The organism is Neotabrizicola paludis, from assembly GCF_044142105.1.
Lineage (GTDB): Bacteria > Pseudomonadota > Alphaproteobacteria > Rhodobacterales > Rhodobacteraceae > Pseudogemmobacter.
On record NZ_JBGTYM010000011.1, the window covers coordinates 1 to 57,069 of the forward strand.

A 57,069-nucleotide genomic window follows, 5' to 3' on the forward strand; every position below is an offset into this window, starting at 1 on the left:
TCCTCGCAAACACCCTAACCGCCGCATGCCGCGCAAACCACCTCCCAGAACCAGAAGGCCTCACAGCATAAAGGAAGGCTAGAGCCGCATCGGGATCGCCAGCGCTTTCGGGCCGGTGAGAACGGCCAGCGCACCGGCCTGCATCAGCGCGTCCAGCACCGGCGCGTCGCAGCGCAACCCGCCAGTATAGGCGCCGAAGGCGGGCATGAGGATGCGGTCTGCATCGGCCAGGAAACAGGGGCGGCTGCGCCCGGCCAGGCTGGCCTTGGGGTGGTAATGGCCCGAGATCTCGAGCCGCGCGCCGGGCGTGGCGATGTGGCGGAACTTCAGCGCGCCGATCTGCAACTCGGCCCGGTGGCTGCCGCCAAGGGTCAGCGGGCCGGGGTCGTGATTGCCCTCGATCCAGATCCAGTCGCGTCCGGCCATCATCCCCGTCAGAAGCAGCGCCTCCGGTTTCGGCAGCTCGTCGGCGGCGGCAAGGTCGTCGAAACTGTCGCCGAGACAGATCACGGTTGCGGGGGCAAATGTCGTGATTTCGGCCGACAGGCGGTCCAGCGTCGCCTGCCCCTCATAAGGCGGCAGAAGCGCGCCGCCGCGCCGGGCGAGACGCAGCGATTTGCCCAGATGCAGGTCCGAGACCACCAGCACCTTTTGCGCGGGCCAGGAAAGCGCGCCCGAGGGCAGGGCGTGCAGCGTTTCGGGGCCAAGGGTCAGGACATGGTGCATAGGCCCGATCTGCCCCGAAGGCCGCGCCGCTGGCAAGGGCCGAAGAGGGGGCGTCCGCAGGCCTATTGCAACCAGGGTGCAGGCGGCGGAGCGCTTGCAGAGAGACGCGGGCCGGTCAGACCTTCGGTCGGAGCCACGGGCACGGCTTGGGTGACGAGTTCAGGGTCGCGCTTTTCGTAGAAGGCATTGCCGCCCGTGGTCAGGACATAATGCATGTTGTTGTAGCCCGCCCGGTAGCTGGCGGTATGGAAGAACTGGGCGTCTGCGATCAGCGGGTGCCGCTCGCCTGCCAGAACGGCGCTGGCGGCTTCGGGGATCAATGGCGCGGTCCTGAGGTTCATCTTCTTGGTCATCACGCCCGGGGCGAATTGATTCCTCTGGCCGACGACGCCGCAGACATCCCGCGCATAGCGCCCCGATTCCAGCCGGTTCATCACCACCGAGCCGACCGCGATCATCCCGTCGCGGCTTGAGCGGTTCGATTCGAAATACATCGCCCGCTCCATACATTCCTGCGGCGTGTGGCGGGGGCCGCAACCGGCAAGGATCGCCAAGACAAGGCAGGCGCCGACGGCGCGCGGGGGGAGGCGTTTCATTGGGTCTGTCCTGCTCGACATATTTTTCAGGCAGTCTAGCGCAGAAAACACGCTCTGGCTTTCACCTTGTTGTTGGCGTGCCGGGGGGGGGCGGCGCTGTCCCGCCGAGGACCCGAAGGGACTCCGGGTCTCATTGGCCCGGGGGGGCCAGCCGCGCAGGGTCTTGCGCCAGCCCGGCCGCTTCCATCAGCGCCTGGGCGGCAGTTTCGGCTAGCCTTTCGCGCCCGGCGCCATGGATCGGCACCTTGCCGGGTTCCAGGAACAGCGGCGCCGCCAGCGGCGTGACGCGGGGCAGGCGCAAAAGGTCGATGCGGCCATGGGTGCGGGCAAGCAGGCCTTCGATTCGGGAGAAGTCGATCAGGCCGCGCATCGCCTCGTCGCGGGTGATCCGCAACAGCAGGTGGTCAGGGTCATAGCGACGCAGCGTGTCGTAGAGGATGTCGGAGGAGAAGGTCGCCTGCCGCGCAGTCTTGCGGTTGCCCTGATGGTTGCGCGGGGTCAGCCCCGAAATCAGCGCGACATTGCGGAAGCTGCGCTTCATCAGGGCATTGCCCTGCAACCAGGTGTCGAGACCGTGGCGCAGGGTTTCGGGCGCGAAGAGAGGGGCGGGGTCGGTGACCGGCTCCAGCCCCCAGATCAGCGTGGCATAGTCGGTGGCGACAAAGCCAAGGGGCGCGAGGCCTGCCTCTTCCATCGTCTTGGTGACCAGAAGGCCCAGCGTTTGCTGGGCATTGCGTCCGGCAAAGCCATAGATGCACAGATGCTCGCGCCCCTCATGCGGGAAGCTTTCCAGCAGAAGCCGCCCCGGTTCCGGCAGGTGCGAGACCCGGGCCTGAAGCGCCAGCCAGTCGGCGGTGTGCTTGGGCAATTCGGGCCAGCTGCTCTGCTGGAACATCCGCAGGATGCGGTCGGAGAGCTGGGTGGAGGTGGCGAATTTCGTGCCGCCGAAGACCGCCACCTTGGGCGGGCGACCGGGGGCGCGGCTGACCTCGACGGTCATTTCGTCCAGCCCCTCGTAGCGCACGATCTCGCCCCCCATCAGGAAAGTATCGCCGGGGGTGAGAGAGGCTGCGAAGAATTCCTCGACCTCTCCCAAAGGCGCGCCGCCGCGGCCGCGCAGGCGGACCTTCAGCGTCTCGGTATCGATGATCGTGCCAAGGTTCTGGCGGATCAGGGCGGCGGCGCGCGGGTCGCGCAGGTGCCAGACCCCGTCGGACAGTTTCAGCCGCTGCCAGCGGTCATAGGCGCGCAGGGCGTAGCCGCCGGTGGCGACGAAATCGAGCGTGGCATCGAAACCGGCGCGGGTCAGGTTGCGATAGGGACCGGCGGTCACAACCTCGGCGTAAAGCGCGTCGGCCGCGAAAGGCCCGGCGCAGGCGGTGATCAGAATGTGCTGGCAGAGGACGTCGAGCGGCCCGTCCGGGCGCGGGTCGCCGTCAAGGTCATGGTCGCGCACCGCTTGCAGCGCGGCCTGACATTCCACCACCTCGAAGCGGTTGGCGGGTACCAGCAGCGCCTTGGAGGGTGCGTTGTAGCGGTGATTGGCACGGCCGATGCGTTGCACCAGCCGTTTGACGTTCTTGGGCGCGCCGACTTGGATGACCAGATCGACATCGCCCCAGTCGATGCCCAGATCGAGCGAGCCGGTGCAGACCACGGCGCGCAGCCGCCCTTCGGCCATGGCCTGCTCGACCCGTTCGCGCTGTTCGCGGGCAAGCGAGCCGTGGTGGATGCCAATGGGCAGGTCATCCTCGTTCGCCATCCACAGATCGCGGAAGAACAGTTCAGCCTGGGCGCGCGTGTTGTGGAAGATCAGCGTGGTCGTGTGGGCGCGGACCTGGGCGAGAATGGCCGGAATGGCATAGCGCCCGCCCCCCCCGGCCCAGGGCGGAGGCTCGGCGGTTTCCAGCATCGCGATGTCGGGGTCGGGTCCGGGATCGGCCAGAAGGATGCGGGTGTCGGAGGAAAGAAAGCGGGCCAATGCGGGCGGGTCTTCGACCGTGGCCGACAGGCCGACGCGGCGCAGGCCGGGGGCAAGGCTTTGCAGGCGCGACAGAAGAAGCATGAGCTGGTCGCCACGCTTGGTTTCGGCCAGGGCGTGCAGCTCGTCCAGAATCACCCGCCGGGTCGATGCGAAGAGCCGTGGTGCGTCGGGGTAGCTGAGGAGAAGTGCCAGGCTTTCGGGCGTGGTCAGCAGGATATGCGGCGGATCGACCCGCTGGCGTTTGCGCTGGGTGGCGGAAGTGTCGCCGGTGCGGTCCTCGACCCGGATCGCCAGGCCGGCGCCCTCGATCGGGGTGCGCAGGTTGCGACGGATGTCGGCGGCAAGCGCCTTGAGCGGTGAGATATAGATGGTGTGCAGCCCGGGCGGCGGGGAGGCGCCGAGTTCGGCCAAGGTCGGCAGGAAGCCCGCCAGCGTCTTGCCGCCGCCGGTGGGCGCGATGAGAAGGCTGGCGGGTTCGTCGGCCCGCGCCAGCATCTCGGTCTGATGCGGATGCAGGGCCCAGCCGCGGGCGGCGATCCAGGTGGCGAGCGGGGCGGGCAGGGTCTGCATGCGGGCCAAGGTAGGCGGGCGGATGCGCGCATCAAAGGGGGATGGGCCATTTGCGGCGGGAAAGCGTCGGCGCGGGGCTTGCGGGGGCGGGGGCGGGGGCCTAAGGCGAAGGGGATTGTGGCCGGTCCTCGGGGATTTTGCACTCCCGGACCCCCGCAGAGTATTTTGACCAAGATGAAGGGGCAGGGGGCCGCGCGGGCGGGAGCCCTGCGGATGCGATGCGGCTTTTGTTTCTGGGCGATGTGATGGGGCGGGCCGGGCGCGCGGCGGTGGCGGACCGGCTGCCCGGATTGCGCGCGGAGTGGGGGCTCGATTTCATCGTGGTCAATGGCGAGAACGCCACCGGCGGCATGGGTCTTTCGGCGGACCATGCCAAGGGGTTGCTGGCGGCGGGCGCGGATGTGGTGACGCTGGGCGACCATGCCTTCGACCAGAAGGACATCGTGCCCCTGCTGGAGCAGGAGCCGCGCATCCTGCGGCCGATCAATTATTCCAAACTCGCGCCGGGGCATGGCGCGCGGGTCTTCGATGCGCCGGGCGGGCGCAAGGTTCTGGTGGTGCAGGTGCTGGGCCGGGTATTCATGAAGCAACCCTTCGACGACCCCTTTTCGGCCATCGAGCCGGTCTTGAAGGCGCATCCTTTGGGCCGGGCGGTCACGGCGGCGATCGTCGATGTCCATGCCGAGGCGACCAGTGAGAAGATGGGCATGGGGCATTGGTGCGACGGGCAGGCGAGCCTTGTCGTCGGCACCCATACCCATGTGCCGACGGGCGATGCACAGATCCTGTCGGGCGGCACGGCCTATCTGACCGATGCCGGCATGTGCGGCGATTATGACTCGGTGATCGGGATGGAGAAGCTTGAACCGATGCGCCGCTTTGTCACCGGCATGTCGAAGGCGCGTTTCGAACCCGCCAATGGCGCGGCGACGCTGTCAGGCGTCTTCGTCGAGACCGACGACAAGACCGGTCGTGCGCTTCGGGTCGCCATGGTGCGCCAGGGCGGACGCTTGCAGGAGGCCGCCCCGTGAGCAACCGCTGGCTGATGCCCGCAATACTCGTCTGGGTCGGGATCGGTTGGGGCGCGACCCAGCCTCTGGGCAAGATCGCCACGCAATCCGGCCATGGGCCTTTCGGGCTGATCTTCTGGCAATTGGTGGTCTGCGTCATGGTTCTGGGCACGATCAGCCTGGCGCGCGGCCGTGGGCTGGTGCTGCGCCGCGCCGCACTGCGTTTTTATATCGTCGTGGCGGTGCTGGGCACGCTGGTGCCGAATGCCACCTTCTATGTCTCGGTCAGCCGTTTGCCCGCCGGGATCATGTCGATTCTGATTTCGACCGTCCCGCTGATTGCCTTTCCGCTGGCGCTGATCCTGCGCAGCGAGCGCTTTTCGGTGCGCCGACTGGCAGGGCTTGTGCTGGGTCTGACCGGCGTTGCCATGATCGCCCTGCCCGGGGCGAGCCTGCCGGATCGCGCCATGGTTGCCTTCTTGCCGCTGGCCATGGTGGGGCCGTTTTTCTACGCGCTGGAGGGCACCTATGTCGCCCGCTATGGCATGGAGGGCATGGACCCGGTGCAGGCGATGTTCGGCGCCTCGGTCGCGGGGCTGCTGCTGTGCCTGCCGGTGACCCTGGCGATGGGCCAGTTCTTCTGGCCCTTGCCAGTCGGTCGACCGGAACTTGCGCTTGCCGCCTCGTCCGCGCTCCATGCGCTTCTCTATGCCACCTATGTCTGGATGGCGGCGCGGGCGGGTGCGGTCTTTGCCGCACAGACCAGTTATGTCGTCACCGGAGCGGGCGTCTTATGGGCGATGCTGCTTTTGGGGGAAAGGTTTTCTCCGATCCTGTGGCTGGCGCTTGTTATCATGTTGTTTGGTGTGGCATTGGTTCAGCCGCGTTCTCCGGCAAAACGGTCGGCGGGGGCGCGGGACCCTAACCAAGGACTTGAATGTTCGGCTTGACCCTGCCCGCTGAAGCCATGCCCTGGATGGCCTTGTTGATCCTGGCCATCATGTTCACCTTGTTCGTGCTGGAGGCCATGCCCGTCGAGGTGACGGCGATCGGCGGTGCCGCGACGATGATGGTGCTGGGCATCCTGCCGATCAAGGAGGCGGGGTCGATCCTGTCGAACTCGGCGCCCTGGACCATTGCCCTGATGTTCCTTGTGATGGGCGGGCTGGTGCGGACCGGCGCGGTCGAGATGGTGATCGGCACCGCTGAGCGGCATGTCGGGGAAAGGCCCGTTCTGACGATTGCGGTGCTGTTCACGTTTGTCGCGGTGGCCTCGGCCTTCATGAACAACACGCCGCTGGTTGCCGTGATGATCCCGGTGGTCATGCAGATGGCGGTCAGGATCGGCACCTCGCCGTCCAAGCTGTTGATCCCGCTCAGCTATATGACCGTTCTCGGGGGCATGATGACGCTGATCGGCACCTCGACCAACATCCTTGTCGACGGGGTGGCGCATGACAAGGGGCTGGAGCATTTCGGCCTGTTCGAGATCTTCCCGCTGGGCCTTGCCGTCTCGGTGGTCGGCGGGCTTTACCTTGCGATCTTCTCGCGCCGCCTGCTGCCCGACCGGCAGTCGATGGGAACGCTGCTGAGCGATCGGCGCCGGATGAAGTATTTCACCGAGGTCGCCATTCCCGAAGACAGCCCGCTGATCGGCCAGGCCCCGCAGGAGATCGACCTGTTCCGCCGCGATGGTGTGCGGTTGATCGACGTGCTGCGCGGAGATGCAAGTCTTCGGCGCGATCTGGCGCCGGTGCGGCTGCAACCCGGCGACCGGGTGGTGCTGCGCACCGAGATGACCGAGCTGCTGGGCCTGCAGCAGCGCAAGGATGTGCACACGGTGGACAAGCTGTCTTCGGTCAAGACCGAGACGGTCGAGGTTCTGATCGGGCCGGGCTGCCGGATGGAAGGCCAGCGGCTGGGCGATTTGCGCCTGCGGCGGCGCTATGGCGTCTATGTGCTGGCGGCGCATCGCCGCAATCAGAATATCGGCCGACAACTCGACGATCTGGTGGTGCGGGTCGGCGACACGCTGCTGCTGGAAGGTGCGGTCGAGGATATCCAGCGTCTGGCCGCCGACATGGATCTGGTCGATGTCTCGCGCCCGTCGATTCGTCCCTTCCGCCGCGCCAAGGCGCCCATCGCCATAGCCGCGCTTTCGCTGGTGGTCATGTTGTCGGCGCTGGACGTGGCGCCGATCATGCTGCTGGCCTTCCTGGCCGTTGCCGTGATCCTGGTCACCCATTGCGTAGACAGCGACGAGGCCTTCTCCTTCATCGATGGGCGGCTTCTCGCGATGATTTTCGCGATGATCGCGGTGGGAGAGGGGCTGGAGCAATCGGGCGCGGTCCAGATGATCGTCGACGCGACCTCGCCCTATATGGCGCATTTGCCGCCCTTCCTGCTGATCCTGACCGTCTACCTGATCGGTCTGATCCTGACCGAATTCCTGTCGAACAACGCCGTTGCGGTGCTTTACACGCCGGTTGCGATCAAGCTGGCGGAAAATCTTGCGCTGGACCCGCGCCCCTTCGCCGTGGCGGTGATGTTCTCGGCCACGCTGGCCTTTGCGACGCCGGTGGGCTATCAGACCAATATGATGGTCTATGGCCCCGGCGGCTATCGCTTCACGGATTATGTGCGGATCGGTCTGCCGCTGAACATCCTGATCATGCTGGTCGTGTCGCTGTTGATCCCGTTGATGTGGCCGCTGACCCCCGTTCTTCCCCAGGTGAACTGATGCGCGTTTCCCCCATACTCTTCCTTGGTCTGCTTCCCTTGGCCGCCTGCGCCGCCCTGCAAGGGCCGGTCCAGCCCGAGAGCGTGCGGCTGGACACGACCTCTTTGTCGCTGCGACTGACGGATGGAACAGTGTGCAAGGTCAACTGGGCGCAGGCGCCGGTCGGTCGGATGGGCGATTGCGGGCCGGGCTATGGCTATGCGGTGCATGTCGAGGAGAAGCCCAACATCCTGCGGCAACTGGTCGAGGGACTGTTCCTGACCTTGGGCGCCGAGGGGGTGCTGGCGCCGCAGGCAGAGGTGGTGATCACCGATCCGGCGGGCAGCGACTTCGTCTTCACCTCGCCCGCACCGGTTGAGGGATAGGGCCGCCTGACCGGCCTCGGGGCCGAAAGCGGAGTGGGGGCAAGGGGGGCCAAGTCTTGCGCAGATCGACACGGCTTTTCATGGCAGGGGTGATCCCCGTCGCGGCGGCGGCGGGCTTGTTCTACTGGGGCGCCACTACCGGCCTGACCCCGGCAGAGGGCCTGACCCGGGCCGATGTGATGAAGACCATCGGGCAAATTGCGGGCGGGGTGGCCGGGCTGGGCGTGGTGCTGTGGATTTTCGCCATCGTCCTGCGGCTGCGCGGGCGATAGCCCCAGGCCGCGCGGTGGCCGGGCTTGCCAGTTCCCCCATGGCCGGTGTAAGGCAGCCCATCATCGAAAAATGACCGGAGTACGAGGCCATGGCGGGCCATTCGAAATGGGCGAACATCCAGCACCGCAAGGGCAAGCAGGACAAGGCGCGCTCGGCGGCGTTTTCCAAATTGTCGAAGGAAATCACTGTCGCGGCCAAGATGGGGATGCCCGATCCCGACATGAACCCGCGGCTGCGGCTGGCGGTCAAGGCCGCCAAGGCCCAGTCCATGCCGAAGGACGTGATCGACCGCGCAATCAAGAAATCGCAGATGGGCGATGCGGCGGACTATAACGAGATCCGCTATGAGGGCTATGGCGCCGGCGGCATCGCCATTATCGTCGAAGCCCTGACCGACAATATGAACCGCACTGCCAGTAACGTGCGCAGCTATTTCTCGAAGGCGGGTGGCAATATGGGCCAGACCGGCTCGGTTAGCCATGGCTTCGACCGCGTGGGCGAGATCACCTATCCGGCTGGCGCCGGATCGGCCGATGACGTGATGATGGCGGCGATTGAGGCCGGGGCCGATGACGTTGAAAGCGACGAGGACGGCCACTGGATCTATTGCAAGGTCGAGGACCTCTCGACCGTCTCGGATGCGCTGGAAAAGGCGCTGGGGGAATCGACCGAGTCGAAGCTCGTCTGGCGTCCGCAGACCCGCACCGAGGTTGATCTTGAGACGGCGCAGAAGCTGATGAAGCTGATCGACCTTCTGGAAGAAGACGATGACGTGCAGACCGTGACGCATAATTTCGATGTGCCCGAGGCGGTGGCCGCCCAACTTTGAGCGGATCAGGGAGGCGGGTATGGCGCCCAAGTTCGGAACATCGGGTCTGCGCGGTCTGGTGACCGAGCTGACCGCCGATCTGGTGGCGGACCATGTCCGCGCCTTCCTGCGCGCCTGCCCGACCGGAGGCGCGGTCTTCGTGGGCCGCGACCTGCGCGCTTCGTCGCCCGATCTGGCGGCAGTGGTCGTGGGCACGGCGCGGGGCGAGGGGCTGGATGTCACCGATTGCGGCGCGCTGCCCACACCCGCGCTGGCCATGGCCGCGATGGCGGCGGGCGCGGCAGCGGTGATGGTGACCGGAAGCCATATTCCCGCCGACCGCAACGGCCTGAAATTCTACACGCCGACGGGCGAGATCACCAAGGCCGAGGAAGCGGCGATCCTGTCCGGGCTGGGGGCTGCGGCAGGCGGCAAGAGCGGCGGTTGGTCCGATGGGGCGGCGGCGGCCCCCGCCTTTGCCGCGCGCTATGCGCAGGCCTTTGCCGGTACTTTGGCTGGGCTGCGCATCGGCGTCTGGCAGCATTCCTCGGTCGCGCGCGATCTGTTGATGCAGGTTCTGGCCGAGTGCGGCGCCGTGCCGGTGGCGCTGGGCCGGTCTGCGCAGTTCGTGCCAGTAGATACCGAGGCGGTCGAGGATCATTGGCGCGAGGCCTTCCGGGGCTGGGTCGCGGGGCATGGGTTGGATGCGATGGTCTCGACCGATGGCGATGCCGACCGGCCACTGTTGGCGGATGAGACGGGCCGTCTGGTCCCGGGCGATGTGCTGGGCGCGCTGACGGCGCAGGCCCTGCGGGCCGATGTGGTGGCCACCACGGTTTCGGCCAATACCTGCGTCGACCTGATGGGTGGCTTTTCGGTGCGGCGCACGCGGATCGGCTCGCCCTATGTCATCGCGGCGATGGAGGCGGCGGCGGGCGCCCGAACCGTGGGCTATGAGCCGAATGGCGGATTTCTTCTGGGCTTTGCGGCGGAAGGGCCGACTGGCCCGCTTGCGCCCCTGATGACACGCGACTGCCTCTTGCCACTGCTCGCCCCGCTTGCCGCCGCGCGGGCCCGCGGCCTGTCGGTGTCGGGGCTGGTCGCAACATTGCCCGCCCGATTCACCGCCACGCTGCGCTTGCAGGGGGTCGAGTCTTCGGTCTCGGTGGCATTCCTGTCGCGTGTCGAGGCCGATCCCGCGCCACTCATGGCGGCTGCGGGTCTCGCTCCGGTTGCCTCGGTCGACCGCACCGACGGCTGGCGCGCGCATCTGCAAAGTGGCGAGGTGCTGCACCTGCGCCCCTCGGGCAATGCGCCGGAGTTCCGTGTCTATGCCGAGGCTGACAGCGCGGATCGCGCTGAAGCGATCGGTCAGAAGGCGCTGGCAGCGGTGGCGGCGGCCCTGCGGGCCTGAGGCCGCGCCCTGTTGCAGGGGCGTCATTCTCCTGTGATCCGCGGCGGGCATATCTCGCCCCAGCCGCGCCGGACGGGCGCGGCATGAGTCGCGCGGGGTGTGACATGACCGGGATGATGCGGGCGGAAGAGTTCGACACGGATAAGGCGCTGGCCGTGCTGCCGGCACCGCCTGCGCCGCTGCGCGATGTGGTCTTCACCTATGCCCATGACGGGCAGTCGCGTTTCCGCCGCCGCCTGATCCGCCTGATCGAAGCCGCCTCGGGCCGCAACAAGCTTGAGCGGCTGTACCGCAGCTGGCGGCAGCGCCCGCAGGTGGTGCAGGAGCAGATCTTTACCGCCGCTGTGCGCGAGCTGGATCTCTGGCCTGAATTCACCGAGGGCTCCTATGCCCGCGTGCCGCGCGAAGGCGGGCTTCTGGTCGTGGCGAACCACCCGTTCGGCATCGTCGACGGGCTGATGATCGGGCATCTGATCGCGACGGTCCGACCGGATGTGAAGCTGATGGTTCATTCCCTGCTGTGCCAGCCAACCGAAGCCAAGGACGTGCTCTTGCCGGTCGATTTCGGGGCCGGTGCCGAGGCGCGGCGCATCAGCGCCGAGACCCGGCGGCTGGCGGTCGAGTGGCTGGATCAGGGCCATGTCGTCGTGATCTTTCCGGCGGGCGGCGTAGCCACCGCAAAGAAGCCCTTCTCGCGCAAGGCGGCCGATGCGGCCTGGCATCCTTTCGTGTCGCGTCTGGCGCTGCGGCCCGGGGTGCAGGTGCTGCCTGTCTTTGTCCACGGACAGAATTCGCGCCTGTTCCAGATGGTCAGCCACTGGTCCTATCCGCTGCGCGTGGCGCTGATCTTCCGCGAGACGACGCGGCGCATGGGCCGCGCGGTCCGGCTGGCGGTGGGCGAGGCGATGTCGATGCAGGGCGAGGAGAAGGGCGGGGTCGTCGCGCGCTTGCGGGCGGCGACCTTCGCGCTGAGCGGTGGACAGGGTCCAGCGGCGAATGACGAGTTCGTCTTTCCCAGGCGCATCCGGTGGTGATGAAGCGCAAGAGCGCGACCTTGCAATGAAGATCGGATCGGACCGGGTCGCAGACCGGCCCCGAACGGCTTAGCGGGGCGGGACCAGAACCTGCGCCGCCTGGGCGCGGATCGCCGCCGTGAGATCGCGCAGCGCCGGGGCGGCAAGCCGGGTGAACTGCCAGAACAGCGGCACATCCAGCGCGCTATCTGGCGCAATCTCGACCAGACGACCCTCGGCAACCGCCTGTTTTACCAGAGGCTCGGGGTTCAGACCCCAGCCAAGGCCAAGAAGGCAGGCCTCGACAAAGCCCTGGGTCGAAGCGAGACGATGGCTGGGCAAGGTGACGGGTTGGCGCGCACCAATGGTCTGCCGTGCCACCCAGCGTTCCTGCAAACGGTCCTTTTCTGAGTAGTTCAAGGCGGGGGCCAGCGCCAGCGTTTCGGCCGTAACGCCCTGGGCGAACCAGCGGGCCGTGAAATCCGGGCTGGCGGTGGCGCGATAGCGCAGGGCACCCAGTTCCAGCGTGTCGCAGCCCTGGACCGGGCCCATATGTCCGGTGATCGCCGCCGAGACCACACCCCTGCGCAGCCAATCCTGACTGACATCCTGATCGTCGATCACCAGATCGAAAAGGAAACCGGGCGTTGCGGCCAGCGCCGGCAGCACCCAGGTGGCAAGACTGTCGGCATTGACTGCGAGGCGAAGCCGCGCCGGGGCGGCGACCAGCCCGGGCAGGTCCTGCGCCAGTTCGCGTTCGAGCAGCGCGATCTCGTCATGATGGCGGATCAGGCGCAGACCCGCTTCTGTGGCGCAGGCGGGTGGACCCCGATGCAGGACCGGCGTGCCAAGCGCTTCCTCCAGAGCGCGGATGCGCTGCGAGATGGCGGAGGGTGTGACATGCAAGGCGGCGGCGGCCCGGTCGAATGCACCGTGGCGATGGATGGCCGACAGCGCGGCGAGCTGGGCGGAATCGGGCATTTGTGGCGAACCGGCGCGAATGGAATCAACGATGAATTAAGCACAGCTTAACCGGATGAAAGACGATTAACTCGATTATTTCCGCGCTGCCAGCTACGAAATCGGAAGTTGATTTGGTCAGATATTGAATGGGGTGAGTGGTGCTTGAAGCGGCAATTGCAGGCTATTTTACCTCACTCAGCCTTATCCTGGCCATTGGTGCCCAGAATGCTTTCGTCCTCAGGCAAGGCTTGCGCCGCGAGCATGTCGGTTGGGTCGTTGCGATCTGCGCGGGATCGGATGCATTGCTCATCGGTGTCGGCGTGGCAGGTTTTGGCGCGGCCGCGCATTTTGTGCCCTGGCTGGGCGAGGCGATGCGCTGGGGCGGGATCGTCTTTCTGATCGTTTATGGCGCCATGCGCTTTGCCGCAGCCCGCAAAGGCGGCGAGGCGCTGAAGCCCTCCAATGGGGCGGCGGCGGTGCCGCTGGGGCGGGTAATTGCGACCTGTCTGGTGCTGACCTGGGCCAATCCCCATGTCTGGCTGGACACGGTGGCGCTTCTGGGATCGATCTCGGCGCAGTACAAACCGCATGGCCTTGCCTTCTATATCGCGGCGGCGCTGGGATCGTTCAGCTTCTTTTCGGCCCTTGGCTTTGGCGCGCGGCTTCTGGCCCCGATCTTCGCCAAGCCGCAATCCTGGGTCTGGCTCGAGATCGCGGTGGGCACGACCATGTGGCTTCTGGCGGCAGGGCTTGCCTTTTCCTGAGCGGCGGATCATGTCCGTCTCATGCAGGTGACGGGCGGGACAGATCTGGGAAGACCGGCGCAGGGCGTCGCCTGGATGGTGCTGTCCACGCTGGCCTTCGTGGGCGTCAACGGCATCGTCAAGCATCTGGGCACCGATCTACCAGCCGCGCAATCAGCCTTTCTGCGCTTTGCCCTGGGGGTTTTCGTTTTCTTGCCGATGCTGCCCGGGATCCTGCGCACGGCCTATCCGGCGACGATCTGGCGGCTGTTTCTTCTGCGCGGCGTGCTGCATGTGGCGGCGGTGCTGTTCTGGTTCTACGCCATGGCGCGGGTGCCGGTGGCGGAAATGTCTGCGATCGGCTTTTTAAATCCGGTGCTGGTGCTGATCATTGCCGGGCTTCTGCTGGGTGAGGGGCTGTCGGCGCGGCGGGTGGCGGTGGCGGGGGTGGCGCTCGTGGGGGCCGTGATGGTGCTGCGGCCTGGGTTCAGGGAAATCAGCGAGGGCCATATGGCCCAGCTTGCCGCGACCCTGTGCTTTGCCGCCGCCTATATCTGCGCCAAACGGTTGAGCCTTGCCGTTCCTGCGGGGGTCGTGGTGGCCATGATGTCCTTTTCCGTCACGCTGGGGCTGTTGCCGATGGCGCTTTGGGTCTGGGTGCCCGTCAGCCTGACGCAGATCCTGTGGCTGGCGCTGGTGGCGCTGCTGGCGACGCTGGCGCATTACGCCATGACGCGCGCCTTTCAGGCCGCGCCGCTGGCAGTAACGCAGCCGGTGATCTTCCTGCAGATCATCTGGGCAAGCCTTCTGGGCGTTCTGGTCTTTGACGAGGGCATCGATCCCTGGGTCATCGCGGGGGGCGGGGTGATCGTGGCGGCGGTCAGCATCAACACGCTGATCGAGGCGCGGCGCGGCCGCCGGCGGGCCGCCGAGGCCATGGCTTCCGTTGCGCCCTGAGCCCAGGCCGCGCGCGGCCCTCTGAGATTCCCTTAGTCCTGCCCGCCTAGGGTCGCCGGTCAAGGCGATCCCGCGGAGGTTTTCCATGCCCGATGACACGACGATCCTGGGCCTGCCCCTGATCCTGGCCGCCCAGGCCCAGAAGCATGTCACTCATAACGAGGCGCTGGCCATGCTGGACGTGGCGGTCCAGCTGGCGGTGATCAACCGCGACCAGACCACGCCCCCCGCGCTGGCCGTGCCGGGGGACCGTCACATCGTCGCACCCGGCGGCTTGGTCGAGTGGGCGGGGCAAGACGGCAAGATCGCGGTGATGACAGAAACCGGCTGGCAATTCACCGCGCCCCTGCCGGGCTGGAGGGCCCATATCCTGGCCGAAGGCGCCACCGCAGCCTTCAACGGGTTGGCCTGGGTGACGCCGTCGCAGGGGCCGGGGCTCTTCGCGCAACTGGGCGTGTCGGCCACGCCCGACGCGACCAACCGACTGTCGGTCACCTCGCCCGCCGTTCTCTTGAACCATGCTGGGGCAGGACATCAGCTCAAGATCAACAAGGCGGCGGCAGGCGACACGGCAAGCCTTCTGTTCCAGACGGGCTTCTCGGGCCGGGCCGAGATGGGAACGGCGGGCAGCAACGATTTTTCGATCAAGGTCTCGGCCGATGGCGCGACCTGGAACACGGCCTTCACCGCAGCCGCGGCGACGGGCGAGATCACCCTGCCGCAGCCGCTGCATCTGGGCGGCCAGGTCAGCGATCCGGCCAGCCCCGCCAATGGCACGGTTTGGCTGAACACGACGACAGGCGAAGTCCGGCTTCGGGCGGTGGGGGCCACGGTGACGCTGGGGGCGGGGGGCACCTTGGGGCCCGCGGATTTCTGGTTGGTCGCTCGCTTCGGCTCGGCCTCGGCGACGGTGGGCCCGTTCGCGGGCACGGCGATTTCCTCGGGCACCAATTCCACCGCTATCCCAACGGCCGCATTGAATGGTCTCAACCCCTTCGGCGTTTTCCTGCGATCCTCCGCCGCGGCGAACAGCGGTTACCGCTACTGCACCAGCGCGGCGAGCGATTATTTCGGTGTGGCCAGCCGCAAGTTCCGGGGCAAATGCCTGTGGCGGGCGACCGCGTCGAACACGGTGCGGCTGGGCTTCCACAACGCCACCACCAATACCGACAGCGACAACGGCGCCTATTTCGAGATCGTCGCCGACCAGGTCAGCGCCAAGACGGCGGCCAATTCGGTGCGTACGACCCATGGCACCACCTACACCCTGACGGCGAACGCCCATTATACCTTCGACATCGAGGTCGATGCCGCCGCCGCTGCCGCGCGGTTCCGCCTTTACGAGAATGCCAATGCAACGCCGGTTCTGGATGTTTCCATCACCACCAACCTGCCGACAACCGGAGCCGATGCCTTTGGCGCAGGCGTCGTTGCGACCAATGCGGCCACCACGGCAAGCGACCTGATCGTGCTTTACGAAATGGGCATCGGCACTGTCGCGGCCTGGCGCCGGGCGGCGGGATAGTGCCTGCGGCACCGGCAGGTTTGACATTCTGCGCCTGCACGGTCTAGCTAGGCCCGCAAACACGGCGGGAGCAGCTCATGCGGATTGCAATGGTCGGAACAGGCTATGTCGGGCTGGTCTCGGGCGTCTGTTTCTCGGATTTCGGGCATGATGTCGTCTGCATCGACAAGGACCCGCGAAAGATCGAGCGTCTGAACAAGGGCGAGGTGCCGATCTACGAACCCGGCCTCGACGCGCTGATGGCCAAGAATGTTGCGGCCGGGCGGCTTTCCTTTACCACCGACCTTGCGGCTGCTGTGGATGGGGCCGAGGCCGTCTTCATCGCTGTCGGCACGCCGACACGCCGGGGCGACGGCCATGCCGACCTGACCTTCGTCATGGCTGCGGCGGAAGAGATCGGTCGGGCGTTGACGGGCTATGCGGTGATCGTCACGAAATCGACCGTGCCGGTCGGCACCAACCGCGAAGTTGAAAAGGTGGTCCGCGCCGCCCGGCCCGATGCCGAATTCGACGTGGCCTCGAACCCAGAATTCCTGCGCGAAGGTGCCGCGATCGACGATTTCATGCGCCCCGACCGCGTCGTGGTCGGCGTGGAATCCGAACGTGCCAAGCGGGTGATGGCAGAGCTTTATCGCCCCTTGTTCCTGCGCGAGTTTCCGGTCGTCTATACCGGCCTCGAATCCGCCGAGATGATCAAATACGCCGCCAATGCCTTCCTCGCCACCAAGATCACCTTCATCAACGAGATCGCAGCCCTGTGCGAGAAGGTCGGCGCCGATGTGAAGGCCGTTTCCAAGGGCATGGGGATGGATGGCCGCATCGGCAACAAGTTCCTGCATGCCGGGCCGGGCTATGGCGGGTCGTGTTTTCCAAAGGATACCAAGGCTTTGGCGCGGATCGGCCAAGATCATGCAGTGCCGATGCAGATCGTCGAGACCGTCATCAAGGTGAATGATGAGGTCAAGCGCCGCATGATCGAGAAGATCGAGGATCAATGCGACGGCAGTCTGCGCGACAAGGAAGTCGCGGTCCTGGGCGTGACCTTCAAGCCCAATACCGATGACATGCGCGACGCGCCTTCGCTGACCATCGTGCCCGCGATGGTGGGCGCTGGCGCCAAGGTGCGGGTCTGCGATCCGCAGGGCCGACACGAGGGCGAGGCGCTTCTGCCGGGCGTGACTTGGGCGGGCGATGCCTATCAGGCGGCGAAGGGGGCCGATCTGGTGGTGATCCTGACGGAATGGAACGAATTCCGCGCGCTTGACCTTGGCAAGCTTGCCCGTGGCATGGCCAAGCCCCGCATGGTCGACCTGCGCAATATCTATGACCCGGAAGAGGTCCGCGCCGCAGGCTTCATCGCGTATGACAGCGTCGGGCGCTGATCAGAGCCGCCCGAGGCAAGCCGCCGCCAGCATGAGCGCGGTTCCGGCCCGGCTCGACCGGCGCAGACCCAGCCGGTAAAGCCGCAATGCGCGCGCCGGGCCGCCCGCTGGCGCATCGATAAACGCCTCTAGCAGCTCGCGCGCGGCGGGCGTCAGCAGCCGGGACACCGCCTGCAAGGCCGCTGCTTGCGCGCGCATCTGCGCGCCCCAGGTGCCATCCAGCCCCTGGGCCATTCGCCGCCAGGCGCCACGTCCGCCGCCTGACCCGCCCAGGGCATTCGCACCGTGCTGGCGGTAGCGCGCCACCGGGGCAGGGTCGAGCACGAGCCGCCCGCCCGCCCCGGCGACAAGCTGGTAAAGCCACCAGTCGTGATAGGCGAGGCGCTGCGGCAGCCCCGCCGCCCGCACCAGCGCCAGCGCCTCGGCATTCAGCATCGTGGTGTGACCTCCAAAGAGGTTCTGGCACAGCGCTGCGGCGAATCCCGGTTCTGCCGCATTCGCGCTGGACCGCCGCAAGGGCTGCAACGCCGCATCGACCAAAAGGCTCTCGGCCGCATAGATCAGCGGGCCGTTGCCCGGCGCTGCTGCCATACGCCGCACCCCGCGTGCCAGCTTGCCGCGCAGCCAGACATCGTCCTGGTCGGCCAGCGACACCGGGCCAGGCGGCAGGTCTGGATGACACAGGGCGGAAAGGAAATTGGCCGCCGCGCCGGATTGGGGGCCAGCGACGATCTGAACCGGATGGTCGCGCGAGAATTCCTCAAGAATCGCAATCGTTTGATCGTTCGACCCATCATCCGAGACGAACAGCCGCCAGGCAGCGTGGCTTTGCGCGGCGATGCTTGCCAATTGTTCGGGCAGATGGGCCGCGCCGTTGCGCGTTGCCATCACGATGGTCACGACCTCTGTCATGTCCCGCGCCCGAACCTTTCGCTGCCTGGGACCGTGATGGCGCAAACCGAAGCCGCGCGCAATTGTTCAACCTTCACGAAAATCCGCCGCAGATGCCCCCGGCCCGCCGGGTCCTGTTCATAGGCCTGCATGTTCCATGCCGCTAAGATTGAGCGGCCAGGACGCAAGGCTTTCAGGACGGGCAGATGCCGCGATTCACCCATATCGAGACATTCACCAATCTGCCGGCGAACATGATCTCGGGCATCGGCGACATGCTGATCTGCATGCAGGGCGGCAACCGGATGCTCTACACCGCCACGCGATCGGGCGGCGGCGTGGTGGCCTATGATATCGACGGCGCGATGACCGTGTCGGACCAGTTGTCCTTCAACGTCACCAGCCAGCTGCCCGTGGCGCCGAGGCTTGACCTGATCCAGGTGAACAACCTGCCCTATCTGGTGGTCAGCGGCGCCAACCAGACCACGCTGGTCAGCTATCGGATCGAAGGGGCGGGCACGATCGGCGGCGCCTTGCGACCGGCGGGCGGGCCGGTCGGCGTGACCTCGGCGCAGGAAGTGGTGGGGCTTGGCGGCAGCACGTTTGTTTATACCGCCCGGACCAATGATGGCTCGATCTGCAGCTATCGCATGGCGAGCAATGGCACGCTGACCCTTGTGCAGGATCTGGCGTTGGGCGACGACCTACAGGGCGTCAATATCGCCGACATGGCCCGGATCGAGCTTGGCGGCAGCCAATTTCTGGCGGTCGCTTCGCCCGCGACGGACAGCATTTCTCTGCTACGCATCGCCGCCGACGGCACCTTGACCCTGACCGACAGGATCGGCGCGGCCAATGGCCTGGGCATTGCTGATCCGGGCACTGTCATGGCGATGACCGCCTATGGCACCAGCTATCTGCTTGTCGGATCGGGATCGTCTTCCTCGCTGACGGTGTTTGCTGTTTCGGAAAGTGGCGGGTTGGCTGTGCGGGACCATCTGATCGACACGCTCGACACCCGGTTTCAGGGCGTTGGTGCCGTCGGGACGTTCAGCTCCAATGGCCGCCATTTCGTGCTCGCAGGCGGGGGGGATGGCGGGATCAGCCTGTTCGAGCTTCTTCCCGATGGGCAGCTTGTCCTGGGCGCGTTGATGCTGGACACGCTCGGGATGGCGCTCGACGCGATCACCGCGCTTGCCATCCAGCCGAAGGCGACGGGGGTCGAAATTTTCGTGGGCGGCGAGACCAGCGGCATAACCCGGCTTGGGCTGGACCTGACCGCGATCCGCGCACCCCTGCTGGGCACGGGGACAGCCGATGACCTGAACGGCAGCGCCTTTGACGACCTGATCTGGGCAGGGGCAGGCGATGATCTGGTCCGTGGCGGGGCGGGCGATGACACCCTGGTAGACGGGAGCGGCAGCGACCAGCTTTACGGAGGGGCAGGGGCCGATCTTTTCGTTCTCACCACCGATGGTGCATCGGATGTCATCCGCGATTTCCAGCCCGGGATTGACCGGTTGGACCTGTCTGGCTGGGGTCGCCTCTATGCCGCCGCCGATCTTGGGTTCGTTGCCACAAGCTATGGCGCGCGGGTGACATATGGCGCGGAAGTGCTGGAGATCTACAGCTCGAATGGCCTGTCCTTGAGCCTGGTTCAGTTGCAGGCGGCATCGCCCTTTGCGCTTTGGCATGGCAGAGCCGCGCTCGTCACGGGCAGTGGCGCCTTTCTGGGCACAGCCTACAGCGATTATGTCTTGGGAAGCGCGAATGCCGATACGTTTTTCGCGACATATGGCAATGACACGATCTTTGGCGACACAGGCCAAGATCTGATCGATTTCTCGGCGATTGGAGAAGCGGTCGATGTCGATCTTCTTATCGGCACAGGTGCCTTCGCAAGCGGATCGCAGCAGGTCTACTCGGGTATCGAAGCCATCATCGGCTCGGCTTTCGGAGACATGCTTCGGGGCAGCGATGCTGCCGACGGCCTCGTGGGCGGAGCGGGTGGCGATCTGCTGGCCGGGCGCGGCGGAAATGACACGCTTTCTGGGGGGGAAGGCGACGATTCACTCGTGGGCGGTGCCGGGGCGGACCGTCTGGATGGCGGTTCTGGCAACGACCTTGTGTCTTACTGGAGCGCGACGGGCGCGGTGCGCGCGGACCTCTACTCAGCCGCCAATACTTGGGGCGACGCAGGAGGGGATGTCTTTTCTGGAATCGAGACCCTCGCTGGGTCGAATTTTGGCGATCAGCTTCTGGGTGATGCCGAAGCCAATACGATCCTTGGCATGGCGGGAAATGACTATCTTGTCGGTCGTGCAGGGAATGACACGCTCGATGGCGGCGATGGCAATGACAGTCTTGCCGGGGGGCCGGGCGCCGATCTGATGATCGGGCAGCAGGGTACTGACCTGGCCTATTACTGGGATGCCGTCGCGGGCGTCCGTGCCGATCTCTACGCGCCCGCCTGGACTTGGGGCGATGCAGCCGGGGATCAGTTTCAAGGAATCGAAAATCTGGCCGGCACGAATTACAATGACCAGTTGCTCGGCGATACGTCAGCGAACTGGATCAGCGGTTTTTGGGGGGACGATTACCTGGTCGGTCGGGCCGGAGACGACCAGTTGCTCGGCGGCGGCGGCAGCGACACGCTCGATGGCGGCGCTGGCAATGACAGCCTATCAGGCGGTTTGGGCGCGGATCGGTTCTACGGTGGTGAAGGTATTGACCTGGCCTATTTCTGGGACGCGACCGGCCCGGTCCGCGCCGATCTTTTCTCGCCCTCGTGGACCTGGGGCGAGGCCGCGGGTGACACGTTTCAGGCTGTCGAACAGCTTGCCGGGTCCAAATTCGGAGATCAACTTCTCGGGGATCATGGCGCGAATTGGATCAGCGGAGTTGATGGCAACGACCACCTCGTCGGGCGCGGCGGCGCCGACACGCTTGTGGGCGGGGCGGGGGCGGATACTCTGGATGGCGGAGCCGGGGCGGATTGCTTTGTTTTCGATGGTGGCAATGACCGCATCCTGGCCTTTGCCTTGGGTGAGGATCGCCTTCGCCTCGATCCACGGTTTTCCGATAGCAGCCCAGCCGCAATCGCGGCTTTGCTTCAGGCTGCGGTCGCGAATGTGAACGAGAACAGCGTCACCCTGGTGTTCGGTACGGGAAACAGTCTTTGCATCCAGGGTCTGTCCGACGCTCAGGCGCTCGTCGGCAGTTTCGATCTGGCGTGATGGGTGGGGCGATCCGGTCGGCCCCTACCGCACCACCATATTCTTGTTGTGATAGCGGATCGCTTCCTCGATATCCTCGAACCAGATCAGCTGGCCGCGTTCCAGGACGATCGCCTTTGTGCAGAGTTCGCGGATCGAGGGCATGCTATGGTTGACCACGATCGCCCCGGCATTCCTCATCCGCTCGCGGAACAGATCATGCGATTTCTGGCGGAAGGCGGCGTCGCCGACGGCGGTCACTTCATCGACAAGATAGGTGTCAAAGGCGATGCCCATCGAGATGGCAAAGGCAAGGCGCGATACCATCCCGGAAGAATAGGTCCGCAACGGCAAATTGAAATGTGAGCCAAGTTCTGCGAAATCCTTGGCGAAGGCGACCAGCTCATCGCTGTCGACGCCATAGATGCGGGCGACATAGCGGGCATTCTGCCCCCCCGTGAGATCCGGGTGAAAGCTGCCTGCAAAGCCGACGGGCCAGGAAACCGACCCTTCAACGACGATCTTGCCCGAGGTGGGAACCTGCGTGCCGGCGATCATCCGCAGCAGTGTCGATTTTCCGGCACCGTTGCGCCCCAGAAGACCAATAGAGGTCTTGGCGGGCAGGGTCAGGGTGACGTTTTCGATCACCGTTTTGCGCACGCCTTCAAGCTCGTAGGTCTTGGTCAGATTGACCAGCCGGATCATGGAATGCGTCCTCGCTGGCGGCCTAGCGCCGGTCGCGCAAAGAATAGTAGATCAAGACGCCGATCGACCAGAGCATGACCAGAAAGACCGAAACGATGGCAAACAGTGTTCCGCGTTCCGGGAAGCGTGAGGTTTCTGCCAGCGTCGGCGCGGTGTGGGCGGCAAGATAGCGGCTCTGCCGGCTCGCTTCGGCGCGCGCAACCTCATAGGCCGTTCGCGCAGCCTGAAAGGCGGTTTCGGCAAAAACCCGGTCGGCCGTAAGCGCCTCGAACTCGGCGACGACGGCGACATAAGCTTCCTTGCTTTTGCCCTGTGACCCATCGCCCATCTTGCCGCGTTCCACCTGAATACGGTCTTCGATCACCTTGATCCGGCGCTCGGCCGGGGCGATGCGCGGGTCATTGGGCGTCGAGCTTTCCTTCAGGACGTCAAGCTCGATCAGCGAGGCAGCCAGCTCCTGTTGCAGCGATCCCAGGATCGTGTTCTGCGCAACAAGCTCGGCAGCGGGATCGACAAACTGGTTCTTGTTGCGGAACTCGGTCATCTTGTTGCGGATGGCGACCAGATCGGCCCGCGTCTTGTCCATCTCTTCTTGCGCATAGCGGACCGTGTCCTGCGCCGCGATGTCGTTAAGCTGGTTGATCATCACCGTCGACTTGTCGAAGATCGCCTGGGCGATGCGCTGGGCGTCTTCGGCGGTGAAGGCCAGCACACGAATTTCAATCAGATGCGTGGTGCTGTCATAGGAAACGCTGACCATGCGCTCCCAGTATTCGACCAGATCCTCGATCGAACCCGTGGTGTCGAAGGCGAAATAGGGGTCGCCTTCCGCCTTGGACCAGATGCTCCGCAGATCCAGTTCCTTGTCGATTTCGGCGACAAGCTGCTGGCTTGAGAGATAGGTGTAGATGATGTCCGTATCTGCCGAGCTTGATCCAGACAGGCTGGACAGACCACTGAGCAGCGAAAGGCCGGGGCCAGCCCCCTCGCGATGGACCGAAAAGCCAAGCGTCGAGGCATATTGATCGGCAGCCCGCGCCCAGAGATACCAGGCCGCCACAAGCGCCGGCAGCAGCACGAGCGCCACGAAACTGATCAGCAGCCCGAAGTGACGCCTCCGCATCCGGCTGGCCGTGGCCGGCGGAAGGTGACGGATGGCACCCGGCTCGTCGATAGCCGGCACGGTGATTGCGGGCGCGCGCAGCACCGGCGCGACCTGATGGGCGGCGGCGGGAACGTGACGCAACGGCGGCGGCCCGGGCGGTCGCACCGCGCCTTGCCGCGAGACGACGATCGACAGCGACGGGGTCTCGCTGCGCGGCATGGACATCGTGGGACCCGCGGACTTGCCGACAGGTCCTGCTGGAACGGGCTTGTCGGAACCCTCTCCCGTTTGGGCAACACTTTCAGCCAATTCAGCTCTCTGCCAGATAGTGCAAACTTCTGCCTGTCCCGAAGGCGGTTCGTCGCTACAGACTAGCACCCCCGGTCGCAAATGCTAGTGCCTGGCCACGCGCCCAGATTGTGTTGCGCGCTTGCCCGCTGCCGGTGCAGGGTGGTAGATGGCGGCAGTTCAGCCTCAGGAAGGCCGATGGGCAGCAGTTTCACCTACGCACAGGCCGCAAGACCCCGCATTGCGCGGCGCCGGCGTTTCGCAAGCCTGCGATCGATCTTCGCGCTGATGCTGCGCGAGATGGCGTCGACTTACGGCAAATCCCCAGGAGGCTATTTCTGGGCCGTGTTCGAGCCGGTGGCCGGTGTGGCCATCCTGACCTTCGCCTTCTCGTTCCTCTTTGCCAAGCCGCCGATCGGCACCAGCTTCGAGCTGTTTTACGCCACCGGAATGCTGCCCTTCGCGATGTTCACCACGATTTCGAACCGGGTCGGTACGGCGCTGGTCTTCTCCAAACCACTGCTCACCTTCCCCGCCGTGACTTTCGTCGATGCGATCGTTGCGCGATTCCTTGTGAATGCACTGACAGAGTTGATGGTCTTCGTTCTGGTGATCTGCGGCATCATCGCCCTGTATCAGACGCGCGCGGTGGTCGACATCGGACAGGTCGTCGAAAGCCTTGCGCTTGTCAGCCTGTTCGGTCTGGGCCTCGGGACGCTGAACGCGTATCTCTTCATGCGCTTTCACATCTGGCATGTCGCATGGTCGCTGATCTCGCGCCCGCTCTTCATCATCTCGGGTGTGTTTTTCATGTATGACAAGCTGCCGGGCGACCTGAAGGAGTGGCTCTGGTACAATCCTTTGGTGCATTGTATCGGCCGCATGAGAGCGGGCTTCTATCCCAGCTATGACGACCACTACGTCTCGACAGCCTATGTCTGTGGCGTATCGCTCGTTCTGCTTCTCAGTGGCCTGTTCATGCTGCGACGGAACGCGAAAAGCTTGCTGCACGAAGGCTAGCGCCGTTTTCGCACCCCATCGACCTGCCGGATGTTTCAGGCAATGATCGTGTTGCCGCCGCCGCTTTGGCCGGGCAGAAGAACAAGGCTTTCATAGCCGAACTGGCTGACCTTCTTGATTTGCACACCGGAATAGCGCTGACCAATGAAATCGCTCAGATAGTTCAGGTAGCGGCGATGATACCCGATATGGCAAAGCGCCAGCTTGTTTGCCGAATAGGCAAGCGGCACGTAGAGCGGTGCGTCAGTGTGGAACAGTTTGCAAACGCCTTCATGCACGCCTGGCCAGCTTGGGTTGAAATAATCGTCCACGAAGATCACGCCGGCATCGGCGGTCAGATCCATCGCGATGCGGATGTCATTTATCGTGTGTTCGGCGAGATGACAGCCATCGACGCTGAAGATCGAGAAACCACCCACGCGATCGCGGATCACGTCAAGGTCGCGGCGACGAAAGGTAGTGCTGTCGCGTTCGATGAACACCATCTTTTCCGGGTCTTCTCCGGATAGGATGATGTTGTCCTTGAACGCCTTGAGATTCCCGGCCCCGGCATAGTCGAGGTTGAATTCTTGAAGATCGAAGACATCGATCGCATGATGCCCTTCGCGCAGCGGAGAGGTCTTGACCAGCGCATTGAAGAACTTGCCCTTGAACACGCCGATCTCGCAGATCGGAGCGGCAAGGCCGATGCTGCGCTGGAACTCGGCGATGGGCTGGAGAAGCTGGAAGATATAGGGGTTGCACCATCCCTCGATCTGGGGGAAGGGCCCGTTGAGAAAGTCCTTCAGGCGGCGCGAAAGGTCTTGGTCCACAACAATTCTCCTTTTGCGTCGCTGCGCTTCACCCGTCGCCCTGCTGGATGTCAGAAGTCTCACGCAGCGCGTGTATAGTCGCGCGGGCATAGTGCCGCAAGTCGTCGGGGCCGAGCGTATCCATTGAGATAATCTCGTTGAAAGACCTGAAGTGAACATCCTTGATCAATCCGCTGAAGACCGGTCGTCCTGAAAAATATCTCCGCTCCACATAGGCCATGTCTGCGGCGGCGCGGGTCGCGATTATATCCGCGTGCCTGCGGGAAAGCTCCATCTTGCGGTCTTGCAGTGGGAGCTCCAGCAGATGGCGCATTGCCGCATCGCGCGCGTTGGACTGAATGTAGAGGCCGTTCCCGTCATATTGCGGCCAAAGCGCGTTGAATTCGGCGATGATGGTCGCCCGGATATGACCGATGGCCTTGTTTTCGGCAGCACCGCTTTGGCGCGCGACGTGGCGCGCGTCGATTCCTGCGACGGTGCAGAAGTCGGCCAATATGTCAGTGCGCTGTGGTCCCCCCAGATATGGCCGCACTTGCAGCGCGTCCCCCAGAACCTCCTCGAACTTCTGGATCAACTCGACTTGGCCGCTTGCATAGCCCGGCCGAACCGGCGCAAGCGCAAGCCCGTCACAGATATATTGCTGCACGAGGCTGAGCGTATAGCTCCAGGGGTCGCGCATGTAGAGCACGGCGCTGACCTCATCGGCATATTGTCGCAGCAGGAGCAGCAGCTCAGAGAACTCGTCTGCTGGCATCGAGGCGAAATACTCGCTGGAGATCACGATCGTGTTGGGCCGCGTCTGGGCAAGCTCTTCCTCGAAAGCCTCTAGAAACCTTTGGCCAAGCCGCCGCGCCGCGCCCGGCTCGGAAACCCCGTCGCGCCTGATCTGGATCAGCGTCTCGGGTCGGCGGCTTGTGACCGTCTGGAAATGATAGTGGTTGGCCGCCATCGACGGGTAAAGCATGCCGTATTGCGACAAAAGAGCGGCACGGCTCGCATGCAGGCTTTCCTGCAGTAGGGTCGTGCCGGTCTTGGCAAGACCGAGATGCAGGATCAGGCGCCTTGCCCGGAAGCGCTGGGTGCGAGGTGTCATGGTGCCTGATCCGATGGCGACGTCCGGTCTGTCACGTCTTTCGTTCTGCCTATGCCTTGCGCGCCAGAATGGCGACCCCAGACTCGCCAAGATAGGCAAAGTCCCGCGACCAGATCTCGATAAGCTCCGCCGTGGCGAAGCCTGCGGCCCGTGCGGCAGCAAGCAGACCCCATTGGGGCGCATCCTGTGGCGCAGGTGGTCGCAGCGCTGTCGCTCGCAGGGTGGCGGGGATCGGCGGCACAAGAAGAACCGTCCCACCCGGACGCAGATCGCGGAATGCTCGCTCCAGCAGTCTTGTCGCTTCGGCCCCAGCCTGCAACTCATCCAGGCATAGGATGGCGTCTAGACCGGCCTTGTCCGACTGCGAAGATGCATCGTTGGGCCCGCCGCCTTGCAGCCCCGAGAACCGCTCGGCCAGCCAGTCATGCAAAGCCACCGGCGCGCCGACCAGGCGCAGCGATCCCTTGGGCGCCGGGGCGCAGCGGGCGAGGAAGATATGCAGTGCCAAGCGATGGCGCATCGCCAAGCCGCAGGACGAGCACACCAATCCTGCGGACCAGGTCGGCATATCCGGCAGGCCCCGCCCTGCCGCGCCCGCTTGGCGGTGCGGGGTGGCGAAGTCCCGAGCCTGGCCGCAAACCGCGCAGAAGGCGGAAGACGTGATCACCTCCTCGCGCTGCGGCACGAGTGCCGTCTCGACAGCGCGCTGATCGTTTAGTTTGTCGCCCTGCCGCGCCCAGAACTTGTCGAATTCGGATTTCGATGTGAAAGGCAGCATCACAAGGTCGCTGGGGTCGGGATCGACCGATGCCATCAGCCGCGCCATGCGCAGCGCATTTGCCGCGACCGAGAACTCGGACACCGCAAATTCCTGCGCCGCCGCGCTGAGCCGGTCCCAGCAGGCCGGATCTTCGCAGAGGCGTCCGATCGCATCACACCAGTCGGCAACCGTCTCGGCGACCAGAACCGTCTGGCCTTCGCCAAGGTTCATGCCTTCGGCGGCCACCGGGGTACAGACACAGGGCACGCCATAGGCAAGGCTTGTCGCGACCTTGCCCTTGATCCCCGCGCCAAAGCGCAGCGGTGCAATCGTGGCGATCACCGACCGGAACAGGGGGGTCAGATCGGCCACGAAGCCATGCACGACGATGCCAGGCCGTGTCGCGAGGGCCAGCACCTGCGGCGTTGGCTCGCTGCCGACAACATGAAGGCGGATGCCGGGCAGGCGCGCGCGCAGTGCAGGGAAGATCTCGTCGGCGAAATACAGGATCGCGTCGACATTCGGCTTGTGGGGAAAGCTGCCGATGAAAAGGATATCGGCACGACCGGCATGCCCGGGGGGATTGGGGTCGATCTCGTTGAAAACCAGAGGCAGGACTTCGACCTTGGCCTCGGGCACCTCGGCCTGAAGGATGTTGTGTTCCGCCGATGAGAGCACGATTGTCGTATCGCTGTTGCGCACGATGTCCAGTTCCTCGGCCTTCAACCGAAGCGCCGCCTCGGTGGATTGGCCATTCAGTTCGGCATCGCGCAATTCGCGCAGATAGTGCAGATCGACCGTGTTGAAGACGAGCCGGGCCTTGCTGCAGTAGCGGCGGATATCGGCCATATGCGGGCCGACCACAGAGACCCGGTTCAGCATCACAAAGTCGAACTCTCCGCCGCGGCTCTGGAAGAAGCCGCGGGCCGTCGGACTTGTGCCAGCGTCGATACAGGTGATGCCGATACGCTCAAGAGCCTCGGTGTAACGGCCCGCATGTTTCAGGTCTATGGGCAGGAAAGTGACGTCATAGCCCAAAAGCGTAAGGATCTCGGCGGTATAGAACACCGTGCGCGAACCTGAATCGGCGTCGGGGCGTGGCGTGGTCCATTCGATCACCAGAATGCGCTTTCGCCATGACAACACGTCGCTTGTATCGGCGCGCTTCTGGGGCGCGAGCCGGTTCTGGGCGGCGGCGCGGCCTTGCGCGCGGTCACGCACCAGAGCGATACGGTTGCGGATGACCCCAACATCGCCACGCGAAATGGCGCGCGCAGCCTTACCGATCAGCTTGCCCGGTCCGCCCGCAATATCGATCGCTGTCCGCAACATATCGACCTGGGCCGCCCCCGATCGCGTGGTCGGGACAGCGGCGAGCGCCTGTTCGGGCGCTGCCCCGCTGCTGGGGCGGGGGGTATGTTCGTTGACACCGGAAGCCCCGTTCCAACTGAAGGCATAGGGGATGCGGCGGAACTCGCGATGGCCATTGGCAAAGACCGCATCGCGGTATTCGTCGAGCAGGGCCTTCAGCTCGCCGATCGTATCGGCGCGGTGCTCGCCGCTATGGCGCGACAAGAGCTTGGGGTCGTCCAGATCGTTGCCGCTGAAGTGAACGAAGCGCAGCGGCTTGTCATTCGCCCACCAACCTTGCCCGCGCCACGTCACCTTGCGGTTCGACAGGTTCCAATAGGCCAGATTGTAGCCGGGATGATGAAGGATTGCCGGCGCGTCGAAGAAGGCGGGGAAATGATCGGCCCATTTCTGGTCGACGAACAGACCCTCATCGCGCTTGATGATGCATTCATGTTCCAGCCGTCTCGCCCACCAGGCCATAATCTCAAGCGCCTTCGGCGTACGTGAAACACCCAGGAAGCCCAGATTGTAGATGCCGTATTGCAGAAGACGCCGCTCGTTCATCTCGGCGCGCTCATTCGGTTCCAGCATATGAGGCGTCAGGATCACATCGGCGCCCCGGCCGAAGGCGGCTTCGATCTCGGTCAGATGATCGACCACATAGATATCGGGATCGAAATAGACAACGTGATCGGCCGTGGTCGTCTGGAACAGATGCTGGAAGACGAAGGGTTTGATCGCGGTGTTGAATTCCGTGACGTTGTAGCGCTGGCTCATCTCGCGCCAGTCGGGAATGCCCAGCTCGTCGAGATAGATGAAGTCGAAGTTTTCCTGCGCGGCCACGAAGGGGGGGCTGTCGGCGCGGTCGTCGCACAGGGCGACGTGAAAGCGGATGCCGGGATAGAAGCGCTGCAGCGACTGGTGCAAGGTGCGGGCGAAGGCCATGAAATTGCGGGAGCAGATCGTGAAGAACACGATCTCGCCCGCCGTGCCGCCGGTTCCCGGGTCTGCGCGGCGCATGGGGCTGGCGGCCTGCGGGGCGGTCGGCCCGTCAAGCCAGTCGTCGTGGCGGAGGGGGCCGGGAACGGCCGGCGCGTCGATGGCAAGGCCGCGCAGCCGCGACGAGAACCAGCGCAGCGGCGCTGTGGCGCGCCAGGAGGTCGAGCCGCGATAGCTCTGGTGCAGCGCACGCTCCTTCGCGCGCGCCTGGTTCACCATGTCGATCAGCTCGCGTGTATTCATCCTTAGAAGGTCGCGCGCGGCGGCCAACTGGCCGATCTCGTGGTCGGTCGCGCTGCGTTCGGCCTCGATATCGTCAAGCAGGGCCTGCATCTCGCTGCGCTCGGCCTCCAGGGCGGCCTCGCTGCGGGCGGCCAGCGCCCGTTGTTCGTCAAGCTCTGCGGAATTCTGGAGCAGGCGATCCTTCGCCTGCCGCTGTTCGTCACGCAACGACTCGATCAGATCGGCAAGCCGAAGCTGTTCGGCATCCAATGCGCTGATCTTGCCGTCCTTTTCCACCCCCGCGCGCCGAAGGTGGTCCATTTCGGCAAGCCGTATCTCGGCTTCCGCCTGCGCCAACTGCAATCTCTGCTGCGCGTCGGCCTGTTCCGCTTCGATCTGCGTCAGGCGCGCCTCTTGCTGCCGCAGGGTCTGCTCCGCACCGGCAAGCGCGGCCAGGTTGTGCTGAGATTGCGTTCTGGCGGAGTTGCGTTCGCCTGTGACCGTCTCAAGAACCGGCAAAAGCCCCAGGAATTCGTGGCGGATCGCATCCAGTCGGGAGAGGTCGGTCGAAAGGGTCCGACCGGTCTCTTGGCGGCGCAGGATATCATAGACCTCGGCTGTCCAGCCGCGCAGAACCGGATCCAGACGAACCGAATTGGGATCGGCGGCGTGATGACGCATCTCGGGATCAAGAAACCCGTCAATCTCTTCTGCGGCATCGTCCGGCGCGATCGGGAAACGGAACCCACCCTGCTCTTCAAGGCGCGGCACCAGGCTTTGCCATTGATCGAAAAGCCGCTCGTAGCTGACAAAGGCTCGCGGCAGGTCGCGCGTGGCGGCTTCGGCCTCAAGCATATGCGACAGCCAGAGCATTGCCGCATCGGCGCGTCCCTTCTCGGGCGGCCAGTAAATTTCGCGGGTGACAAGCGATCCGGTGATCTCCACCGGGTTGCGCAGCGACAGGATCGGAAGCGTCCGATAGCCTGCCTGCTTCAGCACATCCATGAACAGGGCGGGAAAGCGGCAGATGCGGGGGTCCTTGAGGACGATAAGCTTCTGGCCGAAATAGTCTTCCTTCACGATGCGCAGCATATCGGCCTGCATGGCCAAGCGGTTGGCGACGGGCACGCGGGCCAGGTCAAGCGGGCGCCAGTCGTGCCAGGACGAGCCACATTCCGCCAGGAACTGGTCGTGGTAATGGACCAACCGCTCCGGCTCCCAGTGACCGACGGCATTGCCTTCGCCAGCCCCCATGAGGCGGCTTGGCAGCGCCGCACCAAGCAGCGAAAGCGTGCGCGTCAGCGCGCTGGTTCCCGACCGGTGCATTCCAAGGATCAGCAGGCAGACCGGCTGCTGGTCGGCGTCGCGAGACGGCGCGCGCGCCTTGCGGGCCTGCTCGATGTGGTGGCCAGACTTGCTGTCACTATTCTTGCGCCGCTTTTCTTCTGTGGTTTTGGCTGGTCTTGCCATTGGTCGACAACTTTCTTCTTAGGCGCGGCGTGACCTTGGCATACCCGCTAATGCTGCGGAAGCTCAATCGCCCGCAAGGCGAATTCCCACGACGGCATTCGGCGGATCCAAGCTCAGATACGCCCTGCAAGACAGCCAAGGACAAGGCCGATCTGGCCCATCCGGCTTTGACGGTAAAGGCCGGCTTTGCGAAGGAGGCCAGGTCTTTGCATCAGGGGTGCCGCGCGAATTTCGACCAGCGTGCCGGCAACAGCGCGCGCTTCGGCGGTCAGCAGGGGCGCGCAATCCGACAAGAGATCGAGATGCTGGCTGTTCCAGGCGCGCTGCCACCCGGCCAGCAAGCCGCCGATGCGTTTCAGGCGGGCGCCCCAGCCGTCATTCGCGCCGATCAGGTTTCCGGCGTGCTGGCGATAATCGACTAGCGGCTCCGGCTCGTAATGGACAAGGCCGCCCGCGCCGCTGACGATGATGTAGCACCACCAGTCATGCACCACCGGGGTTCCCGAATGCAGGCTTTGGCGCAAAAGATCGAAGGCGGCGTGATTCATCACCATCGTGTTGCCACCCGCGATCGATTGGACAAGCGCGTTGCGAAAGCCCGGCGGGCGGGCGAAGAGTGGCGAGAGCCCGCGGATATTGCCCTTCTGGTCAAGTATGCGGGTTCTTCCGCAGAACAGCGCTGGCCGTCCCCCCGCTGTATCGAGCCAGGCGACGGCTCGCGCAAGCTTGTCGGGATGCCAGATGTCATCCTGATCGCAGAAGGCATAGAAGTCGCTCGTTTCACCGGCCTGCGCCAGAACGAGGCTGCGGAAGTTTTCGACCGCGCCTTGGCCGGGGCCGCGCCGCACCAGGATCGACAGCCGGTCCCATCTGGCTCTGTTGCCCTCGATCAGCGCCAGGGTGCCGTCGGTGGACCCGTCATCCGAGAGGTCCACCCGAAGCGGCCCAAGGTGCTGCGCATTTAGGCTGTCCAGTTGACTGACAAGGAACGGGGCGCCCTGAAAGCTGGCAAGAAGGATCGTGATCTTCGGCACTGACATGCATCGATCCTGAGCGCGACTCCCGCGGAACTCAAGCCGTCGCGACATGCGCCATTGTGCCGTGGATGATCGTTCTGTCCTAAGCGAAGACCCAATTCGACGTGTCGATCCCGGCGATGCCTTGAACGAACAGGCTCTGCCCCGCGAAGGTTATCATCGTGCCCTCCGCCTCAACCGCGATGCCAAGGCCTTCGACACCGTGCAGCCCCTGTCCGGCCAGATTGCGGAAGTCGAGGCGGTCGATCCCGTTCTCGTAGTCCAGGATCACGTCGTCGCCCCAGCTCACCCCAAAGTAAAGCGTGTCCGCCCCGCCGCCACCATGAAGCGTGTCATTGCCGCGTCGGCCGTCGATCAGATCGTCGCCGCCATCGCCCCAGATGAAGTTGGCGGCATTGTCCCCTGCCAGCGTATCGCGGTGGAACGAGCCATAAAGGTCTTCGATGAAGGCAAAAGTATCGCCCGCCGCAATCCCGGTATTCACGGTCGCGTTCATCAGATCGACCCGAAGACCCGTCGCGGATTCCGTATATTGCACGCGGTCATGGACTCCGGCTCCGCCATCCAGAAGGTCCGCGCCCGCGCCCCCCAGCAGAATGTCGTCGCCGGACCCGCCATAGATCGAGTCATTGCCGGCGCGGCCGTAAAGCAGGTCATTGCCTGCATCGCCCCAGATGACGTTGTCGCCGCCGTCGCCCAGCAATGTATCGGCGTTGAAACTGCCGTAGAGATCCTCGATTCCGCTGAACGTATCTCCGGCGGCGATGCCCGTATTGGTTCCCGGCGTATAAAGGTCGACGCGCAGTCCGGCGGCGGAATCGGTATATTGCACCCGGTCGCGAGTCCCCGCGCCGCCATCGAGATAATCTAGGCCCTGGCCACCCAGAAGCACGTCGTTTCCGGCGCCGCCATAGATCGAGTCACTGCCGCCCCGCCCCTGAAGCACGTCGTTCCCGGCATCGCCCCACAGGATGTTCACCCCGTCATTGCCCAGAAGGGAATCGGCATGAAACGATCCGTAGAGATCCTCGATGCCGGTGAAAATGTCGCCTGCGGCAAAGCCCGTATTGCTGGCCGGGCTTAGCAGGTCGACCCGAAGCGCCGCCGTCGCATCGGAATATTGCACCCGGTCGCGCGTTCCTTCACCGCCGTCCATCAGATCGGCACCAGCACCGCCAAGAATAACGTCGTTGCCGCTGCCGCCGAAAAGCGAGTCATTCCCGTCCCGGCCTTGCAGCAGATCCGCGCCCGCATCGCCCCACAGAACATTGCTGTCGCCATCCCCCCGCAGAGTGTCATTGTGGAAACTGCCGTTGATGTCTTCGATCCCGACATAGATGTCTCCCGCAGCAAAACCCAGATTCGCGCCGGGGCTTTGCAGATCCGCCAGGATGGCCGCCCCCGCGTCGCTATACTGGGCGCGGTCGCGCGCTCCCGCCCCGCCATACAGGGCGTCGGCCCCTGCGCCGCCCAGAAGAATGTCGTTGCCATCCCCCCCGTACAGGATGTCGGCGCCGGAATTTCCCCAGATGACATTGGCGCTTGCATTGCCATAGATTGTGTCGCTGCCTGATCCGCCCTTTGCATTCTCGATCGTGACATCCCGCGCGATGGCCAGATTGTGTCGCCCGCCCAGCACCGATGACATCGATTCCGCGATGAGCGAGATCACCTGGGCCTGGTTGGTGATCGAAAAATCCAGTGTATCGCTGCCGCCATTGTCATAGACGGTCATCGCCATCAGTGCGCCCGCGTTCACTGCGCTGTCCAGCGCAGCGACGCCGGTGTTCGAATTGAATCCCCAGACCGTATTGCCGGTAAAGGCGCCGCTGTACTTGCCGTAGAGGTTCTGGATCGCGATGATATCGGCGATCTGCGGCGTTACCAGATAGCGGAAGGCGGCATCGGTGTAGGTGTTCCAGTCGCCGCCACCGGCGAACTCGTCGGTCTCGGCCTGCATGTAGGACATGATCGACCAGGCCAGGCTGTCATTCAGATAGTAGTTGCCGACGCCATAGGTCGCATCGCCATTGTAATTGCCGCCATGCGCCAGTCCCAGCGCATGGCCGATTTCGTGGACATAGGTCTCGAAGCTGTAGCTGGCGAGAGAGGTACCAAAGGCGCCCAGCCAGCCGGTCGAAACCATCACCGAGGCCGAGGTGATCACGCCCCCGCTGATATTCGTGTAGGCATAGGCGGTCTCTTCCCAATCGGAATCGTCGAAGGTGATCGCCGCCGCGCCCGAGCTTTCCTCAAAGAGGATGCCGGTGACATTGGTCCAGGCCAGCAGCGCCTGCCGGGCGAGATACTGGCCCGACGCGGTCAGCGCCGTGATGTTCACGCTCAGCGTGTCGCCGGGCGCCACATTGAAATGCGCCGCCTCTTCGGCGGCGAAATAGGCCGCGCCGTTGTTGGTCAATTGCCAGGCGATCTCGTCGGCGGTGAAGACCATGCCGTTCGGATCGTATTCCGTCACGCTCAGCAGATAGCGCCCGGTCTCGGTGCTGAATGCATCTGCCGCCACAAAATAGGTGCCGGTGTAGCCTGCGGTGAAAGTCATCCGCGAATCCGCTTCATGCGTGTCGCTGAAAGAGGTGAAGCCGTTATCAGCCTCGCCGACCAATCCGCTTGATGAATCGTAAATTCGGAGGATCGGGTCGGTCAGGAAGTTCTGGTCCTGGCCCAGCAGCCGGATGTCATAGGTCTGACCCTGAACCAATTGTACCGCGATCCAATCCCTGTCCGTCGACGTGCTGATCGCGCCATAGAAGGACTGGCCGACCTGCATCGTATAGGTCGTCGCGGTCGAGGCCGTGGCATCGCTTGTCTCGGACCCCGCCGCGATGCCTTGCCAGAACCGGTCGCCAAGCGCGGCGGGCGCGGCGGCGGCCATCTGTGGGACAGAAGCGCCGGGGGGGACCGCTGCACTGTCCGGGCCAGAGAGGAGACGGGAAAAAGCCAATTCGAAAGCCTCGCGATAAGAGAAGGTCAGAAGGGAATGGGATTCTGCTCAAGAAGCGCCTTGAAGAACTGGCGGCGCAGGGTCTCGCCAGACTCGCGGTCGTAGAAGGTCGTCGACAGCGGAAGACCCGGCCTGGCGCTGCCATCGGTGCCGATCCACGACAGCTCGAACCCGATGCCTCTGGCATTGGCGCGCACCACCGTCACATCCAGGCGCGGCACCGTATCCGTGCCAGCGTCGAAGGTTTGGCTTGGCAGCGTCTCGCGCAGATAGTCGATGAACTCGCGACAGACCTGTCGGGCTGCCGTGGCATCGACCGCGGCAGCCCTCTGGCACTTCACCGCGATTGCTGCGGCCATGGCGGGGGCTCCTGTCGCGATAAGGGGCAGACCGGCAAGCAGCACTGCCCCTGTTATGGCCAGGCCCCGCCTGCCGGCACTTCGGGCCGCAGCGGCGCGAGCGCCGGAGAAACAGGCCATTCTGCGGATTGGATCGTCTCCTGCAAGGCTGGCAAAGGTCTTTGCGCTCAACAGGCTGGCACATTCCCCGCAAGCGTTCAACTCAGGGTTTCTGACCGTCTTGGGCCGTCCGGCGGCGCTGAAACGGCCATTCGACATTGCGGCGGCGCTGCGCTAACCCGGTGGCGACAACAGCGGGTGGCGGGGCGGATGGGCGACAAGGTTCTGGTCACGGGAGGGGCGGGCTATATCGGCAGCCATGCCTGCAAGGCGCTGGCACGGGCCGGCTTCACGCCCGTCGCTTTCGACAATCTGTCGACGGGCTGGGCGGAGGCGGTCAAATTCGGTCCGCTTGCCCAGGGCGACCTGATGGACCGCGCCAGCATCGACGCGGCGCTGGCCGAGCACCGGCCCGTCGCGGTGATGCATTTCGCCGCCCTGTCGCTGGTGGGCGAGTCGATGAAGGATCCGGGCCTGTACTGGCGGGTGAATGTCGGCGGGGCGCTGAATCTGATCGAGGCCTGCTGCACGGCGGGGGTGAAGAACTTCGTCTTCTCCTCGACCTGCGCCACCTATGGCGATCAGGACGGGGTCGTGCTGGACGAAGACACGCCGCAGCGCCCGATCAACGCCTATGGCGGCTCGAAACGCGCCATCGAGGACATGCTGCGCGACTATCGTGCCAGCCATGGGCTGAACCATGTCATCTTCCGGTACTTCAACGTGGCGGGCGCCGACCCCGAGGGCGAACTGGGCGAGCAGCACCACCCGGAAACCCATCTTATTCCGCTGATGCTGGAGGCGGTGGCGGGCAAGCGCCCGGCGCTGACCGTCTTCGGCAGCGACTATGCCACCCGCGACGGCACCTGCGTGCGCGATTATGTTCATGTGACCGACCTGACCGAAGCGCATGTGCTGGGTCTGCGCTGGCTTCTCGACGCCAAGGAGAGCCGGGCGTTCTGTCTTGGCTCGGGCACCGGCTTTACCGTGCGCGAAGTGATCGACGCCAGCCGCGCCGTGACCAACCGCGATGTGCCGATCATCGAAGGCGCGCGGCGCGCGGGAGATGCAACCGCGCTGATCTCGGGATCGAAGCGGGCGATGGAAGAATTGGGCTGGGAGCCACGGCGCTCCACGCTGCGTCAGATGATCGGCGATGCCTGGAACTGGGCGCAAAAACCGGAATACCGGCGCTGAGGCGGCGGCCGGCGCGTCTGGCGCCCCGGCCGGGGGGCTGCACCCCTCTGGACCGCCCAGCAGGATATTTCGGCGGAGAGCAAGGGGTTAAGAAACAGCTAAATTCAGAAAATATCCTTTTATTTTCAATGTTATTATGCCTGTCCCATCGTGGGACAGTGCCCGCGATCAGATATCCCAGCCGGAAGGCGCCGCGCGGGGCGCGCTGGCGGCGGTGGAGGAGGCAAGGCCCAGCCAGCCGCCCCGGATCGGCAGCTGCCGCTCGGCCCCCCAGTCGCCGGTCACGGTCAGCCGGTCGCCCTCAAGCATCACCCCCGCTACGGCCTGTCCCGAGGGCCAGCTGATCGCCCCGAGGATATGGCGGATCTCGGTGGTCCCCAGCGGATCAAGCGTCACCAGCGGCGGCTGACCGGCCGCGCTCAGGGGATCGGGCGTTTCCTTGGCCGACAGGCCCAGCACCGGCAACGCGGCACCTTCCTCGACGCCCAGGCACCCCAGATGCCGCCCGTTCCACGGCGCATAGTCGCGGCCGCCGTTGGAATGCCACAGCATCGTCATCGGCAGGGCGGCGGGGTTTTTCAGCGACAGGATCAGATCGCGCTGGTCGGGGCGCACGACGGCGGTCCAGCCCAGCCGCGAGGCCGGGTCTTCGACAGCGGTGACGAAATCCTCATGGCGCGACCCCCAAGGGTAGCGCAAGAGGTTGACCGTGCCGCCATCGGCACCGGGAAATTCGGTGGGGTCTTCAGATCGGCGCGGATAGGCCAAAGCCGAGCGGCCCCGGGCGGGATCGGGCTCCAGCGCCTCGGGCAGTGTCTCGAACCAGCGCTTGCGCGAGAAGGACAGTTTCGCCCCGCCCGGCAGCGCGATCATGGCGTGATTGGCCAGGGGCAGCGCGCCGACGCCGCCGATGAAGAGGTGGCGCTGATAGACGAAGGGGTGGCCATCCTCGACCGACAGCTCTTTCACCACACTGGCGCCCAGAACGGGTTGGTCCAGTACGGCGCGCAAGGTGCCGGGGCCAGAGGGCAGCAGCGCCCAGTCGCCATTCGCCGCCGGACCGTGCAGGCCATCCGGGCCCGGCCCCATGGGGGCGGCCAGGAAATCGCCCTGCAACCAACGCTGATGCGGCGGGGCATCGGCGGGAACCTCGGCTTCGGCCCAGGGCGCGCGGTGGAGGGGCGAGATGCTGGCGCCTTCGTCCTGCACGATCAACTCGCACAGCACGCCGCCGCGCGGGCGGAAAGACAAAGAAACCCCCGCAGCGGTCAGGGCTGCGGGGGCGGGTTCGGTCTTGGTCATGGCATCCTCCCGCCTCTGGCGGCAGGCTAGTCAGGCGGGCAGGGCGCCGCAAGCCGCAGTTCTGCCGGTTCGGATCGACGTCCCGGCCCGCTGCGGATCAGTGCGGGCTGATTTCGCCCTGCGAGGCCGTGCCGCGCGTCTTCCACAAGGACCAGGCCAGGCCCGCGCCCAGGATCGCGAAGGTGACGGCCAGCGAGATATCCGCCGGGAATTTCGCCCAGCCGAACAGATCGGCCACGAAGACCTTGGAGCCGATGAAGATCAGCAGCACCGCCAGCGCGTATTTCAGGTAGTGGAAGCGGTGGATCATCGCCGAAAGCGCGAAATACAGAGCACGCAAGCCAAGGATGGCGAAAATGTTCGAGGTGTAGACGATGAACGGGTCCGAGGTGATGGCGAAGACCGCGGGCACCGAGTCGACCGCGAAGATCAGATCGGCGATCTCGACCAGCACCAGAGCCAGGAAGAGCGGCGTGACAAAGGTGATGGCCTTGTCGGTTCCGGGCTTGATCTCGCGCACGAAGAACGCGTTGCCACGCAAGCCATCCGTGACATTGAACACCCGGCGCATCAGCCGCAGGATCGGGTTCTTCGAGATGTCGACCTCTTTTTCCTCGGTCACCAGCATCTTGATGCCGGTCAGCACGAGGAAGGCCGCGAAGATGTAGAGGATCCAGTGGTATTGCGCCACCAGCGTCGCGCCCACACCGATCATGATGCCGCGCAACACGATCACGCCCAGGATACCCCAGAACAGCACCCGATGCTGATATGCGCGCGGAATGGCAAAGTAGGAAAAGATCAGCGCGATGACGAAGACGTTGTCCATCGCCAGCGTTTTTTCTACCACGAAGGCAGTCAGGTACAGCTTGGCCTCGTCGGCGCCGATCTGGGTGTAGACGAAGCCCGAGAAGGCAACGCCCAGAGTGATGTAGAAGACCGAGAGCTTCAGGCTGCGCGTGATGCCGATATCGCCGCCCTTGCGGTTGAGAAGGCCCAGATCCAGCACCAAAAGCGCGGCAACGAGGGCTAGAAATGTGGCCCACATCCACAAGGGTGTGCCGAGAAAGAGTGTCGAGAGAAGGTCCATTCCCCTGATGCCTTTTGTTGACGCACCGAGGATCAGCCGCATTGCGGAAAGGCTAGGTGCCGGGCTGACCATCGGAACGCATGGTTTCCGATTGCGGTCCGACATCACGGCGCGTTGAAACATCGCGTCGTCAGAGGGGCCCGGCCCGCAAGGCGTGATCTGGGGCTGCGGCGCAGCATTTCAACCCCGGCCATGAAAAAACCTGCGCCGTCGCGACACTGCCGAACTGGCATGTCAGTTTGCCCGGCGCTAGGCTGGTGGTGAACAGATCAGGAGGCGGGATATGGGAAGGCTGGACGGCAAGGTCTGCGTGGTGACGGCGGCGGGGCAGGGCATCGGTCGCGCGTCAGTCGAGTTGATGCAGACCGAAGGCGCGCGGGTGATCGCCACCGACATCAATGACAAGGCGTTGGCCGAACTGGCGGCGCTGGGGATGGAGACGCGCCATCTGAACGTGCGCGATACGGCGGCGGTCGCGGCTCTTGCGGCAGAGTTTCCTGAAACCGACGTGCTGTTTAACTGCGCGGGCTTCGTGGCCAATGGCACGATCCTCGACTGCACCGAGGAAGAATGGGATTTCTCGCTGGATCTGAACGTCAAGGCGGCCTTCCGCATGTGCAAGTCCTTCCTGCCGGGCATGATCGCCAAAGGCGGCGGGTCGATCGTCAACATGGCCTCGGCGGTGGGTTCCATCATCGCGGCGCCGAACCGCTTCGTCTATGGCGTGACCAAGGCGGGGGTGATCGGGCTGACCAAGGCCATCGCGGCGGATTTCGTGACGCAGGGCATCCGTTGCAACTGCGTCTGTCCCGGCACGGTGGAAAGCCCGAGCCTGTTCGAAAGGCTGCGCGCGACCGGCGATTTCGACGCCGCGATGAAGGCCTTTACCGCGCGCCAGCCAATGGGCCGGATGGCGAAGGCTGAAGAGATCGCACAGCTTGTGGTCTATCTCGCATCGGATGACAGCTCCTTCACTACCGGTCATGCCCATGTGATCGATGGCGGCTGGTCCAACGTCTGAAGCCGGGTCGCGCCGAACAGGCCAGGGCCTTTGGCGCGGAGACCTGTCGACAGAACGTGCCGCGACGGCGGGGCTTGTCTTGGCCCGGGCGCGGGCGTTTGATGCGGCCCGCAACGGGCAGGAAGGGCAAACCATGCAGAACACTTTGCCGGTCTGGGCTTTGGTCGAACGCCATCGCGCCGATCTGGAAGGGCTGGCCGACCGGGTCTGGGAGACGCCCGAGACGCTTTACGCCGAATATCGGTCTGCCGAGGCGCATGTTCAGATGCTGCGCGACAAGGGCTTTCGTGTGACTGAGGCGCCTGCGGGCATTCCGACCGCGGTGATCGGCGAGGCGGGCGAGGGTGGGCCGCTGATTGCGATCCTTGGCGAGTATGATGCCCTGCCGGGGCTGTCTCAGGTGGCCGGCATTGCCGAGCCGAGGCCGGTCGTGCCGGGGGGAAACGGCCATGGCTGTGGTCACAACCTTCTTGGAGCGGCGGCCTTGCTGGCGGCTTGCGCGGTCAAGGACTGGTTGGCCGAGACCGGAACACCCGGGCGGGTGCGCTATTACGGCTGCCCGGCGGAAGAGGGCGGGGCGGCCAAGACCTTCATGGTCCGCGACGGGGCCTTTGCCGGGGTGGATGCGGCAGTGACCTGGCATCCCGACGGGATGACGCGGGTGGATGACCCGGAGTCACTCGCCAATACGCGGATGGATTTCCATTTCCAGGGCCGCGCCAGCCATGCCGCCGCCAGCCCGCACCTGGGCCGTTCGGCGCTGGATGCGGTGGAGCTGATGTCGGTGGGCGTGAACTACCTGCGCGAACATATGGTTCAGGATGCCCGCATCCATTACGCCTATCTCGACGCGGGCGGCCAGGCGCCGAACGTTGTGCAGGCGCAAGCAAGGGTGCGCTACTCGATCCGGGCCCTGCAACTGGCCGACATGCTGGCGCTGGTCGAGCGGGTCAAGGATGTGGCGCGCGGGGCGGCGCTGATGACCGGTACCACGGTCGAGATGCAGGTCTTTTCCGCCGTTTCGAACAATCTGGTCAATGAGACGATGGACCGGGCGATGCATTCGGTGCTTGAGGCGCTGGGCGGGGTGCCTTTTGACGAAGGCGACCGCGCCTATGCAAAAGCGATCCAGGCCACGCTGTCGGCCGAGGATATCGCCGCGCCCTATCGTGGCGTGGCCATGGTGCCGCGCCGGGACGAACCGCTGTGCGACTATATCGTGCCGCTGCGCCCGGGTGGCGAGAAGATGATCGGCTCGACCGATGTGGCGGATGTGACCTGGGCGGTGCCGACGACAGAGGTGCTGGTTGCCACCCATGCCATCGGCACGCCCGCGCATAGCTGGCAGATCACCGCCCAGGGCAAAAGCCCGGCGGCGCATAAGGGCATGACCCACGCCGCCCGCGCCATGGCCGGTCTGGCCGAGCGGCTGATCGAGGATGCCGACCTGCTGGCGCGCGCCAAGGCCGAACATGCCCAACGGCTGGAGGCGACACCCTATCGCTGCCCGCTGCCCGCCGATCTTCGCCCGCCCTTGCAGCCGCGCCCCGCCTGATCGCGTCAGGCGACGGTCTTCTCGCCAGCGGCGATGGCCAGCCCGTCGACCACGGCGGTAAAGGCCTCGGCGCTGCGCAGGCTGGCTTTCGGGAACAGGGCCTGCATCTCGGCGCGGACCATGCCCATGAGGCTGGAACCGCCCACCAGGATGATCTCGGTCACCTGCGCGGGGTCTGCGCCCGCCAGCGCAACCGTCTCGGTTGCGGCGAGACGCAGTTCGTCGCGATGGCCCGAAAGCGCGGCTTCAAGACCTGGGGCGCTGATCTCGGCCGCGAGACCGATCTCGTCCAGCACCAGTCGTCCGCGCGCGGCGCTGCCATTCGCCTCGATCTTGGCGCGTTCCACCGCGAAAGCCAGCGCATGGCCCAATTCGCGCTCGATCACCGCGCGCAACCGGCCCATAGCTTGGGGATCTTCGGCCAGGCGCTGCATCCCTGCCGCCATGCGCCGGGTCTCAGGCGTGTACAGGAACGGGATCTTGGCCCAGGTCGCCAGATCGACGTAAGGCGCGCGCGGCACGGGCAAGAGGCCCGGCCCCATCTCGCGCCGCAACTGCCCTCCAAGCCCGAGATGGGGCATCGCATGGGTCAGAGAGACCGAGCTGTCGAAATCGGTGCCGCCCAGCCTTATGCCATGGCTGGCCAGGATCTCGGGCTGTCCGCCGCTGCTGCGGAAAAGCGAGAAGTCCGAGGTGCCGCCGCCGATATCGACGATCAGGCCCAGGCCGGGTCCGGCACGATGACTGGCGAGCGCGGCGGCTTCGGGCTCGGCGAGGAACCGCACCTCGTCGAAGCCGGCTGCCAGGTAGCAGGTGCGCAGGTCGGACTCGGCCAGCGCGTCCTTGCCTGGGTCGGCAGTATGAAAATGCACCGGACGGCCCGAAAGCGCCCGGCGCAGCGTCAGCCCGGTTGCCGCTTCGGCCCGGCTGCGCAGCTCGGCCAGATAGGCGGTGATCACGTCGGCCAGGGTCCGCCGCCGCCCGGCGATCAGACGAGATTCATGGAGAAGGGGCAGGCCGAGCACGGATTTCAGTGCCCGCATATAGCGCCCGTCCTCGCCGGTGATCAGCGCTTCGGCGGCCGAACGGCCGATGCGCATCGCGCCGCGATCGGTTGGGAAAAAGACCGCTGTCGGCAGCGTGTCGGCGCCTGGCTCAAGCGGAATGCGGTAGACACCGCCCGGGTAAGGCAGGGCGGCGGCGGAATTCGAGGTGCCGAAGTCGATTGCCAGCCATTGCATTGCCCACCCCGCCTCTGCTTTCACGAAAGCCGCCCGACTAGCGCGGGCCGCAGCCGGGCACAAGGCTTGCCGGGCAGGACTTGCCGGGAGAGGGGCTTGCAAATGGCGCGACGGCGCTCTTGATGGGGATGGGACAGTTGTTCCACCGGGAAGACAGGGCAGGAGCCGTTCGGACATGTCGCAAAATGCCGTGCCAACCGGGCTTGGGGCCCTCGTACCCTTGGGCGCGGCCTTTCATCCGGTCGAACACCCGGGGCCGACCCGGACCTATGCCTTCATCCTTGTGCCGGGCTTCACGCTGCTTGCCTTCGCCTCGGCGGTCGAGCCACTGCGCATTGCCAACCAATTGTCGCAGCAGCCGCTTTATGCTTGGGAGATCCTGTCCGAGGATGGCGCGCCGGTCGCGGGTTCTTCGGCCATTCCCGTCGGCGTGGCCGGCAAGATCGGACCGCGCCCCAAGGAGACGCGGCTGTTCGTCTGCGCGGGAAATCCGGCCATGGCCGCTGCGGCGCCCGGGATCGTCGCCGCCGTCCAGCGCCATCACCGCTTTGGTGGCACGGTCGGCGGGATCTGCACCGGCACTGTGGCGCTGGCGCAGGCGGGGTTGCTCGCGGGGCGCCGCTTCACCCTGCACTGGGAGAACCAGGTCGCCTTTGCCGAGACCTTTCCCGATCTGAAGCCGACGGATGCGCGGTTCGAGACTGATGGCCGCATTGTCACCTGCGGCGGCGGCGCGGCGGCAACCGACCTGATGCTGGCGATTGTCGCAGCCGATCATGGCCCGGCTTTTGCCGCCATCGTTTCGGATATGTGCCTGCGTCCGGTCATGCCCGGGGTCGAGGCGCATCAGCGCAGTTCCACCGCCGCGTTGATGGCCTCGCGCAATCCCGTGCTGATCGCCAGCGTGAACCTGATGAACCGCCATATCGACAGCCCTTTGTCGATCGACGATCTGGCCGAAGCCGCCGGGTATTCCCGCCGGCATCTGGAGCGGCTGTTTCGCGATGCAACTGGCAAGACGCCGGGGGAATTCTACCGCGGGCTGCGGCTGGACCGGGGGCGGAACCTGCTGGCGACCACCGACCTTACGCTGCTCGAGATTGCCACCGCCTGCGGCTTCGAGACGACGTCGCATTTCTCGAAGAGTTTTCGCAGCCGCTTTGGCGTTGCCCCGACCCTGATGAAGAAGGGAAGAAAGGGCGCCGCCAGCGGGGCATGAGAGGGGCTTGCCCTGTTCAAGGCAACCGCGCGTGGCATCTCTTGATCGGGGTCGCACGCTATGCGTGTTTGGAAACGATCAGTTTCTGGCAAATTGTGGCAGGTCAATCCGGTAAGAACGCCGGAGTTGTTTCAATAACTATAAGATTTATATATAAAAAAATCTATGATGATCCGGATGCATTATGGCCGCCTGCCTTAATTTGGTCACAAGAATTCCTTCAATTAGTAATCTCTAATATTGCATTAAGATGGTTAATGCGATTGGGCCGGAGGTTTGCCGATCATGGGGTTGTTTCAGAATGACGTTCTTGCGCAAGTGTTTCGACGGGTCGAGCCCGGGCGCCTGCCAGACTTCGCGACACCCGCCACTGTCAAGCATGACTGGACCTTGCCCGGCTTCGCCGGCAAGACCCGCATCCGCACAACCTTTGGCGATCTGCCGATCGAGGCGCTGCGGGTGAACGATCCGGTGGTGACCCCCGAAGGCCGGGTTCTGAAAGTGCGCCGCATCGACCGTATCGGGCTGGATCGCGGCTTCCTGCTTGGCATGCCCTCTGCCCAGCCGATCCTGATCCCGGAGAACGCGCTGGGCCGTGGCCTGCCGATGCAGGACATGCTGGTTTCGCCGGCGCAAGAGATGGAACTGCGTAGCGCAACGCCCCAGGCGCATAAAAGCCGCGCCGACCGCCTGACGCGCAATCCGCTGATCACGACGGACTTTCACGGGGTCATGACCTATTACACGCTCGATCTTGGCGAAGACGCGATCGTTCTGGCCGAAGGCGTGCCGGTGCACGTGCCGGCGCGCAATATGGCCGCCCGTGACGAGCCGGGGGAAGACGATTGACGGCCGCTCTGCCTGGCACGCGGTCTTGGAAACACGTTTCAGAATGAAATTGCCCGGGGCCCGACCTGCAAGGCCCGGGGAATGGACGTGAAGGCAAGTGACGATCGGACCTAGCGGCGCAAGGCCGGGTCATAGGCAAGGGAGGCGCCCTGTGGCAGAATCCGCGCCACGATCTCGGCATCGGCGATGGATTCCAGTGTAAGCGCACCCTGAAGGGCAAGCTCCGTCAACAGCGACCGGGTGCTGCTGGACAGGACCTGTCCGGTCACGGCCGCGCGTTGCGCAAGATAGCGGTCAAGCGCCGCGCCATAGGCCTCACCGCCAAACTCTTCGATCAACACCCGCAGCAGGCGGACGTCGTCGCTTAGCAATTCGGATCGTTCCGCTGCCTGGCGGAACCAGGTTTTCAGGTGTCGGTGCGATGCGGGGCGCGCAGGTGGCTGATCGAAGGTGAAGGAATGCGGGCCTGCGCCGGGCTGGAAAATATGCGAGATCACGGTCAATCGCCCCTGAATCCTGAACAGTCCCCTTCCGTATGCAGGGACTTCTGGTCGCAATCTGCGCGCGCAATATGGCGCAAATGTGCCATCCAAAGGGAAAGGCTGAGGTGGCGCTGACGATGGAAGCCTGCGAGGGCGCGACCTAGTCGGGACGGAAAATGTCCGGGCGCAGATGGGTTCGGGCCTCTTCAAGCACAAGATTGCCAAGCCGCCGCAGGATCTCGCTTGACTGCATCCCGGCCTGCCAATGCAGCGAGACCCGAACTTCCTTGCCTGGGCTCAACTCGACCAGTTCTCCCCGGTCGATATAGGGCTGACCCGCAATGACCGGCACCAGGCCCCAGCCAGCGCCCTTGAGGCAGCAGTTGAGATAACCTTCGTAAGAGGGCACGAAATGGGTGGACAGCGGCACTGTGCCGCCGAAGCACATCTCCATCCACTGATCCTGAATCGTGTCCTTGCGATTGAAGGCAAGGCAGATCGAATTGTGCAGGGTGTCGAGATTGACGCCGGAGGCGAAGGAGCGCCGGTAAAGTTCGGGCGAGGCGACGGCCACATAGTCCATTGCCCCCAGCGAGATGCGCTGGCAGCCCTGCACGGGCGCTTCAAGCGTGGTGATCACGGCCAGGGCGTCGCCAGATTTCAGGCTGTCTTCTGTATGTTCCTGGTCATCGGGCAAGATGTCGAAGCGGATGTCCAGCTCCTGCGTCGCCCGTTTGATCAGATTGGGAAACCAGGTGGCCAGACTGTCATTGTTGACGGCAATGCGCACCGTGGCGGCCTGCGTATCCTCGCCGCCAACCAGAGCGCGCATCCGCTCGGCCAGTTCCTGCTGCAACAGCGTGACCTGCTCGACATGACGGCAGAATTGCAGTCCCGCATCTGTCGGCAGACAGGGACGCCCCCGCGCGACCAGCACGACCCCCACCTTGTCCTCGAGCTGCTTGATTCGCTGACTGACCGCAGATTGGGTCACGTTCATCGATTTTGCGGCCGCTTCGAAGCTGCCCTCGCGCACAACCGCAGCAAGAATCGTCAGAGAGTCATAGTCGATGCGGGACATCTTCACCTCGCGGCATAAGCAACCCTTATGCACCCCCATCATTAATACTACAATCTTAACGGCTATCAAGGGCTTTGCTGAATGTGCATTAGCTTAGCTGATGCATTGTTGAAAAATGATAAATGTGATGCCTAAACTGTTTAATTTCTTCAGGCATTTGGGTAAAATTGTGGCAAAGATGGGGGCATCATGTCAGGTCAGGTCTTAAGAAGGACATACATTCGCCGTTTTCTTGGGATGTCGCGCTACACGCGCGCCGTTGCCTGGATGGTGGTCGCCAGCTATGTGGCGCTCATCCTGGGGGCGATCGCCCTGGGAACGCATCTGCTCTCCCTCCAGTTGTCTTTCTGGTCGGTCGCCGCCATGGTCACGCTCGCCTTCTTCATCGGCACGCGGTGGCGCGGGATCAACAATATCGTGCATGAATGCAGCCACTCGACCTTTGCCGAGCAGCGTCAGGATAATGTGCGGATCGGGCGCTTCTGCACCGCCCTGCTGATGAAGAGCTTCCGCAAGTATCGTGACGACCACCTGTCGCACCATGCCAACAATGGCGACTATGAGCATGATGCCGAGTTCGGACTGATCGAGAAGTTCGGCCTGCACGAGCCGCTGACCCCGCGCACGATCCTGCGCCATTTTTTGACGCCGCTGACGTTGCGCCATCTTCCGATGTATACGGGGATCAACCTGTCGGCCGAGGACGGGCGCGGTTTCGTGGCGATGCGGCTGGCGCTGCTTGCGGCGATCGGCGTGTTCCTGATCGTGAACCCGCTGGCGGCCCTGATCTTCGCCGTGTTGCCGCTGTTCTACATCTACCCGACGATCAACTTCTGGACCGATTGCCTGGATCATGCCGGGCTGGTCGGGGCGGATGACGAGCTGCAGGCCTCGCGCAATGTTCTGGCGCCGACACTGGTGCGCCTGTTGTTCTTTCCGCGCAACGATTCCTACCATCTCGTGCATCATCTTTTCCCCCAGATCCCGGCGCGGCATCTTCACACGGTTCATGAAGAGCTGTGCAAGGATCCGAGCTACCGCAGCACTCCGGCGGCGGTTCGGCCCCGCGAGCCGCAATTGGCGACGGCGCAATTCGACCGCGCACACTAAGACGATGCGTGCGTGATTGGCGGGCGGCATTGCGGGATCTGGCCCGGAATGCGGCCGAGACCCCGGGCAAGCGCCCGCCAGCCCTTCCTTTGACTGTGACTTTTTCATGGTAGCGCTGCCCGCCCGAGCGGGGCGGGCATTTTCTCATTCGCACCGCCCGGCGCGTGTCTCGCAATAGTCTGTTTCCCGCATAGAGAAATATTAGACTTGCTAATGTGCCATTAGAAAGTTATGTATGAATGCAAGATGTGTAACTTTTGTGACTGTGACCCCGTAACGAGTAACGGCCGCGCCGAACCCCTCGCGCGGCCAGCTTACGTTTCCGTACCAGTGCAGTGTTTTGCCAAGTTCTGTTCGGCCACTTATCTGTTGTGACCTGTCTTTCTTCGTACTGGCCAAGTGACGAGTTGAGGTGGGCGCGCGTTCTGCCGCGGCGCATCACATAGTATCGAAAGGCCCGCCATCGCGGTGCCGAGGGGAATTCCGGCCCGATCCTGTCCGATCGGCCCAGGCAGGCGCCCCCGCCCGAGCTATCGGCGGGGGCGTTGATTTCTCCGAGGATACCAACCGAAGCCATCCAAACCCCCCGACGGCGTTGGCTGGCTTACCCAGCCCCACCGCAGGATGGGTGCCGCGCCATATGAGCGCCTGATCCAAGAATAGTAGGGTCTCAGAAGGCGGACAGGAAGCGGTCGACATCCGCCTCGCGGGTGCTCCAGCTTGTCACAAGCCGGGCGCCTTCGCGGCCTTCGGCCAGCGGCCAGGCGTAATATTGCGCGCCAGCGGCCTGAAGCCGGGCATTCGTGCCCCCGGGCCATTCCGGGAACATCATATTGGCCTGCACCGGATGGGCCTGCGTGACCGAGTTGATCCGGGCCAGGCCCTGCGCCAGCCTTGCGCCCATGGCATTGGCCTGCGTTGCCAGCCTCAGCCAAAGCCCGTCTTCCAGATAGGCCGCCATCTGCGCCGACAGAAAGCGATGTTTCGAGAACAGATGCCCGGCCCGCTTGCGGCGCAGCTCGAACTCCCAGGCGCGGGCGGGATCGAAGATCACCACCGCCTCCACGCCCATGCAGCCATTCTTGGTGCCGCCCAACGAAAGAAGGTCGATCCCCGCCTTCCAGGTCATCTCGGCAGGGGTGGCGCCGGTCGCAACGATGGCATTGGCGAAGCGTGCACCGTCAAGGTGGCAGGGCAGACCCTTGGCCCGTGCCAGCGATGTCAGGGCGGCGATTTCGGCGGGCGTGTAGACCGTGCCGGCCTCGGTGACATTTGTCACCGTCAGCATCCCCTTCTGCAAGGAATGCACGCCGCCCGCCCCGATGCGCGCCAACGCGGGGGCAAGGGTCGCAGGCGTCATCTTGCCATGATCGCCGGACACCAGAACAAGCTTCGCGCCACCCGCGAAGAATTCAGGCGCGTTGCATTCATCTTCGGCCACATGGGCCTTGTCATGGCAGAAGACCGCGCCCCAGGGCGGGCAGGTCAGGGCCACAGACAGCGCATTGGCGGCCGTGCCGGTCGCGACGAGAAAGACCGCCGCCTCGGGCGCCTCGAAGACCTGACGGATCTGTGCCGTCACCCGCTCCATCAGTGCATCCGCCCCATAGCTGCGCGCATAGCCGTCATTCGCGGCGGCCAGCGCGGCCATGATCTCGGGCGCGACGCCCGAGCTGTTGTCAGAAGCGAAATGCATCAGGGCGTTTCCTCGATCAGATATTCTTCCCAGTCTTCCTCGGGCACGGTCAGTTCCGAGACCGTGCGATTGCGCATGGAATGGCCGGAACGATGGGTGCTGTCAGGATCGCCAGTGACAAGCGGGTGCCAGTCGGGCAGGGGCAGGCCCTGCCAAAGCAGCTTGTAGGCACAGGTCGACGGCATCCAGTAGGCGCTTTTCTTCAGCGTCTTCGGCGTCAGCACGACACATTCGGGCACGTGCGTCTTGCGGTTGGCATAGTCCGAACATCCGCTGGTCGCATCGTCGAACAGGCGGCACGCGACGCAGGTGTAGACCACCTCGCCCGTGTCGTCATATTCCAGCTTGTTCAGGCAGCACTTGCCGCAGCCGTCGCACAAGGCCTCCCATTCGGCGGAGGTCATCTTGGCGAGGGGAACGGTTTCCCAGAATTTCGGCCGCATCTTTTCCATCGCCGCAACCTGCGCCGGGGCGGCGAAAAAGGGAAGGGGTGGGCCTATAGCGCCGAAAGGATTTCGCGCGTCCGCGCGCAGTCGGCCTCCATCTGCGCGATCAGACCGGGCAGGCCGTCGAACTTCATTTCGGGCCGCAGATAGTCGACCAGCGCGACCGAGAGGTGCTGGCCGTAGAGGTCGCCTTTGAAGTCGAGCAGATGGGTCTCAAGGTTCGGCACTTCACCCGCGAACATTGGCCGCACGCCCAGGCTGGCCGCGCCCTGATAGCGCCCGGCCTGCGGACCGGTCAGCACATCCACTTCCACCGCATAGACGCCGAACCTCGGCAGGTGCAGCCCGTTCAGCGCCATATTGGCGGTCGGGAAGCCCAGCTCTCGCCCGCGCTTCTCGCCATGCAGCACCGCGCCGTCGATGCGATGCCAATGGCCCAGCATGGCGGCGGCATCGCGCGGGCGGCCTTCTGTCAGGGCCGTACGAATGGCGGTCGAGGAAATTTCGACATTCGAAAGAGACAAGATGGGCGCGATCGTGGTGCGGAACCCGAACCTTTCGCCCAAAGCGGCAAGGTCCGTCGCCTTGCCCTCGCGGCCCTTGCCAAAGCAGAAATCGGCGCCCACCACGACATGGCTGATGCCCAGACCCTTGGTCAGAACCTCGGCGGCGAAGGCTTCGGGCGATAGGCCGGCCAGTGCCTTGTTGAAGGGAAGTTGGAACAGATGCTCGACGCCCAGCTTCGCCAGCCGGTTCGCGCGCGATTCCGCATTCATCAGCCGGAACGGGGCGGCGTCGGGTTGGAAGAACTGCCGCGGATGGGGTTCGAAGGTCACGACGCCCAGAGGAGCCCGTCCGCGCGCAAGTTCGATCACGCTTTGATGGCCAAGATGCACGCCGTCGAAATTGCCCAGCGCGCAGGACGCGCCCCGGGCGTCTGGGGCAAGCCATTGCCAGTCCTGGTGAATGCGCATGCGCTCTCCCGCGGGGCAGAGCGCGGGCCGCGCCCTAGTCGAACTTGCGGCTGGGCGCCAGAACCAGCGCCTCGCCCTTCAGGACCAGCGTATGGCCCACGGAAGCGAGGGTTTCAAGGGTCACCCGGCGCTTGGCATGGTCAATCGCCAGCACCTTAACTTCGGCGGTCACCACATCGCCGGGCCGCACCGGGGCCAGGAATTTCAGGCTCTGGCCCAGATAGACCGTGCCATGGCCGGGAAGCTGCTCGCCGATCACGGCCGAGATCAGGCCTGCGGTCAGCATGCCATGGGCAATACGGCCTTCGAAGATCGTGTCCTGAGCATAGCTGTCATCCAGATGCACTGGATTGCGGTCGGTCGAGACCTCGGCAAAAAGTTCGATGTCGCGATCGGTGATCTGTTTGGTCAGAGAGCGCGCCATCCCGATCTCGAGATCCTCGATGCAGATCGTGCCGCGGGGTTGGTTGTGGGTCGTGTCGAACATCTCGGCCATCCTGGGGCATACCCTTTGGAACTGCCGGGGACCCTAGCAGATGCTGCGGCGCGGCGCAATTCCGCAGCGAAATATTTTAACTCCAGAAGGTCTAATGCCGTAACTATGTTGCTCCGCCGATCTTTGCAGTCTAGCGAAGATGACCCATGGCAAAGGTGGCAGACAGTTGCCGGGCCACCAGCCAGGGTTCCAGCAGGGTCGGATCGGGGTGGTTCGAATCGGGGCCGAAAGCGGCCGCGTCGATGCCGCCGGTGATGAACAGCGTGTCCAGGCCCTCTGCCATGCCGCCCTGCACATCGGTCGCGATCCCATCGCCGATGCAGAGAATCTGGGGTTCTCCCTTGCGCAGCGCGCCCAGGCGGCGGCGGGCCAGGTCGTAGATCGGCGGATGGGGCTTGCCGAAATACAGCGCCCGCCCCCCCATCGCTTCGTAATCGCGCGCCAGGGCGCCAGCGCACCAGAGGCGTTTGTCGCCAAAATCCACGACAATGTCGGGGTTGGCGCAGAGCATCGGCAGGCCCAGCGTCTTGCCCAGCAGTAGCTCGACCCGGTAATCCTCTGGCGTCTCGACCATATCGTCGCGTAGGCCGGTGCAGACGATGCCTTCGGCGTCACGCAGCGGCACGCGGGTGATCGGCGGTTGGGCCTTGGCGTAATCCATCAGATCGGTGGCGAAATCGGTGAAGAAGGCTTCGTCCTTCTCAGCGCCGATATGGAAAACGCGGCGGCCCACCGCGCCCGAGAGCATGGCGAATTGCGCCGCATCGCCCGAGGTCACCACCTCGTCCCAGGCGTCACGCGGCACGCCCATCCCGTCCAGTTGCGCCACGACCGAGGCTTTGGGTCGAGGCGAGTTTGTCAGCAGCACCACCGTGCCCCCCGCGCGGCGATAGCCCTGCAGGGCCGCGACGGCCGCGGGAAAGGGCGTGTGGCCATTGTGCAGGCAGCCCCAGAGATCGCAGAAGACCGCGTCATAGCGCGCTCCGATACCGGCCAGTGACGCGATGATCTCGGCCATGTGGGCCTCCTGCTTTCTTCTGTTTTCAAATATCCTGGAGGACCGGGGGCAAAGCCCCCGGTTGTATCCGCCAGCGCCTCAGATCTTCAGCGCGGGAAGGATCTGCTTCTTGCGGCTCATGATCCCCGGCAGGACGACGGTATCGCCCGAGACCTTGGCGCCGAAGGACGCCTCGGCGATGCCCTTGACCAGATCGTTCGGCACCAGAAGGGTCGCTTCTTCCTTGAGGATATCGACGATGAAGAGCAGCACCTGGTCGGCGCCGTCCGCCGTGGCCACGCCGGGCATCGCCGCCATAAGGCTGGCCTTGCGGTCCAGGAGAAGCTTGGGCGCGGTGGTTTCCAGCACCGAGACCCGCAGCTCCTTGCCGCCGATATTGTATTCCTTGGAATCCATGCGCAGCAGCGCCTCGTCCGAGAAGGCCGAGACATCGGACTTGGCCTCGAACATCTGGGCCGCATAGGCCGGGATCGACACGCCCAGATCGGCGGCCAGCTTCTCGGCCACGGCCTTGTCATGCGGCGTCGTGGTGGGCGAGCGGAATTCCAGCGTGTCGGAGAGGATGCAGGACAGCATCGCGCCCTTGATCGCCTTCGGGGCCTTGCCCAGATCGGCGCCCATCAGGTCATGCATGACGGTGGCGGTGCAGGCGAGCGGGCGGATGGTGATGTCGATGGGCGTCTTGGTCTTGATGCCGCCGACCAGCATGTGGTGGTCGATGATCGCCTCGATCTTGGTGTCGTTGATGCCCTCGGGCAGTTCGGCCGGGTTGTTGGTGTCGACGATCACGACCGAAGTGCCGGCCGCGACGCCGGTGACGATCTCGGGCTTGGGCAGGTCCCAATGCTTGAGGACGAAGGCGGCTTCGGTGTTGGGTTCGCCCAGAAGCACCGGCTTGGCGGGGGTGCCCTTCACTTCGGTCAGATACCAGGCCCAGACGATCGGGCTGCCGGTGGAATCTGTGTCGGGGCTTTTATGGCCGAAAACGAGGGTGGTCATGGGGGCTCTCATCGGTTGGATTTGGCGCGGCTTGTAGCCGAGGGCAGGGAAATTGTCACCCCGGCGCGGGGTCGCGCCCCAAGTGGAAGGGCGCGGCTGCCTGTCCCACGGTGAGACAATCAGGATATGTAATGAAATCAATATTTTGATTTCTGACGTTTACCAAATCTTAACTTCTGCGCCTCAAGGCCGGGCGGCGGGTGGCGCGCCCGGTCCGAAAGACGGCTCAGGAGGTCGCGCGCGCCGCCTCGGCCTGCTCGAAATGGGCAAGCTGTTCTTCCTGGGCCTGGCGGAAGGCCGGGCGATCGGTGATCCGCGTGATATAGGCCTCGGTCGCGGGGCGGGTGCCAAAGGCGCGGACCTTGGGGACGCGCAGCACATCGGCCATCAGAAGATCGGCCACCGTGAAGCGCCCCGCAGCCAGCCAGTCGCGTTCGGACAATTCGCGCTCGATATGCGCGAGCCGCCGGGTCAACCATTCGGTCAGCGGATTGTCGGTGCTGCCCGAGAGGGTGAGGAACCACCAGGGCACGGTTACCATCTCGACCGAATTCAGCGCGGCGATGGTCCATTGCAGGGTCTCGGCTGCGCCCCGGGCGCTGATCGGCATCAGAACTTCGCTGTCGCGTGCCAGATGAAGAAGCGCCGCGCCGCTTTCAAACAGCTTGATGTCGCCATCGTCAAGATAGGGGATCTGCCCGAAGGGCTGACGGTCGAGATGGTTGGTCTCGCGCCCGTCGAATTCGACGGTGCGCACCGCATAGGGCAGGCCCGCCTCGCGGCAGGCCCAGCGCAGACGCAGGTCGCGAACAAAGCCGCGCGGGCCAGGGGGAACCCAGTCATAGGTCCAGATGGTCAGGTCGGTCATGTTGCTCCTCCGTCTTTCTTTAGGGGCGCAGGGTCATGCTGCGCCCGCCCTATTGCAGGGGCGAGATGGTCCAGCCGTCCTGGGCAAGAAGGTTCAGGACGCCATTCCGGCCCGGCAGGTGCAGCGCGCCGAAAGCCACGACAAGCGGACCCTCGGCGGCTGCGGCGTCGATGACCGGAATCCATGCCCGATTCCGGTCATCCATCAGAAGCTTTTCCATCAGGGCGAAATCCGAATCGACCTGTTCGCGCGTCATCCCCGGCTGGCCATAGGAGAGGTCGCGCATCATTTCCCACATCAGGCGGCTTTCGCCCCGGAAATAGGCCTCGACCAAAGTGGCCGCGAAATCCTCGGCCTGATCCTCGGTCGCCAGCGTCTGCTCGATCATTGCGATCTGGTCTGCCTCGGTCAGCCCGCCGAAGAGTTTCAGCACCGTGTCATAGGGTTCCAGCGCCTTGACCGGCACGCCCTCCGTCTGCGCGGCGTCGATCAAAAGCCCGTCGAGACCCTTGGGATCGATCATGTCCGCCACAGCGCAGGGCGGAATGGCAAGAACGACCGTGGCGTACCAGGGCTGAAATTTCGAGGCCATGAAGCCCGGCACACCGCGTTCTGCCATGGCGCGCGACAGGCGGTTCCAGGTCTCGGCGGGCAGGCTTTCAAGAAGGGTCGGCCCATCGGTGATGAACATGGCCGACGGGTCCTTGGCGACATGGTCCATCAGCGCCTTTTCCTCATCCGGTCCGGCCTCGACCAGAAGGGCGCTGGCCTTTTCCAGATAGGGGGACAGCACCGTGAGCGTCGCCTGATGGCGCGGATCGTCAAGGTGATAGGTGCCGACCAGCACAAGGCTTTCCGCGCCACGCCGGGCCGACCAGAGATTCCCGTTGGCATAGGGTTGTTCATCGGCCAGCGCGGTGATCCGCGCCCGTTCTTCGGGGGCCATTGTGGCGATCAGGTCGCGGCCCTTGCATTCGGCGCTGGCCGCGACAGGGGCAAGCGGCAAGGCAAGGCCGACAAGGAAAGCAAGAGGTGCAAGGGCTTGGGCAAGACGCATGGCGGGTTCCACTGAGGCAAGAGGTCAAAGTGGCATCCGAACGGCGCCGGGGAAAGGGGCAGCAGCAAATTTGCCGCGGGAGCAGGGCTGCCCGTTGACAGGTCGCAGGGCTTTGCCTATCTCAACGTGTGTGTTGGCACTCGCCACTTGTGAGTGCTAACGGCATTCAACCTGGAACCTAGGGAGTGTTACCAGATGGCTTTCAAACCGCTGCATGACCGCGTGCTCGTGCGCCGCGTCCAATCCGAAGAAAAGACCAAGGGCGGGCTGATCATCCCGGATACCGCCAAGGAAAAGCCCGCCGAGGGCGAAGTCGTCTCGGTCGGCGAAGGCGCGCGCAAGGATTCGGGCGAGCTGATCGCCCCCTCGGTCAAGGCTGGCGACCGCGTCCTGTTCGGCAAGTGGTCGGGCACCGAGGTTACGCTGAACGGCGAAGAGCTTCTGATCATGAAGGAATCGGACATCCTCGGCATCATCGGCTGAGTTTGGCAGGGCGCAGGCCCGGTCTTCCGACTTCCCAACATCAACCTGAAATTCGAGGAGTAGCACAATGGGTGCGAAAGACGTTCGTTTCGATACCGATGCCCGCGACCGCATGCTGCGTGGCGTCAATGTCCTGGCCGATGCGGTCAAGGTGACCCTGGGCCCGAAGGGCCGCAACGTGGTGATCGACAAATCCTTCGGCGCGCCGCGCATCACCAAGGACGGCGTGACCGTCGCCAAGGAAATCGAACTGGCCGACAAGTTCGAGAACATGGGCGCGCAGATGGTGAAGGAAGTTGCTTCCCGCACCAATGACGAGGCCGGCGACGGCACCACCACGGCCACCGTTCTGGCGCAGGCCATCATCCGCGAAGGCATGAAGTCGGTCGCAGCCGGCCTGAACCCGATGGATCTGAAGCGCGGCATCGACCTGGCGACCTCGAAGGTCGTCGAAGCGATCAAGGCCGCGGCCCGCCCGGTCAATGACAGCGCCGAAGTCGCGCAGGTCGGCACGATCTCGGCCAATGGCGAATCGGAAATCGGCCGCCAGATCGCTGACGCGATGCAGAAGGTCGGCAACGAGGGTGTGATCACCGTCGAAGAGAACAAGGGCCTGGAAACCTCGACCGATGTCGTGGAAGGCATGCAGTTCGACCGCGGCTACCTGTCGCCCTATTTCGTCACCAATGCCGACAAGATGATTGCCGACCTGGAAGACGCCTATATCCTGCTGCACGAGAAGAAGCTTTCGTCGCTGCAGCCGATGGTCCCGCTGTTGGAAGCGGTGATCCAGTCGCAGCGCCCGCTGGTCATCGTGGCCGAGGACGTTGAAGGCGAGGCCCTGGCCACGCTGGTCGTCAACAAGCTGCGCGGTGGCCTGAAGATCGCCGCCGTCAAGGCTCCGGGCTTCGGCGACCGTCGCAAGGCCATGCTGCAGGACATCGCGATCCTGACCGGCGGCCAGGTGATCTCGGACGATCTGGGCATGAAGCTTGAGAATGTCACGCTGGACATGCTGGGCCGCGCCAAGAAGATCATCATCAAGAAGGACGACACCACCGTCATCGACGGCGCTGGCGACAAGGCCGAGATCGAAGCCCGCGTTGGCCAGATTCGGGCGCAAATCGAGGAAACCACCTCGGACTACGACCGCGAGAAGCTGCAAGAGCGCGTGGCCAAGCTGGCGGGCGGTGTTGCCGTCATCCGCGTCGGCGGCATGACCGAAGTCGAAGTGAAAGAGCGCAAGGACCGCGTCGATGACGCCCTGAACGCGACCCGTGCGGCCGTGCAGGAAGGCATCGTCGTCGGTGGCGGCGTGGCGCTGATCCAGGCCGGCAAGGTTCTGGAAGGCCTGAAGGGCGCCAACAGCGACCAGGACGCCGGCATCGCCATCGTCCGCCGCGCGCTGGAAGCCCCGCTGCGCCAG

At 64.6% G+C, this 57,069-nt stretch carries 48 protein-coding genes (1 of these 48 only partly in view); 22 read left to right on the plus strand and 26 right to left on the minus strand.

Annotation, left to right across the window (positions count from 1 at the left end; translation table 11 throughout):
- Window positions 1-78 precede the first annotated feature (78 nt).
- From pdeM to ACED67_RS18980, 3 genes are all read right to left on the minus strand, one after another.
- Window positions 79-726 carry a ligase-associated DNA damage response endonuclease PdeM gene (gene pdeM / locus ACED67_RS18970; RefSeq protein WP_395543297.1) on the minus strand — a complete coding sequence of 216 codons (648 nt, stop codon included), beginning with the start codon at window positions 724-726 and terminating at the stop codon, window positions 79-81.
- A gap of 62 nt (window positions 727-788) precedes the next feature.
- A complete protein-coding gene (locus tag ACED67_RS18975; protein ID WP_395543298.1) occupies window positions 789-1,322 on the minus strand; it encodes a cell wall hydrolase in 534 nt (177 codons plus the stop codon).
- A gap of 130 nt (window positions 1,323-1,452) precedes the next feature.
- Window positions 1,453-3,876, minus strand: coding sequence for a ligase-associated DNA damage response DEXH box helicase (locus tag ACED67_RS18980; protein ID WP_395543299.1), 2,424 nt, complete (start codon window positions 3,874-3,876; stop codon window positions 1,453-1,455).
- Window positions 3,877-4,094: 218 nt separating this feature from the next.
- Between ACED67_RS18980 and ACED67_RS18985 the strand changes: the two genes are divergently transcribed.
- From ACED67_RS18985 to ACED67_RS19020, 8 genes are all read left to right on the plus strand, one after another.
- The gene (locus ACED67_RS18985; protein ID WP_395543300.1) at window positions 4,095-4,907 is read left to right on the plus strand and encodes a TIGR00282 family metallophosphoesterase; all 813 of its coding nucleotides are present in this window, start codon (window positions 4,095-4,097) and stop codon (window positions 4,905-4,907) included.
- Window positions 4,904-5,836, plus strand: coding sequence for a DMT family transporter (locus ACED67_RS18990; protein ID WP_395543301.1), 933 nt, complete (start codon window positions 4,904-4,906; stop codon window positions 5,834-5,836). The genes ACED67_RS18985 and ACED67_RS18990 overlap by 4 nt, the downstream gene beginning before the upstream one ends.
- Window positions 5,824-7,626, plus strand: a complete 1,803-nt coding sequence (locus ACED67_RS18995) for an SLC13 family permease (RefSeq protein ID WP_395543302.1) — start codon at window positions 5,824-5,826, stop codon at window positions 7,624-7,626. Before ACED67_RS18990 ends, ACED67_RS18995 begins: the two co-directional genes overlap by 13 nt.
- Window positions 7,626-7,991: a hypothetical protein gene (locus ACED67_RS19000; RefSeq protein ID WP_395543303.1), complete on the plus strand. Its 366-nt coding sequence runs from the start codon at window positions 7,626-7,628 to the stop codon at window positions 7,989-7,991. The genes ACED67_RS18995 and ACED67_RS19000 overlap by 1 nt, the downstream gene beginning before the upstream one ends.
- 56 nt (window positions 7,992-8,047) lie before the next feature.
- The gene (locus tag ACED67_RS19005) at window positions 8,048-8,263 is read left to right on the plus strand and encodes a hypothetical protein (protein ID WP_395543304.1); all 216 of its coding nucleotides are present in this window, start codon (window positions 8,048-8,050) and stop codon (window positions 8,261-8,263) included.
- Between the two features lie 89 nt (window positions 8,264-8,352).
- Complete coding sequence (locus ACED67_RS19010; protein ID WP_395543305.1) at window positions 8,353-9,093, plus strand: YebC/PmpR family DNA-binding transcriptional regulator; 741 nt, start codon at window positions 8,353-8,355, stop codon at window positions 9,091-9,093.
- Window positions 9,094-9,112: 19 nt separating this feature from the next.
- The gene (locus ACED67_RS19015) at window positions 9,113-10,486 is read left to right on the plus strand and encodes a phosphohexomutase domain-containing protein (RefSeq protein ID WP_395543306.1); all 1,374 of its coding nucleotides are present in this window, start codon (window positions 9,113-9,115) and stop codon (window positions 10,484-10,486) included.
- Window positions 10,487-10,590: 104 nt separating this feature from the next.
- Window positions 10,591-11,520: a lysophospholipid acyltransferase family protein gene (locus ACED67_RS19020; RefSeq protein ID WP_395543307.1), complete on the plus strand. Its 930-nt coding sequence runs from the start codon at window positions 10,591-10,593 to the stop codon at window positions 11,518-11,520.
- A gap of 69 nt (window positions 11,521-11,589) precedes the next feature.
- On the opposite strand, the gene ACED67_RS19025 is transcribed toward ACED67_RS19020, so the two are convergent.
- The gene (locus ACED67_RS19025; protein WP_395543308.1) at window positions 11,590-12,480 is read right to left on the minus strand and encodes a LysR family transcriptional regulator ArgP; all 891 of its coding nucleotides are present in this window, start codon (window positions 12,478-12,480) and stop codon (window positions 11,590-11,592) included.
- A gap of 140 nt (window positions 12,481-12,620) precedes the next feature.
- Between ACED67_RS19025 and ACED67_RS19030 the strand changes: the two genes are divergently transcribed.
- From ACED67_RS19030 to ACED67_RS19045, 4 genes are all read left to right on the plus strand, one after another.
- Complete coding sequence (locus ACED67_RS19030; RefSeq protein ID WP_395543309.1) at window positions 12,621-13,226, plus strand: LysE/ArgO family amino acid transporter; 606 nt, start codon at window positions 12,621-12,623, stop codon at window positions 13,224-13,226.
- 21 nt (window positions 13,227-13,247) lie between these two features.
- Entirely contained in the window at window positions 13,248-14,162 is a 915-nt protein-coding gene (locus ACED67_RS19035; protein ID WP_395543310.1) for a DMT family transporter, read from the plus strand.
- A gap of 85 nt (window positions 14,163-14,247) precedes the next feature.
- A complete protein-coding gene (locus tag ACED67_RS19040; RefSeq protein WP_395543311.1) occupies window positions 14,248-15,687 on the plus strand; it encodes a DUF2793 domain-containing protein in 1,440 nt (479 codons plus the stop codon).
- Window positions 15,688-15,764: 77 nt separating this feature from the next.
- On the plus strand, window positions 15,765-17,069 hold the full coding sequence (locus ACED67_RS19045; RefSeq protein WP_395543312.1) for a UDP-glucose dehydrogenase family protein: 1,305 nt from the start codon (window positions 15,765-15,767) through the stop codon (window positions 17,067-17,069).
- Here ACED67_RS19045 and ACED67_RS19050 read toward each other — a convergent pair whose 3' ends face one another.
- Window positions 17,070-17,981: a glycosyltransferase gene (locus tag ACED67_RS19050; RefSeq protein WP_395543313.1), complete on the minus strand. Its 912-nt coding sequence runs from the start codon at window positions 17,979-17,981 to the stop codon at window positions 17,070-17,072.
- Window positions 17,982-18,166: 185 nt separating this feature from the next.
- On the opposite strand from ACED67_RS19050, the gene ACED67_RS19055 reads away from it, so the two are divergent.
- Window positions 18,167-21,196, plus strand: coding sequence for a calcium-binding protein (locus ACED67_RS19055; RefSeq protein WP_395543314.1), 3,030 nt, complete (start codon window positions 18,167-18,169; stop codon window positions 21,194-21,196).
- 24 nt (window positions 21,197-21,220) lie between these two features.
- Here ACED67_RS19055 and ACED67_RS19060 read toward each other — a convergent pair whose 3' ends face one another.
- The gene (locus tag ACED67_RS19060; RefSeq protein WP_395543315.1) at window positions 21,221-21,880 is read right to left on the minus strand and encodes an ABC transporter ATP-binding protein; all 660 of its coding nucleotides are present in this window, start codon (window positions 21,878-21,880) and stop codon (window positions 21,221-21,223) included.
- Window positions 21,881-21,902: 22 nt separating this feature from the next.
- On the minus strand, window positions 21,903-23,210 hold the full coding sequence (locus tag ACED67_RS19065) for a KpsE/RkpR family capsule polysaccharide export protein (RefSeq protein ID WP_395543316.1): 1,308 nt from the start codon (window positions 23,208-23,210) through the stop codon (window positions 21,903-21,905).
- 261 nt (window positions 23,211-23,471) lie between these two features.
- On the opposite strand from ACED67_RS19065, the gene ACED67_RS19070 reads away from it, so the two are divergent.
- A complete protein-coding gene (locus ACED67_RS19070) occupies window positions 23,472-24,293 on the plus strand; it encodes an ABC transporter permease (protein WP_395543317.1) in 822 nt (273 codons plus the stop codon).
- A gap of 35 nt (window positions 24,294-24,328) precedes the next feature.
- Here ACED67_RS19070 and ACED67_RS19075 read toward each other — a convergent pair whose 3' ends face one another.
- The 6 genes from ACED67_RS19075 to ACED67_RS19100 form a co-directional block, all read right to left on the minus strand.
- Entirely contained in the window at window positions 24,329-25,105 is a 777-nt protein-coding gene (locus ACED67_RS19075) for a class I SAM-dependent methyltransferase (RefSeq protein WP_395543318.1), read from the minus strand.
- 28 nt (window positions 25,106-25,133) lie between these two features.
- Window positions 25,134-26,288 (minus strand): hypothetical protein, encoded by a 1,155-nt coding sequence (locus ACED67_RS19080; RefSeq protein WP_395543319.1) that lies wholly within the window; start codon window positions 26,286-26,288, stop codon window positions 25,134-25,136.
- A complete protein-coding gene (locus ACED67_RS19085; RefSeq protein ID WP_395543320.1) occupies window positions 26,248-31,002 on the minus strand; it encodes a glycosyltransferase in 4,755 nt (1,584 codons plus the stop codon). The genes ACED67_RS19080 and ACED67_RS19085 overlap by 41 nt, the downstream gene beginning before the upstream one ends.
- A 113-nt stretch (window positions 31,003-31,115) precedes the next feature.
- On the minus strand, window positions 31,116-32,042 hold the full coding sequence (locus ACED67_RS19090; protein ID WP_395543321.1) for a glycosyltransferase family 2 protein: 927 nt from the start codon (window positions 32,040-32,042) through the stop codon (window positions 31,116-31,118).
- Window positions 32,043-32,121: 79 nt separating this feature from the next.
- The gene (locus tag ACED67_RS19095; RefSeq protein WP_395543322.1) at window positions 32,122-34,932 is read right to left on the minus strand and encodes a M10 family metallopeptidase; all 2,811 of its coding nucleotides are present in this window, start codon (window positions 34,930-34,932) and stop codon (window positions 32,122-32,124) included.
- A gap of 95 nt (window positions 34,933-35,027) precedes the next feature.
- Window positions 35,028-35,360 (minus strand): hypothetical protein, encoded by a 333-nt coding sequence (locus tag ACED67_RS19100; protein WP_395543323.1) that lies wholly within the window; start codon window positions 35,358-35,360, stop codon window positions 35,028-35,030.
- A gap of 309 nt (window positions 35,361-35,669) precedes the next feature.
- On the opposite strand from ACED67_RS19100, the gene galE reads away from it, so the two are divergent.
- Entirely contained in the window at window positions 35,670-36,656 is a 987-nt protein-coding gene (gene galE / locus ACED67_RS19105; RefSeq protein WP_395543324.1) for a UDP-glucose 4-epimerase GalE, read from the plus strand.
- A gap of 168 nt (window positions 36,657-36,824) precedes the next feature.
- Here galE and ACED67_RS19110 read toward each other — a convergent pair whose 3' ends face one another.
- Window positions 36,825-37,958 carry a hypothetical protein gene (locus ACED67_RS19110; RefSeq protein ID WP_395543325.1) on the minus strand — a complete coding sequence of 378 codons (1,134 nt, stop codon included), beginning with the start codon at window positions 37,956-37,958 and terminating at the stop codon, window positions 36,825-36,827.
- 97 nt (window positions 37,959-38,055) lie between these two features.
- Window positions 38,056-39,048, minus strand: a complete 993-nt coding sequence (locus tag ACED67_RS19115; protein WP_395543326.1) for a TerC family protein — start codon at window positions 39,046-39,048, stop codon at window positions 38,056-38,058.
- Window positions 39,049-39,331: 283 nt separating this feature from the next.
- Here ACED67_RS19115 and ACED67_RS19120 point away from each other — a divergent pair, with 283 nt between their 5' ends.
- Together ACED67_RS19120 and ACED67_RS19125 are read left to right on the plus strand one after the other, a co-directional pair.
- Window positions 39,332-40,069, plus strand: a complete 738-nt coding sequence (locus ACED67_RS19120) for an SDR family oxidoreductase (RefSeq protein WP_395543327.1) — start codon at window positions 39,332-39,334, stop codon at window positions 40,067-40,069.
- Between the two features lie 133 nt (window positions 40,070-40,202).
- Window positions 40,203-41,624 carry an amidohydrolase gene (locus ACED67_RS19125; protein WP_395543328.1) on the plus strand — a complete coding sequence of 474 codons (1,422 nt, stop codon included), beginning with the start codon at window positions 40,203-40,205 and terminating at the stop codon, window positions 41,622-41,624.
- Between the two features lie 5 nt (window positions 41,625-41,629).
- On the opposite strand, the gene ACED67_RS19130 is transcribed toward ACED67_RS19125, so the two are convergent.
- Window positions 41,630-42,865: an Hsp70 family protein gene (locus ACED67_RS19130; RefSeq protein ID WP_395543329.1), complete on the minus strand. Its 1,236-nt coding sequence runs from the start codon at window positions 42,863-42,865 to the stop codon at window positions 41,630-41,632.
- A gap of 175 nt (window positions 42,866-43,040) precedes the next feature.
- On the opposite strand from ACED67_RS19130, the gene ACED67_RS19135 reads away from it, so the two are divergent.
- Window positions 43,041-44,084, plus strand: coding sequence for a GlxA family transcriptional regulator (locus tag ACED67_RS19135; RefSeq protein ID WP_395543330.1), 1,044 nt, complete (start codon window positions 43,041-43,043; stop codon window positions 44,082-44,084).
- Window positions 44,085-44,474: 390 nt separating this feature from the next.
- Complete coding sequence (locus ACED67_RS19140; RefSeq protein ID WP_395543331.1) at window positions 44,475-44,933, plus strand: Hint domain-containing protein; 459 nt, start codon at window positions 44,475-44,477, stop codon at window positions 44,931-44,933.
- 110 nt (window positions 44,934-45,043) lie between these two features.
- Here the strand turns inward: ACED67_RS19140 and ACED67_RS19145 are convergent, their stop codons facing one another.
- Both ACED67_RS19145 and ACED67_RS19150 read right to left on the minus strand, forming a co-directional pair.
- Window positions 45,044-45,304 (minus strand): hypothetical protein, encoded by a 261-nt coding sequence (locus ACED67_RS19145; protein WP_395543332.1) that lies wholly within the window; start codon window positions 45,302-45,304, stop codon window positions 45,044-45,046.
- Between the two features lie 271 nt (window positions 45,305-45,575).
- Window positions 45,576-46,496, minus strand: a complete 921-nt coding sequence (locus ACED67_RS19150; RefSeq protein ID WP_395543333.1) for a LysR family transcriptional regulator ArgP — start codon at window positions 46,494-46,496, stop codon at window positions 45,576-45,578.
- Window positions 46,497-46,733: 237 nt separating this feature from the next.
- Here ACED67_RS19150 and ACED67_RS19155 point away from each other — a divergent pair, with 237 nt between their 5' ends.
- Window positions 46,734-47,606, plus strand: coding sequence for a fatty acid desaturase family protein (locus ACED67_RS19155; RefSeq protein ID WP_395543334.1), 873 nt, complete (start codon window positions 46,734-46,736; stop codon window positions 47,604-47,606).
- Between the two features lie 670 nt (window positions 47,607-48,276).
- On the opposite strand, the gene ACED67_RS19160 is transcribed toward ACED67_RS19155, so the two are convergent.
- The 8 genes from ACED67_RS19160 to ACED67_RS19195 all read right to left on the minus strand — a co-directional run bounded on the left by ACED67_RS19160 (window position 48,277) and on the right by ACED67_RS19195 (window position 55,160).
- Complete coding sequence (locus ACED67_RS19160; RefSeq protein ID WP_395543335.1) at window positions 48,277-49,302, minus strand: threonine aldolase family protein; 1,026 nt, start codon at window positions 49,300-49,302, stop codon at window positions 48,277-48,279.
- Window positions 49,302-49,754 (minus strand): YcgN family cysteine cluster protein, encoded by a 453-nt coding sequence (locus ACED67_RS19165; protein ID WP_395543336.1) that lies wholly within the window; start codon window positions 49,752-49,754, stop codon window positions 49,302-49,304. The genes ACED67_RS19160 and ACED67_RS19165 overlap by 1 nt, the downstream gene beginning before the upstream one ends.
- 44 nt (window positions 49,755-49,798) lie before the next feature.
- The gene (locus ACED67_RS19170) at window positions 49,799-50,722 is read right to left on the minus strand and encodes a bifunctional riboflavin kinase/FAD synthetase (protein ID WP_395543337.1); all 924 of its coding nucleotides are present in this window, start codon (window positions 50,720-50,722) and stop codon (window positions 49,799-49,801) included.
- Window positions 50,723-50,756: 34 nt separating this feature from the next.
- Complete coding sequence (locus tag ACED67_RS19175) at window positions 50,757-51,209, minus strand: MaoC family dehydratase (protein ID WP_395543338.1); 453 nt, start codon at window positions 51,207-51,209, stop codon at window positions 50,757-50,759.
- Between the two features lie 139 nt (window positions 51,210-51,348).
- Window positions 51,349-52,236 carry a TIGR01459 family HAD-type hydrolase gene (locus tag ACED67_RS19180; RefSeq protein ID WP_395543339.1) on the minus strand — a complete coding sequence of 296 codons (888 nt, stop codon included), beginning with the start codon at window positions 52,234-52,236 and terminating at the stop codon, window positions 51,349-51,351.
- A gap of 78 nt (window positions 52,237-52,314) precedes the next feature.
- Entirely contained in the window at window positions 52,315-53,235 is a 921-nt protein-coding gene (locus tag ACED67_RS19185; protein ID WP_395543340.1) for a manganese-dependent inorganic pyrophosphatase, read from the minus strand.
- 226 nt (window positions 53,236-53,461) lie between these two features.
- Window positions 53,462-54,103, minus strand: coding sequence for a glutathione S-transferase family protein (locus tag ACED67_RS19190; protein ID WP_395543341.1), 642 nt, complete (start codon window positions 54,101-54,103; stop codon window positions 53,462-53,464).
- A 49-nt stretch (window positions 54,104-54,152) separates the two neighbouring features.
- On the minus strand, window positions 54,153-55,160 hold the full coding sequence (locus ACED67_RS19195; protein WP_395543342.1) for a TraB/GumN family protein: 1,008 nt from the start codon (window positions 55,158-55,160) through the stop codon (window positions 54,153-54,155).
- Between the two features lie 195 nt (window positions 55,161-55,355).
- Here ACED67_RS19195 and ACED67_RS19200 point away from each other — a divergent pair, with 195 nt between their 5' ends.
- Both ACED67_RS19200 and groL read left to right on the plus strand, forming a co-directional pair.
- A complete protein-coding gene (locus ACED67_RS19200; protein WP_395543343.1) occupies window positions 55,356-55,643 on the plus strand; it encodes a co-chaperone GroES in 288 nt (95 codons plus the stop codon).
- A 67-nt stretch (window positions 55,644-55,710) separates the two neighbouring features.
- Window positions 55,711-57,069, plus strand: partial view of a chaperonin GroEL gene (groL, locus tag ACED67_RS19205; RefSeq protein WP_395543344.1) — the 5' portion only. It continues 279 nt past the right edge of the window; the window shows 1,359 of its 1,638 coding nt (coding positions 1-1,359); it begins with the start codon at window positions 55,711-55,713; its stop codon lies off the right edge, out of view.

What these genes read in the sequence shown, in the direction of transcription:
- pdeM (WP_395543297.1), bottom strand. Translation starts at nt 726, where the DNA reads ATGCACCATGTCCTGACCCTTGGCCCCGAAACGCTGCACGCCCTGCCC.
- ACED67_RS18975 (WP_395543298.1), bottom strand. Translation starts at nt 1,322, where the DNA reads ATGAAACGCCTCCCCCCGCGCGCCGTCGGCGCCTGCCTTGTCTTGGCG.
- ACED67_RS18980 (WP_395543299.1), bottom strand. Translation starts at nt 3,876, where the DNA reads ATGCAGACCCTGCCCGCCCCGCTCGCCACCTGGATCGCCGCCCGCGGC.
- ACED67_RS18985 (WP_395543300.1), top strand. Translation starts at nt 4,095, where the DNA reads ATGCGGCTTTTGTTTCTGGGCGATGTGATGGGGCGGGCCGGGCGCGCG.
- ACED67_RS18995 (WP_395543302.1), top strand. Translation starts at nt 5,824, where the DNA reads ATGTTCGGCTTGACCCTGCCCGCTGAAGCCATGCCCTGGATGGCCTTG.
- ACED67_RS19000 (WP_395543303.1), top strand. Translation starts at nt 7,626, where the DNA reads ATGCGCGTTTCCCCCATACTCTTCCTTGGTCTGCTTCCCTTGGCCGCC.
- ACED67_RS19010 (WP_395543305.1), top strand. Translation starts at nt 8,353, where the DNA reads ATGGCGGGCCATTCGAAATGGGCGAACATCCAGCACCGCAAGGGCAAG.
- ACED67_RS19015 (WP_395543306.1), top strand. Translation starts at nt 9,113, where the DNA reads ATGGCGCCCAAGTTCGGAACATCGGGTCTGCGCGGTCTGGTGACCGAG.
- ACED67_RS19020 (WP_395543307.1), top strand. Translation starts at nt 10,591, where the DNA reads ATGACCGGGATGATGCGGGCGGAAGAGTTCGACACGGATAAGGCGCTG.
- ACED67_RS19025 (WP_395543308.1), bottom strand. Translation starts at nt 12,480, where the DNA reads ATGCCCGATTCCGCCCAGCTCGCCGCGCTGTCGGCCATCCATCGCCAC.
- ACED67_RS19035 (WP_395543310.1), top strand. Translation starts at nt 13,248, where the DNA reads ATGCAGGTGACGGGCGGGACAGATCTGGGAAGACCGGCGCAGGGCGTC.
- ACED67_RS19040 (WP_395543311.1), top strand. Translation starts at nt 14,248, where the DNA reads ATGCCCGATGACACGACGATCCTGGGCCTGCCCCTGATCCTGGCCGCC.
- ACED67_RS19045 (WP_395543312.1), top strand. Translation starts at nt 15,765, where the DNA reads ATGCGGATTGCAATGGTCGGAACAGGCTATGTCGGGCTGGTCTCGGGC.
- ACED67_RS19050 (WP_395543313.1), bottom strand. Translation starts at nt 17,981, where the DNA reads ATGACAGAGGTCGTGACCATCGTGATGGCAACGCGCAACGGCGCGGCC.
- ACED67_RS19055 (WP_395543314.1), top strand. Translation starts at nt 18,167, where the DNA reads ATGCCGCGATTCACCCATATCGAGACATTCACCAATCTGCCGGCGAAC.
- ACED67_RS19060 (WP_395543315.1), bottom strand. Translation starts at nt 21,880, where the DNA reads ATGATCCGGCTGGTCAATCTGACCAAGACCTACGAGCTTGAAGGCGTG.
- ACED67_RS19065 (WP_395543316.1), bottom strand. Translation starts at nt 23,210, where the DNA reads ATGTCCATGCCGCGCAGCGAGACCCCGTCGCTGTCGATCGTCGTCTCG.
- ACED67_RS19070 (WP_395543317.1), top strand. Translation starts at nt 23,472, where the DNA reads ATGGGCAGCAGTTTCACCTACGCACAGGCCGCAAGACCCCGCATTGCG.
- ACED67_RS19085 (WP_395543320.1), bottom strand. Translation starts at nt 31,002, where the DNA reads ATGGCAAGACCAGCCAAAACCACAGAAGAAAAGCGGCGCAAGAATAGT.
- ACED67_RS19090 (WP_395543321.1), bottom strand. Translation starts at nt 32,042, where the DNA reads ATGTCAGTGCCGAAGATCACGATCCTTCTTGCCAGCTTTCAGGGCGCC.
- ACED67_RS19095 (WP_395543322.1), bottom strand. Translation starts at nt 34,932, where the DNA reads ATGGCCGCCGCCGCGCCCGCCGCGCTTGGCGACCGGTTCTGGCAAGGC.
- ACED67_RS19100 (WP_395543323.1), bottom strand. Translation starts at nt 35,360, where the DNA reads ATGGCCGCAGCAATCGCGGTGAAGTGCCAGAGGGCTGCCGCGGTCGAT.
- galE (WP_395543324.1), top strand. Translation starts at nt 35,670, where the DNA reads ATGGGCGACAAGGTTCTGGTCACGGGAGGGGCGGGCTATATCGGCAGC.
- ACED67_RS19110 (WP_395543325.1), bottom strand. Translation starts at nt 37,958, where the DNA reads ATGACCAAGACCGAACCCGCCCCCGCAGCCCTGACCGCTGCGGGGGTT.
- ACED67_RS19115 (WP_395543326.1), bottom strand. Translation starts at nt 39,048, where the DNA reads ATGGACCTTCTCTCGACACTCTTTCTCGGCACACCCTTGTGGATGTGG.
- ACED67_RS19120 (WP_395543327.1), top strand. Translation starts at nt 39,332, where the DNA reads ATGGGAAGGCTGGACGGCAAGGTCTGCGTGGTGACGGCGGCGGGGCAG.
- ACED67_RS19125 (WP_395543328.1), top strand. Translation starts at nt 40,203, where the DNA reads ATGCAGAACACTTTGCCGGTCTGGGCTTTGGTCGAACGCCATCGCGCC.
- ACED67_RS19130 (WP_395543329.1), bottom strand. Translation starts at nt 42,865, where the DNA reads ATGCAATGGCTGGCAATCGACTTCGGCACCTCGAATTCCGCCGCCGCC.
- ACED67_RS19135 (WP_395543330.1), top strand. Translation starts at nt 43,041, where the DNA reads ATGTCGCAAAATGCCGTGCCAACCGGGCTTGGGGCCCTCGTACCCTTG.
- ACED67_RS19150 (WP_395543333.1), bottom strand. Translation starts at nt 46,496, where the DNA reads ATGTCCCGCATCGACTATGACTCTCTGACGATTCTTGCTGCGGTTGTG.
- ACED67_RS19155 (WP_395543334.1), top strand. Translation starts at nt 46,734, where the DNA reads ATGTCGCGCTACACGCGCGCCGTTGCCTGGATGGTGGTCGCCAGCTAT.
- ACED67_RS19160 (WP_395543335.1), bottom strand. Translation starts at nt 49,302, where the DNA reads ATGCATTTCGCTTCTGACAACAGCTCGGGCGTCGCGCCCGAGATCATG.
- ACED67_RS19165 (WP_395543336.1), bottom strand. Translation starts at nt 49,754, where the DNA reads ATGGAAAAGATGCGGCCGAAATTCTGGGAAACCGTTCCCCTCGCCAAG.
- ACED67_RS19170 (WP_395543337.1), bottom strand. Translation starts at nt 50,722, where the DNA reads ATGCGCATTCACCAGGACTGGCAATGGCTTGCCCCAGACGCCCGGGGC.
- ACED67_RS19175 (WP_395543338.1), bottom strand. Translation starts at nt 51,209, where the DNA reads ATGTTCGACACGACCCACAACCAACCCCGCGGCACGATCTGCATCGAG.
- ACED67_RS19180 (WP_395543339.1), bottom strand. Translation starts at nt 52,236, where the DNA reads ATGGCCGAGATCATCGCGTCACTGGCCGGTATCGGAGCGCGCTATGAC.
- ACED67_RS19185 (WP_395543340.1), bottom strand. Translation starts at nt 53,235, where the DNA reads ATGACCACCCTCGTTTTCGGCCATAAAAGCCCCGACACAGATTCCACC.
- ACED67_RS19190 (WP_395543341.1), bottom strand. Translation starts at nt 54,103, where the DNA reads ATGACCGACCTGACCATCTGGACCTATGACTGGGTTCCCCCTGGCCCG.
- ACED67_RS19195 (WP_395543342.1), bottom strand. Translation starts at nt 55,160, where the DNA reads ATGCGTCTTGCCCAAGCCCTTGCACCTCTTGCTTTCCTTGTCGGCCTT.
- ACED67_RS19200 (WP_395543343.1), top strand. Translation starts at nt 55,356, where the DNA reads ATGGCTTTCAAACCGCTGCATGACCGCGTGCTCGTGCGCCGCGTCCAA.